55 protein-coding genes (1 of these 55 cut by a window edge) are annotated in these 54742 nt (G+C 72.2%); 23 read left to right on the plus strand and 32 right to left on the minus strand.

Annotation, left to right across the window (positions count from 1 at the left end; translation table 11 throughout):
- Positions 1-261: 261 nt before the first annotated feature.
- The gene (locus ACQ1X7_RS00005) at positions 262-1773 is read right to left on the minus strand and encodes a serine/threonine-protein kinase (protein ID WP_432476089.1); all 1512 of its coding nucleotides are present in this window, start codon (positions 1771-1773) and stop codon (positions 262-264) included.
- Between the two features lie 814 nt (positions 1774-2587).
- Here ACQ1X7_RS00005 and ACQ1X7_RS00010 point away from each other — a divergent pair.
- Positions 2588-2932, plus strand: a complete 345-nt coding sequence (locus tag ACQ1X7_RS00010; RefSeq protein WP_432476090.1) for a hypothetical protein — start codon at positions 2588-2590, stop codon at positions 2930-2932.
- A gap of 170 nt (positions 2933-3102) precedes the next feature.
- On the opposite strand, the gene ACQ1X7_RS00015 is transcribed toward ACQ1X7_RS00010, so the two are convergent.
- Positions 3103-3831: a response regulator transcription factor gene (locus ACQ1X7_RS00015; RefSeq protein WP_432476091.1), complete on the minus strand. Its 729-nt coding sequence runs from the start codon at positions 3829-3831 to the stop codon at positions 3103-3105.
- Between the two features lie 427 nt (positions 3832-4258).
- Between ACQ1X7_RS00015 and ACQ1X7_RS00020 the strand changes: the two genes are divergently transcribed.
- Positions 4259-4909, plus strand: a complete 651-nt coding sequence (locus tag ACQ1X7_RS00020; protein ID WP_432476092.1) for a hypothetical protein — start codon at positions 4259-4261, stop codon at positions 4907-4909.
- Positions 4910-4997: 88 nt separating this feature from the next.
- On the opposite strand, the gene ACQ1X7_RS00025 is transcribed toward ACQ1X7_RS00020, so the two are convergent.
- Genes ACQ1X7_RS00025 through ACQ1X7_RS00035 form a run of 3 tightly spaced genes read right to left on the minus strand, consistent with a single transcriptional unit; the run spans position 4998 to position 6563 of the window.
- Positions 4998-5723 carry a mechanosensitive ion channel family protein gene (locus ACQ1X7_RS00025; RefSeq protein ID WP_432476093.1) on the minus strand — a complete coding sequence of 242 codons (726 nt, stop codon included), beginning with the start codon at positions 5721-5723 and terminating at the stop codon, positions 4998-5000.
- Positions 5716-6042: a hypothetical protein gene (locus tag ACQ1X7_RS00030; protein WP_432476094.1), complete on the minus strand. Its 327-nt coding sequence runs from the start codon at positions 6040-6042 to the stop codon at positions 5716-5718. The genes ACQ1X7_RS00025 and ACQ1X7_RS00030 overlap by 8 nt, the downstream gene beginning before the upstream one ends.
- Positions 6039-6563, minus strand: coding sequence for an RNA polymerase sigma factor (locus ACQ1X7_RS00035; protein WP_432476095.1), 525 nt, complete (start codon positions 6561-6563; stop codon positions 6039-6041). Before ACQ1X7_RS00035 ends, ACQ1X7_RS00030 begins: the two co-directional genes overlap by 4 nt.
- Before the next feature lie 174 nt (positions 6564-6737).
- Here ACQ1X7_RS00035 and ACQ1X7_RS00040 point away from each other — a divergent pair, with 174 nt between their 5' ends.
- The 3 genes from ACQ1X7_RS00040 (at position 6738) to ACQ1X7_RS00050 (ending at position 8949) form a co-directional block, all read left to right on the plus strand.
- On the plus strand, positions 6738-7499 hold the full coding sequence (locus ACQ1X7_RS00040; RefSeq protein ID WP_432476096.1) for a mechanosensitive ion channel family protein: 762 nt from the start codon (positions 6738-6740) through the stop codon (positions 7497-7499).
- Positions 7500-7587: 88 nt separating this feature from the next.
- Complete coding sequence (locus ACQ1X7_RS00045) at positions 7588-7863, plus strand: GlsB/YeaQ/YmgE family stress response membrane protein (RefSeq protein WP_432476097.1); 276 nt, start codon at positions 7588-7590, stop codon at positions 7861-7863.
- Between the two features lie 246 nt (positions 7864-8109).
- Entirely contained in the window at positions 8110-8949 is an 840-nt protein-coding gene (locus ACQ1X7_RS00050) for a response regulator transcription factor (protein ID WP_432476098.1), read from the plus strand.
- Positions 8950-9009: 60 nt separating this feature from the next.
- Here ACQ1X7_RS00050 and ACQ1X7_RS00055 read toward each other — a convergent pair whose 3' ends face one another.
- The 11 genes from ACQ1X7_RS00055 to ACQ1X7_RS00105 are packed head-to-tail and all read right to left on the minus strand — an operon-like array spanning position 9010 to position 14647.
- Entirely contained in the window at positions 9010-9231 is a 222-nt protein-coding gene (locus tag ACQ1X7_RS00055; protein WP_432476099.1) for a hypothetical protein, read from the minus strand.
- A gap of 29 nt (positions 9232-9260) precedes the next feature.
- A complete protein-coding gene (locus ACQ1X7_RS00060) occupies positions 9261-9551 on the minus strand; it encodes a gas vesicle protein K (protein ID WP_432476100.1) in 291 nt (96 codons plus the stop codon).
- Positions 9544-9753, minus strand: a complete 210-nt coding sequence (locus tag ACQ1X7_RS00065) for a gas vesicle protein (RefSeq protein WP_432476101.1) — start codon at positions 9751-9753, stop codon at positions 9544-9546. The genes ACQ1X7_RS00060 and ACQ1X7_RS00065 overlap by 8 nt, the downstream gene beginning before the upstream one ends.
- A complete protein-coding gene (locus tag ACQ1X7_RS00070) occupies positions 9750-10508 on the minus strand; it encodes a GvpL/GvpF family gas vesicle protein (RefSeq protein ID WP_432476102.1) in 759 nt (252 codons plus the stop codon). The genes ACQ1X7_RS00065 and ACQ1X7_RS00070 overlap by 4 nt, the downstream gene beginning before the upstream one ends.
- On the minus strand, positions 10501-10845 hold the full coding sequence (locus ACQ1X7_RS00075; RefSeq protein ID WP_432476103.1) for a gas vesicle protein: 345 nt from the start codon (positions 10843-10845) through the stop codon (positions 10501-10503). Before ACQ1X7_RS00075 ends, ACQ1X7_RS00070 begins: the two co-directional genes overlap by 8 nt.
- Positions 10842-11234, minus strand: coding sequence for a gas vesicle protein GvpO (gvpO, locus tag ACQ1X7_RS00080; protein WP_432476104.1), 393 nt, complete (start codon positions 11232-11234; stop codon positions 10842-10844). The genes ACQ1X7_RS00075 and gvpO overlap by 4 nt, the downstream gene beginning before the upstream one ends.
- The gene (locus ACQ1X7_RS00085) at positions 11227-11481 is read right to left on the minus strand and encodes a gas vesicle protein GvpG (RefSeq protein ID WP_432476105.1); all 255 of its coding nucleotides are present in this window, start codon (positions 11479-11481) and stop codon (positions 11227-11229) included. Before ACQ1X7_RS00085 ends, gvpO begins: the two co-directional genes overlap by 8 nt.
- On the minus strand, positions 11481-12260 hold the full coding sequence (locus ACQ1X7_RS00090) for a GvpL/GvpF family gas vesicle protein (RefSeq protein WP_432476106.1): 780 nt from the start codon (positions 12258-12260) through the stop codon (positions 11481-11483). The genes ACQ1X7_RS00085 and ACQ1X7_RS00090 overlap by 1 nt, the downstream gene beginning before the upstream one ends.
- Positions 12257-12670 (minus strand): gas vesicle protein GvpJ, encoded by a 414-nt coding sequence (gvpJ, locus tag ACQ1X7_RS00095; RefSeq protein ID WP_432476107.1) that lies wholly within the window; start codon positions 12668-12670, stop codon positions 12257-12259. The genes ACQ1X7_RS00090 and gvpJ overlap by 4 nt, the downstream gene beginning before the upstream one ends.
- A 27-nt stretch (positions 12671-12697) precedes the next feature.
- Positions 12698-13879 (minus strand): SRPBCC family protein, encoded by a 1182-nt coding sequence (locus ACQ1X7_RS00100; protein ID WP_432476108.1) that lies wholly within the window; start codon positions 13877-13879, stop codon positions 12698-12700.
- A 6-nt stretch (positions 13880-13885) separates the two neighbouring features.
- Positions 13886-14647 carry a hypothetical protein gene (locus tag ACQ1X7_RS00105; RefSeq protein WP_432476109.1) on the minus strand — a complete coding sequence of 254 codons (762 nt, stop codon included), beginning with the start codon at positions 14645-14647 and terminating at the stop codon, positions 13886-13888.
- Between the two features lie 275 nt (positions 14648-14922).
- Here ACQ1X7_RS00105 and ACQ1X7_RS00110 point away from each other — a divergent pair, with 275 nt between their 5' ends.
- Both ACQ1X7_RS00110 and ACQ1X7_RS00115 read left to right on the plus strand, forming a co-directional pair.
- Positions 14923-15099 carry a DUF4235 domain-containing protein gene (locus ACQ1X7_RS00110; RefSeq protein WP_432476110.1) on the plus strand — a complete coding sequence of 59 codons (177 nt, stop codon included), beginning with the start codon at positions 14923-14925 and terminating at the stop codon, positions 15097-15099.
- A gap of 403 nt (positions 15100-15502) precedes the next feature.
- Entirely contained in the window at positions 15503-17026 is a 1524-nt protein-coding gene (locus ACQ1X7_RS00115; RefSeq protein ID WP_432476111.1) for a serine hydrolase domain-containing protein, read from the plus strand.
- A 95-nt stretch (positions 17027-17121) separates the two neighbouring features.
- Here ACQ1X7_RS00115 and ACQ1X7_RS00120 read toward each other — a convergent pair whose 3' ends face one another.
- The 3 genes from ACQ1X7_RS00120 to ACQ1X7_RS00130 form a co-directional block, all read right to left on the minus strand.
- A complete protein-coding gene (locus tag ACQ1X7_RS00120) occupies positions 17122-19431 on the minus strand; it encodes an FUSC family protein (protein ID WP_432476112.1) in 2310 nt (769 codons plus the stop codon).
- A gap of 221 nt (positions 19432-19652) precedes the next feature.
- The gene (locus ACQ1X7_RS00125; protein WP_432476113.1) at positions 19653-19856 is read right to left on the minus strand and encodes a hypothetical protein; all 204 of its coding nucleotides are present in this window, start codon (positions 19854-19856) and stop codon (positions 19653-19655) included.
- 102 nt (positions 19857-19958) lie between these two features.
- Positions 19959-22496: a DUF4118 domain-containing protein gene (locus ACQ1X7_RS00130; RefSeq protein WP_432476114.1), complete on the minus strand. Its 2538-nt coding sequence runs from the start codon at positions 22494-22496 to the stop codon at positions 19959-19961.
- A 316-nt stretch (positions 22497-22812) separates the two neighbouring features.
- Here ACQ1X7_RS00130 and ACQ1X7_RS00135 point away from each other — a divergent pair, with 316 nt between their 5' ends.
- The 7 genes from ACQ1X7_RS00135 (at position 22813) to ACQ1X7_RS00165 (ending at position 30172) form a co-directional block, all read left to right on the plus strand.
- Complete coding sequence (locus tag ACQ1X7_RS00135; protein ID WP_432476115.1) at positions 22813-22902, plus strand: K(+)-transporting ATPase subunit F; 90 nt, start codon at positions 22813-22815, stop codon at positions 22900-22902.
- On the plus strand, positions 22902-24614 hold the full coding sequence (gene kdpA / locus ACQ1X7_RS00140; protein WP_432476116.1) for a potassium-transporting ATPase subunit KdpA: 1713 nt from the start codon (positions 22902-22904) through the stop codon (positions 24612-24614). The genes ACQ1X7_RS00135 and kdpA overlap by 1 nt, the downstream gene beginning before the upstream one ends.
- 126 nt (positions 24615-24740) lie before the next feature.
- A complete protein-coding gene (gene kdpB, locus ACQ1X7_RS00145) occupies positions 24741-26762 on the plus strand; it encodes a potassium-transporting ATPase subunit KdpB (protein WP_432477010.1) in 2022 nt (673 codons plus the stop codon).
- Positions 26762-27331 carry a K(+)-transporting ATPase subunit C gene (kdpC, locus tag ACQ1X7_RS00150; RefSeq protein ID WP_432476117.1) on the plus strand — a complete coding sequence of 190 codons (570 nt, stop codon included), beginning with the start codon at positions 26762-26764 and terminating at the stop codon, positions 27329-27331. Before kdpB ends, kdpC begins: the two co-directional genes overlap by 1 nt.
- 47 nt (positions 27332-27378) lie before the next feature.
- The gene (locus ACQ1X7_RS00155; RefSeq protein WP_432476118.1) at positions 27379-28104 is read left to right on the plus strand and encodes a response regulator; all 726 of its coding nucleotides are present in this window, start codon (positions 27379-27381) and stop codon (positions 28102-28104) included.
- 84 nt (positions 28105-28188) lie between these two features.
- Positions 28189-28959 (plus strand): DUF4118 domain-containing protein, encoded by a 771-nt coding sequence (locus ACQ1X7_RS00160; protein WP_432476119.1) that lies wholly within the window; start codon positions 28189-28191, stop codon positions 28957-28959.
- 73 nt (positions 28960-29032) lie between these two features.
- Positions 29033-30172 carry an epoxide hydrolase family protein gene (locus ACQ1X7_RS00165; RefSeq protein ID WP_432476120.1) on the plus strand — a complete coding sequence of 380 codons (1140 nt, stop codon included), beginning with the start codon at positions 29033-29035 and terminating at the stop codon, positions 30170-30172.
- A gap of 24 nt (positions 30173-30196) precedes the next feature.
- Here ACQ1X7_RS00165 and ACQ1X7_RS00170 read toward each other — a convergent pair whose 3' ends face one another.
- Positions 30197-31132 (minus strand): LysR family transcriptional regulator, encoded by a 936-nt coding sequence (locus ACQ1X7_RS00170; RefSeq protein WP_432476121.1) that lies wholly within the window; start codon positions 31130-31132, stop codon positions 30197-30199.
- Between the two features lie 89 nt (positions 31133-31221).
- Positions 31222-33291 (minus strand): MMPL family transporter, encoded by a 2070-nt coding sequence (locus tag ACQ1X7_RS00175; RefSeq protein WP_432476122.1) that lies wholly within the window; start codon positions 33289-33291, stop codon positions 31222-31224.
- Positions 33292-33352: 61 nt separating this feature from the next.
- Here ACQ1X7_RS00175 and ACQ1X7_RS00180 point away from each other — a divergent pair, with 61 nt between their 5' ends.
- Entirely contained in the window at positions 33353-33829 is a 477-nt protein-coding gene (locus ACQ1X7_RS00180) for a MarR family winged helix-turn-helix transcriptional regulator (protein WP_432476123.1), read from the plus strand.
- Positions 33830-33842: 13 nt separating this feature from the next.
- On the opposite strand, the gene ACQ1X7_RS00185 is transcribed toward ACQ1X7_RS00180, so the two are convergent.
- Complete coding sequence (locus ACQ1X7_RS00185; protein WP_432476124.1) at positions 33843-35387, minus strand: MFS transporter; 1545 nt, start codon at positions 35385-35387, stop codon at positions 33843-33845.
- Between the two features lie 90 nt (positions 35388-35477).
- Here ACQ1X7_RS00185 and ACQ1X7_RS00190 point away from each other — a divergent pair, with 90 nt between their 5' ends.
- Complete coding sequence (locus tag ACQ1X7_RS00190; RefSeq protein ID WP_432476125.1) at positions 35478-36107, plus strand: TetR/AcrR family transcriptional regulator; 630 nt, start codon at positions 35478-35480, stop codon at positions 36105-36107.
- Positions 36108-36409: 302 nt separating this feature from the next.
- Here ACQ1X7_RS00190 and ACQ1X7_RS00195 read toward each other — a convergent pair whose 3' ends face one another.
- Together ACQ1X7_RS00195 and ACQ1X7_RS00200 are read right to left on the minus strand one after the other, a co-directional pair.
- The gene (locus ACQ1X7_RS00195; RefSeq protein WP_432476126.1) at positions 36410-37411 is read right to left on the minus strand and encodes a quinone oxidoreductase family protein; all 1002 of its coding nucleotides are present in this window, start codon (positions 37409-37411) and stop codon (positions 36410-36412) included.
- Positions 37412-37430: 19 nt separating this feature from the next.
- Entirely contained in the window at positions 37431-38096 is a 666-nt protein-coding gene (locus ACQ1X7_RS00200; protein WP_432476127.1) for a response regulator, read from the minus strand.
- A 109-nt stretch (positions 38097-38205) separates the two neighbouring features.
- Between ACQ1X7_RS00200 and ACQ1X7_RS00205 the strand changes: the two genes are divergently transcribed.
- Positions 38206-41943: a UPF0182 family protein gene (locus ACQ1X7_RS00205; protein ID WP_432476128.1), complete on the plus strand. Its 3738-nt coding sequence runs from the start codon at positions 38206-38208 to the stop codon at positions 41941-41943.
- On the plus strand, positions 41940-43175 hold the full coding sequence (locus tag ACQ1X7_RS00210; RefSeq protein ID WP_432476129.1) for a hypothetical protein: 1236 nt from the start codon (positions 41940-41942) through the stop codon (positions 43173-43175). The genes ACQ1X7_RS00205 and ACQ1X7_RS00210 overlap by 4 nt, the downstream gene beginning before the upstream one ends.
- 48 nt (positions 43176-43223) lie before the next feature.
- On the opposite strand, the gene ACQ1X7_RS00215 is transcribed toward ACQ1X7_RS00210, so the two are convergent.
- The gene (locus tag ACQ1X7_RS00215; protein ID WP_432476130.1) at positions 43224-44189 is read right to left on the minus strand and encodes a hypothetical protein; all 966 of its coding nucleotides are present in this window, start codon (positions 44187-44189) and stop codon (positions 43224-43226) included.
- 185 nt (positions 44190-44374) lie between these two features.
- Between ACQ1X7_RS00215 and ACQ1X7_RS00220 the strand changes: the two genes are divergently transcribed.
- The 3 genes from ACQ1X7_RS00220 to ACQ1X7_RS00230 all read left to right on the plus strand — a co-directional run bounded on the left by ACQ1X7_RS00220 (position 44375) and on the right by ACQ1X7_RS00230 (position 47246).
- Positions 44375-44755, plus strand: coding sequence for a response regulator (locus tag ACQ1X7_RS00220; protein WP_432476131.1), 381 nt, complete (start codon positions 44375-44377; stop codon positions 44753-44755).
- Between the two features lie 64 nt (positions 44756-44819).
- Positions 44820-46340, plus strand: a complete 1521-nt coding sequence (locus tag ACQ1X7_RS00225) for a GAF domain-containing protein (protein WP_432476132.1) — start codon at positions 44820-44822, stop codon at positions 46338-46340.
- A 129-nt stretch (positions 46341-46469) separates the two neighbouring features.
- Positions 46470-47246 (plus strand): glycerophosphodiester phosphodiesterase, encoded by a 777-nt coding sequence (locus tag ACQ1X7_RS00230; protein WP_432476133.1) that lies wholly within the window; start codon positions 46470-46472, stop codon positions 47244-47246.
- Positions 47247-47306: 60 nt separating this feature from the next.
- On the opposite strand, the gene ACQ1X7_RS00235 is transcribed toward ACQ1X7_RS00230, so the two are convergent.
- The 4 genes from ACQ1X7_RS00235 to ACQ1X7_RS00250 form a co-directional block, all read right to left on the minus strand.
- Positions 47307-48845: a CHAD domain-containing protein gene (locus ACQ1X7_RS00235; RefSeq protein WP_432476134.1), complete on the minus strand. Its 1539-nt coding sequence runs from the start codon at positions 48843-48845 to the stop codon at positions 47307-47309.
- Between the two features lie 37 nt (positions 48846-48882).
- Positions 48883-49161 carry a hypothetical protein gene (locus ACQ1X7_RS00240; RefSeq protein ID WP_432476135.1) on the minus strand — a complete coding sequence of 93 codons (279 nt, stop codon included), beginning with the start codon at positions 49159-49161 and terminating at the stop codon, positions 48883-48885.
- Complete coding sequence (locus ACQ1X7_RS00245) at positions 49158-49928, minus strand: SigB/SigF/SigG family RNA polymerase sigma factor (protein WP_432476136.1); 771 nt, start codon at positions 49926-49928, stop codon at positions 49158-49160. Before ACQ1X7_RS00245 ends, ACQ1X7_RS00240 begins: the two co-directional genes overlap by 4 nt.
- A 120-nt stretch (positions 49929-50048) precedes the next feature.
- A complete protein-coding gene (locus ACQ1X7_RS00250; RefSeq protein ID WP_432476137.1) occupies positions 50049-51986 on the minus strand; it encodes a SpoIIE family protein phosphatase in 1938 nt (645 codons plus the stop codon).
- A gap of 234 nt (positions 51987-52220) precedes the next feature.
- On the opposite strand from ACQ1X7_RS00250, the gene ACQ1X7_RS00255 reads away from it, so the two are divergent.
- A complete protein-coding gene (locus ACQ1X7_RS00255) occupies positions 52221-52823 on the plus strand; it encodes a methyltransferase (protein WP_432476138.1) in 603 nt (200 codons plus the stop codon).
- A gap of 10 nt (positions 52824-52833) precedes the next feature.
- Here the strand turns inward: ACQ1X7_RS00255 and ACQ1X7_RS00260 are convergent, their stop codons facing one another.
- From ACQ1X7_RS00260 to ACQ1X7_RS00270, 3 genes are read right to left on the minus strand one after another with little or no spacing between them, the layout of a single operon-like run.
- Complete coding sequence (locus tag ACQ1X7_RS00260; protein WP_432476139.1) at positions 52834-53025, minus strand: CDGSH iron-sulfur domain-containing protein; 192 nt, start codon at positions 53023-53025, stop codon at positions 52834-52836.
- The gene (locus ACQ1X7_RS00265) at positions 53022-54008 is read right to left on the minus strand and encodes an iron-containing redox enzyme family protein (RefSeq protein ID WP_432476140.1); all 987 of its coding nucleotides are present in this window, start codon (positions 54006-54008) and stop codon (positions 53022-53024) included. The genes ACQ1X7_RS00260 and ACQ1X7_RS00265 overlap by 4 nt, the downstream gene beginning before the upstream one ends.
- A gap of 3 nt (positions 54009-54011) precedes the next feature.
- Positions 54012-54620, minus strand: coding sequence for a flavodoxin family protein (locus ACQ1X7_RS00270; RefSeq protein ID WP_432476141.1), 609 nt, complete (start codon positions 54618-54620; stop codon positions 54012-54014).
- A gap of 119 nt (positions 54621-54739) precedes the next feature.
- Here ACQ1X7_RS00270 and ACQ1X7_RS00275 point away from each other — a divergent pair, with 119 nt between their 5' ends.
- A protein-coding gene (locus ACQ1X7_RS00275; protein ID WP_432476142.1) for an SDR family oxidoreductase crosses the window boundary here: on the plus strand, positions 54740-54742 show its 5' end (the start). The gene runs 837 nt beyond the window's last position; the window shows 3 of its 840 coding nt (coding positions 1-3); the start codon lies at positions 54740-54742; its stop codon lies off the right edge, out of view.

Consider the following 54742-nt stretch of genomic DNA (forward strand, 5'->3'; position numbering starts at 1 on the left):
ACATCCGGCACCTCCGCCATGGCTAGGTGCCAACCATGTCGCGGGACAGGTGCCAACTATCTCGTGAAGTCGAACACCTACGGGCGCGCGGGGTGATCTCTCAAGAGATCTGCGACAGCCGGACCCACGGACATGGGTTCGGCTGTTGTGCATTTCGGGGTCTTGGTGGCCCTTCCTGATGGCTGGTGGCGCGCGGGGACGTCGGCGACGCGCTTGCCCGGTGGACGAGCGACCCCGCCCACGAGGACTCGTGAGCGGATCTCAGCCCACGATCTCGTCCCCCGAGATGAGCCAGCCGTCGGAGCCGCGCACGAGGTGGATCCGACGCACCTCCTCGCTTCCGCCGTCGTACAGCAACGTGACGTCCACCGCCCCTCCGGCCGTCGGGGCGCTGTCCTCCACGGTGACCTCGCCGATGCCTGACCAGAATCCCTCGTACTCCCCGTAGCTGAGCTGCTCCTGGTACGAGGGCGACAACCTCGAGTACCCGGCCTGGGTGTCGTCGGGCAGGGCGGCGTAGTAGTCCTCGACGAAGGCAACCCGGCCTCCTCCGCCGCCGGACGCCGGCTGTGTCTCCTCCGACTCGGTCTCCGGCGGCGTGGACTCCTCGGTCTCCGGCGGTGTGGACTCCTCGGGCGTGCCCTCGGTGGCCGGGCCCTCCGACGTCGCGGGCTCGGAGGTGTCCGACGACGGCTCGTCGTCGGCGGCCGGAGTCGTGGGGTCGTCGCCGAGCTGGGCAAGGCCGACCGCGGCGACGACCACCAGGGCGAGGAGCGCGACGACGAACGCAGCGATCCGGGCCGTCCGGCGAGGCCGGCTCCGCATCTGCGGTGCGGCAGCGAGGGCAGGCGCGGTCGCCGGCGCTGGGGTCGGTGCGGCCGCCGGCTCGGTGGGGGGCGGTTCGGACATGGCGGGCGCCGCCGCGAAGGCCCGCGGCTCCTCCTTCGTGCCGCCCCCGGGTGCCTGCCCGTCGTGGATGCGGTGCAGCGCGTGCGCCACATCGGTCATCGACCAGCGCGACTCGGGGTTACGGTCCAGCATCCGGCTGATCGGGCCCGCGAGCTCCCCGGCATGCTCAGGGGCCGGCGGCTCTTCCGCCGCGACTCTGGCGAGCAGCTGCAGAGCATTCGGGTTCTCGCCGTACGGCGGCCGGCCCTCGACGGCGTGGTAGAGCGTCGCCCCGAGCGCCCACACGTCGGACGCGGGCCCGGGGTCCCCGCCACGGGCGATCTCGGGTGCGAAGTAGCTGGGCGTGCCGGTGAGGATGCCGGACTGGGTGAGGCTGGGGTCCCCGGCGGTCCGGGCGATACCGAAGTCGGAGATCTTGGCCCGGTCGCCTTCGGTGATCAGCACGTTGCCGGGCTTGACGTCGCGGTGGATGGTGCCGCGCTCGTGAGCGGCGGCGAGGCCGTCGGCCACGTGCGCACCGATTCGGGCCGCGCGGTGCGGAGGCATCCGGCCGTCCTCCCGCAGGATCTGCGACAGCGTCCGGCCCGCGACGTACTCCATGACCAGCCAGATGTGGTCGCCCTCGGCGGTGGCGTCGAAGACGGACACGACGTTGGCGTGGTTCAGGGCTGCCGAGGAGCGGGCCTCGCGCAGGGCCCGTGCCTGGTCGGTGACCGACTCGCCGGGCATCCGGCCGACTTGCTTGACCGCGACCTCACGGCCCAGCCGCTCGTCGACGCAGCGGTAGACGGCGCCCATGCCTCCGCGGCCGGCCTCTTCGAGGACTCGGTAGCGGCCGGCGATCTGCTCGGGAGGCGTAGGCATGGCAAGGCTCGTACCCGCCCCGGCCCACGGGAAACGATGCCTGCCCTGCCGGAACCCGCTACGCCGCGCATCAACCGGTCCGCATGCCGAGCAGGCTCTGGGGCGAGGCCGAAGAACAGGCCGGCGACCGACGCCCCCGTGGAGGGTCCGACAGCTCGCCCTCGTGGCTCGCTCGCGTCCCCGGAGGGGCCGCGTGCCCCTGTCGCCCATTGCGCCAAGGCGACAGGGGCCAGGGATCGACCCACTGGTAATCGGCGGCCCCATGACCTGGGAGAGATCAGGACCCGATTGCCAATGCCCCTCCCGTCGCAGAACGCTAGGGCGTCGCGAATCGGCGCGCACCACCCGGTGGGGTGGGTGGAGGAACCGGCAGGGCAACCGCTGTCGTGGCCGCGAGGAGGCCCACGACACGAAGGCCCCCAAGGACGAGGTACGCGCTCAGGTCCGGTATCGCACGCCAAGGAGCGGCGGCGAAATCGAGGCCATGATCAGTCAAGGAGCCCGCGAGCCGCGATCGATAGCTTGCGGGAGGGAAGGGATGGACCCCCCGAAGGGATGAGGTGTGGACGCGGTCGAGCGAGCATGGTCGAGGTGAGGGAGGAGCAATGTTCGAGGACAACTGTGAAGACGCGGTCCCCACGGGACGCCGCGGACTGTTTGCCGATGTGGCTGACCAATCGTGTCCGCCATCGCCGGAGCGTCAGGCCATGTCGCTGACGCGCGCAGCGAGGCCGATCGAGCAGTCGATCGTCGGGGTGCCCGGCAGGTCTGCCCGGTGCGGGACCGGTACCACACGTATGGCGGGGATGCTGTGATGCGCCCTGTGCGATGGTTCCTCGCCGGGTTGCTGTGGCTTCTGGCGGGCGTCGTAGGACTGCTCGGCGTCGTCATGTCCGTCACAGTGATCCTGTTGCCGCTTGGTATCCCCTTGCTCATGCTGTCGCGCCGCCTCGTGCGCACGGCGGGTGCTCTGCTGGTTCCCAAGGCCGTGCGTCACCCGGGCCGCGAGCTCGCCCGCAAGTCGTCGAGCACGAAGGACGAGCTCGGCAAGCGCAGCCGACGGGCGCTGAAGAGGGGACGAAAGGAGTTGAAGGCACCCCTTCCGAAACGGTCCCCCATCGACCGCAAGGCCAAGAAGATCCGCAGGCGCCTCTCGTGAGTCTCCCCGTGAGCCGACGCCTGGCCAGGGTCACCCGGAGCCCGATGCCGTCCCCCGGAGGTGTGGCTCGCGCCGGGAGCTGAGCCTCGAGACGATCCGCGCGCGGTGCCATCACGTGGACCACCTCGAACGGCGACGCCCAGCCTGCTCCAGCGCCGACCGAGAAGGCGTCACCCCGCCGGGTGGGCGGACAGCGACGAAGGCCCACCCCGTTGCGCCACCCTCTCGTGGGCCGACGATTCCTCGTCGAGGGCGGCGGAATCGACGCCGGTGTCGTCGAGCGTCTCGGGGCCACCCGATGCGCGCCAGATGATTCCGTGCCTCTGGCCCCAGATCACGGCCTGAGAACGTCGTTCGATCCCGATCTTGCGGTAGGCATTCCGGATGTAGGTCTTGACCGAGTTGATGCTGAGGTAGAGCCGGTCTGCGATCTCCTGGTTGCTGAGACCGACTGCAACGTGGCCGACCACGTCGAGCTCACGCGGAGTCAGCCCGACCCGGCCGACCTCGGGGTCGCAGCGGCTGTCCTCGGGCGGTCGTGGCCGCGGCTCCTGCTGCTCGATCATCCGCTGGATCCCCTGGCGTAGCTCCGCAGCACTCAGGCGCTTGGTGAGCACCCCACGGGCACCGCAGGCCAGCGCCGTCTTGATCGCCGGGGACCTGTCGTCCCAGTACGTCGCGATGACCGTTGCAGGACCACTGCGCACCAGCGCGTGCAGCTGCGGATCATGGTGTGTGTCGGGATCGTCGGGGACGCCGTACAGCACCACATCAGGCGGCTTCTCGCCCCCCACCAGGGGCACGACTCGATATCGCGTGGGAGGAGAGTCGAGCACCGTCCCCAAGCCCGCTACCACCACCTCGTGCGGATCCAGGATCGAGATCAGGACACAGTCCACAGCGGAACCCTCGAGGCCAGTCGTTCTACAACTCTGCAACAATCCTGAGAACAGGTTCCCGGGTGGAACCTGACGACCTACTCTACTCCGTTGACGGGTGATCACTTCACCGCGTCACGGGTAACGGGAGCATGGTCCTAGGTCATCTCCCGGCTCCGGCTGACGAGAGCCGATGCCCTCGAGGGTCAGCAGGAGTGGGCTCCCGCTCGTCCTGCGGGTCGCGCGGGAGCCGTCCCCTCCCTCCACCCGGGTTCGCGAGCAACGTCGGGCCTGGACGGAGTCGTGCTGAGTCTCCCTTCCGACCGATGAGCACTCCCCCAACCGGGTGTGCCTGCGTCACCCGCCCGGACCTAGCGTCGCGGGATGGCTCCACCGACTCGGGCGGAGCCGCGGTCCCGAGGGGCCGAATCCATGGGAGGGGAACCCAATGGTCAGGATGATGAACCGGCACGTCACAGCGCCGGTCGCGGTGGTCGTCACGCTAGCCGTGACCATCGTGACGGCGCTCACCTACGCAAGCGCCGCCACCACGAGTGCCACGTCTTCGCGCGCCTTGGCGGCGGCGGCGCGCCCACCGGTGGCCCAGAGTCCAGAGGGGACGCTGCGCTCGCGCCTCGTCGGCTCGACGGCCGGGGGCCGGGATGTGACAGGCACCTTCGTGCCGCTGAACTTCTCGAAGCGCAACGGCAAGGTGTTCGTTCGCGGCTTGGTGGACGGGGTCGTCCACCGGGCGGGCGGAGAGAAGCGCACCTTCGGTGTCGTCCGCACGTTGCGCGTGAAGTCGATCAACGGCACCACGGTCGGACCCAACTCCGCGGCCCGGGCGGTGGGGAGCGCTGCCCCACCCTGTGACGTCCTGAGGCTGGTGCTCGGTCCCCTGGATCTCGACCTGCAGGGGCTGCAGGTCAACCTAAATCGTGTGGTGCTCAACATCGTGGCCCAGTCAGGCGCCGGCAACCTGCTCGGCAACCTGGTGTGCGCTGTCGCTGGGCTCCTGGACGGCGGCCTGGGCGGTGTCCTGGGCCGGCTCACACGTCTGCTGGACAGGATTCTCGGGCGCCTGGGCCTGGGCCTGTGACCGGACTGGCGCCCTAGGCCGTGTCTCGCGTCGGAGTCCGTCGACGGACGGGCTTCGGCGCGACACGGCCGGGTCTGCGCTTCACCGGTCACGGTGCAGGAGGGCGAGTCACCGAGATCGGCCCAGCCATCATGACCGTGTTGGGAACGTGCATCGTGCCAGACCGTTCGGTCTCCACCTCCGTCGTCGCGGCGTGCAGGGCGACGACCGTGCCCTCGACCGTCTGAGTCTGCACGTGATCACCCTCGCCCATGATGCGGCGTAGGTAGCGCCCTGCGGCGACCTCCTGCGCGACGTTGCGCCCTCCCAGTCCGATGAGCAATGCCATCGCCAGGGCGACGCTGAGCAGAAGGGCCGCAAAGGCCAAGGTCAGCAGCTGGGTGTTGACGCCGAGCTGACCCAGGGCCAGGAGTACGACGAGCACCATGATGCTGGTGCGCAGGAAGACGCCCGTCTCGCGGCGTGTCCGTCCCGTCGCTCGAGCCAAGCCGACGCCCAGGAGGGTGCCCGCCAGTGAGGCCAGTGCCCATCCCACGATGAGCATGAGGATCGCGATGAGCACGTCGGGCAGGTAGGTGAGGATGCGCTCCGGCAAGGGGTCGAGGGCAGCCGGGGAGAGGATGCCGACGGCGGTACCGATGCCGATCGCCAGGAACACCCAGAACACGATGGAGGCGGCCGCGCCGCTGAGACCCTGGAGACCGCGACGCCGCTCCTGCCTGGCGACGATACGGCGGGTGAGGGCGCCCAGCAGCGTGCCGAGCACGACCCCGGCCAGCACCGCCGCGACGGCGTACACCGCAGGTTCAGTCATTGTCTCCTCCATCGTCCGCAGGCCCTGTCAGCAGCATCCACGACGTCTCGGGTCCGACGTCCATCAGATCGGTGAACACCGCGAAGGCTTCATGGTCGGCCAGCCGTGCCTCGAGACGATCCCACAACGTCTGCTCCCATGCAGACTGCGGCGCCAGCCCGGTCTCGAGCTCGGCACGCAGACGCGGTTCCAGCTCGGTGATCAGCTCGAGACGTTCCAGGCACAACGGGCAGTGCTGAGCGTGCCGAGCAGCGCGCCAGCTCCTCCCGCCGCTGCTCCAGCGGCCGAGAGCCGAGTCGGAGGGGTGTCGCCAGCTCATCGGCCCTCCCCTCCCTGCTCTGCCCGCATCTGGCCGCGTGCCCGGAAGAGCCGTGTCTTCACGGTGGGCAGCGGGACCTGCAGCACCTCGCTGATCTCGGCGTACGAGAGCTGCTCGACCTCCCGGAGGACGACCACGGCGCGGCTGAGCGGATCGAGGCTGCTCAGGGCGTCCTCGATCGCCAGCCGGCCCTCGACGACGTCATCCGGCGACACGGAGTCTCGTACGGCGAATCGTTGCGGATCGGTGGACTGCTCCCTCGCCGCCCGGAGCGTCGACACCGCCAGGTTGTGCGCGATGCGCAACAGCCAGTGACGGATCGGCGCTTCTCCGCGGTAGGAGTCGGATCGTTGCCACGCCCGGATGAAGGTCTCCTGCGTCACGTCTTCGGCCAGTCCCGGATCGCGGACGACCGATCGGGCCATCCGATAGACCGATGCGCCGTGCTCGTCGAAGAGACGGCGCAGCTCGAGGTCCGAGTCGGGCGCAGGAGCCCGCTCGGGGTTCGCCTCACCCGCCATCGAACGACCATTGCCTTTCCCGTGTTCGTGCCGTCGCCCAGAGGACGCCGACAACGTCGCGAAAGTCGCGCCGCGACCGGCCCGGTCTGAGAAATCTGTCGGATCTCTGCGACTTTGTCACCCACCCCGGCGTCTGCAGGGGGACAGCGTTTCCCTCTCGAAGGAGTAGATGTCATGGAGGACTCACTGCAAGACGCCTTCACCACCGGGTTCAACGTGGTAGCGGACTTCCTGCCCAAGCTGGTCCTGTTCCTCGTCATCCTGGTGGTCGCGTACCTGGTGGCGAAGGCACTCGCCAAGGTGGTGGGGCGCCTTCTGCACCGCGTCGGATTCGACCGTGCCGTCGAGCGCGGGGGCGTCGGGCGGACGCTGCAGCGAAGCGACCTCGACGCGAGCACCATCCTCGGCAAGGTCGTGTTCTACGCCGTGCTGCTCTTCGGCCTCCAGCTGGCCTTCAACGTCTTCGGCCCCAACCCGGTCAGCGCGGTGCTCGCCGACATCATCGCCTTCCTGCCGCAGTTGTTCGTCGCCCTGGTCATCATCGTGGTCGCCGCGGCCATCGCGTCGGGTGTGAAGTCGCTGGTCGCTGACACGATCGGTGGGCTCACGTACGGACAAGGGGTGGCCAACGCCGCCGGGGTCCTCATCCTGGCCCTCGGCGTCATCGCTGCACTGAACCAGGTCGGGATCGCCACCACGGTGACCACGCCCATCCTGATCGCCTTCCTCGCCAGCATCGCGGGTGTCGTCATCGTCGGCATCGGTGGGGGTCTCATCCGCCCCATGCAGTCGCGCTGGGAGACCTGGTTGCAGGCCGCCGACCGGGATCGTCGCCAGGTCCGAGGAAGCAGCACCCAGGCGTCGTCGGCCACCACCACCTCCACCACCGCTGGGTCCACGACCCTGGAGGGCTCGGCCAGCTCGACCCTCAGGTGAGCTGGTCGGCAGCTCCCTGGTCATTGCGCGGCCCCACAACGGCGCGGCGGCATTCAAGACGACCGTCGGCGCCACGAAAGGCGGACACATGGAAACCGGCAGCATCTTCACTGCGATCCTGGCGGGAATCGTGCTGGGGGCCCTGGGGCGGATGCTCGTCCCCGGGCGCCAGGCGATCGGCTGGATCCTGACCTTCACGGTCGGCCTGCTGGGAGCATTCATCGGGGGATTCCTGGCAGAGGGGCTCGATCTCGGGGTCTGGTGGCAGGTCCTGATCGTCCAGGCCGCCGTTGCGACCGTGCTGGTGGTGCTCGTCGCCTGGACGCTGGCCTCCCGCTCCCGCCAGAGCCCTGTCCATCGATGAGCTCGTCCGTGCACTGGCTGGGGTGTGGCCCCCCGCTGTTGCTGGCGCGTCGGGTCGGGCGGCTCTCGCCCGCTGCGACGCGGGCGAGAGCCCACTCGTGCCGGCAGCGCCCGCGCGCCCGACGCTGTCACCCAGCACGAGCCAGGAGCCGGCGATCCGCCGGTCCTGTCACCCGAGACGTGGTGAAGCGATCACCCCGTCACCCCACCCACGCTAGGCCCCAGGTGGCCGTCGGAAGACACCCCAATGAGTGAAAACGGCACTGCTGATCACGCCTCGCGGTCGCGAGCCCTGACGGGGGGACCGGTACGGGTCGCGATCAGAGATCCACACGAGCTTGTCGTCGCCGGCCTGGCCGAGCTCATCACGACACGCAACGGCGGCGTGGGTGGGCGCTTCGTCCTCGAGGACCCGCATGGGTCGCCGGACGTCGTTCTCTACGGCGTCCGGCGGGGGGACGACCGGCGGCCTCATGACCCGGTCCTGCACAGTCTCCTGCGCAGGAGCCCCGCCACCGTCATCGCGACGTACTGGGACAGCACGTCGTCAGCGCTCGAGGGCGCCCTCTCCTGTGGGGCACACGGGGCGCTGTCCAAGAGGCTGCCCGGACAGCACCTGCGGGAAGGGATCCAGAAGATCTACCGAGGTGCTCCTCCGGCGGGGAACCTTCCGCTCGACGAGTCCTGCCATCCGGAGATCGCACGGAGTGGACTCACCCCCAGGCAGCTCGACGTCCTTCGCCTGATCGCGTCCGGCCTGACCAATCCCGAGATCGCCGAGCGCCTGTACCTGACCATCAACACGGTCAAGACCTACATCCGTGAGGGTTATCGGAAGATCGGTGCGACCCGCCGGTCCCAGGCCGTGATCTGGGCCAAGCAGCACGGCCTGACGGGCCCGGACCCACGGTTGCGAGACGTCGACCGGGTCCAGGGCGCCCTGGTTGATCGTGTGACAGACCTCGCGCACGCCTCGTCCCTGCCGTGCCACGAGGAACGGGCGGATCGCTGGAAGCGCGAGAGCGCCGGCCACCGACCGTTCGCAGTCATGACGGGGGACCCCTTCGAGAGGGCGCACGCCCAGTAGTGCAGGACCCAGCCAGGGACTCGGTCGCCCGTCTACCGAGGCGCCTCGCCCCGACCTGGGTCAGGCCAGGGCGATCAGCCGACGGACCAGGCCGTAGCTCGGGTAGTTCTCATTCTCGATCTTGGCCATCAGCACCTCGGCGTAGTCGCCCACCTCATCGGGGCCGAGCAGCTGCTCGATGATGTCCAGCATGGTCGTGGACGGATAGGTGTCGGCGTGCACCTTGTCCAGCAGCAGGTTGAGGGTTCGCGTCCGCACCTCGTCCCGGATGTCCTCTGCCATGGCACGTTCCTCTCTGGTCGTCGTTCGGGTCAGTTGTCCAGCAGCGGGCCCAGAGGACCCAGGTCGATGTTGAGGTCATCGGTGGTGAGGTCGTAGCGCGCCTTGAGCTCCTCCATGGCCCGCTCCAGGTGCATCAGACCGAGCCCCAGGCCTTCGATCTGCTCATCGGTCAGGTCGCCCTGGTCGACGCGGCGCAGCGCCTGCTTCTCCATCAGCTGCCGCACCAGCTCGACCACCGTGAGCACCAGCTTGAGCAGGTCGCGCTCGACGTTCTCGTGGTCGGTCTCGAGGCGCTGCGGCAGCGACCGGCGCTCAGCCATGCTCGCCCGCCATCTCTGAGCGGATCGATGTGATGAGCGCCCGCAGGCTGATCTGCACGAGGTCGACGCCGGCCAGCGAGATCACCACGTCACCCGACAGGACGATCCCCGTCCCGAGCAGCCGGTCGAGCAGGTCGACCAGGGCGATCTGCTGCTGGGACGCGGGCCGCGACTCGGTGGCCACTACCTGCTGCGAGGTCATGACTGGTCCAGCACCGCGAAGGAGTACGGCGGCCACGGGCCTCCGCTCGCCACGGTCACGTCGGGGAAGCGTCCGCGCATCGCCGTCACCGCCTGCTCGAACTGCTCCTGGCGGTCCCGGTCGACGAGGTAGGCGCCGTTGAGGGCCATCGCCCCGGTCAGCCCGGTGAGCTGCGGGTCCTGCGGGGGCAGCAGCCGGGTCGCGACGGCGACCTCCGAGACCGCGGCGTGGACCTCCTCGGCCACCCGGGCGACCTGGAGCTCCCACTGGCCCCGGTCGTCGGCCCGGGCCTTGCGGCGCCGCAGGTACTCCGCGCCGCTCGCCGGCTCCGAGGTGTCAGTGGTGGCCGGTTCCGCAGGCGACGCGACCACCTTGACGCTCCACTCCGCCCGGCCGTCGACCCGGTCGAGGACCTCGACGATCGCGTCGTGCCACTCCTCCAGGCGTGCCCGCACGCCGTCGTCGTCGAGGAAGATCGTCGCCAGCCGGAGGGGCGCGGTGGGTCCGAGCCCGGCCACCCGCCGCACGACATCGTCGTGCCCACGCGCGACCTCCTCGAGCCACCCGAGGTCCTCGAGGTTCTGCCGGAGCGCGTCCGCGGAGAACTCCTCCAGCGGTACGTCGGCGACCACGGCGTCCAGGCCACCGGACGCGACCACCTCGAGCGGGGCCTCGCGCAGGCCACGGTCACCGTCGAGGAGCGAGGGCTCGAGCCCCCGGGTGACGGCGTAGGCGTAGCGGGCCGAGTCAGCCACGGCCCTCGTCCCTCGCGGCCTCCAGCTCGTCGAGCCGGGCCTGCAGCCGCCGGTTCTCCTCGTGGAGGTCCTGCTGGCTCGCATTGAGCATCGGGTCGTTGCGCCACCAGTCGATGCCCATCTCCTGAGCCTTGTCGACCGAGACGATCAGCAGCCGGATCTTGACGGTCAAAAGCTCGATGTCGAGCAGGTTCACCCGGATGTCACCGGCGATGATGATGCCCTTGTCGAGGACCCGCTCCAGGATGTCGGCCAGGTTGGCCGGCTGTGGTCGGCCGGCCGCGGGGACGGTGCCGGCGTACGGGCGGTGGGTGACCTCGCGCGGTTGCTCGGTCACGCCGGATCCTCGGCCTGACCGCGCACGTAGCGGTGAACACGGCGATAACCCTCGAGCTCACCGGAGGAGGAGACGGATATCTCGTAGGTGGCGAGCACGTCGGTGGTCTCGGGCACGCGACGCAGCTCCAGGACGTCGAGCTCGACCACCCAGCCGTCATCGCTGCGCTGCAACCCTGTGACGCCCTCCACCGTCTTGGAGGACAGCTCGGCGAACTGCCGTGCAGCCGCGGCGGCGACCTCGCTGGCTTTCACGCGCGTGCCGGGCTCGGCGCGGGGTGCGCTCGCCCGGGCACCGGGAGACTTCTTGGTGGTGGAGGCCTTCTTGGTCGGCTTCTTCGCAGACGTCTTCTTCGAGGTGGTCCGCTTGGTGGAATCCTGGTCAGCCATCTCGTCCTTCCCGTGCGCGTTGCTGTCCGATCATGAGGCGTTCGACGAGGGCATCCTCCCGAGCCGTCGCTTCGTCGTCGGTGAGCGTCCCGTCTTCTCGCTGGCGGGCGACCTCTTCGAGCTCGGTCCGGATCCGGGCGGGGTCGTAGAACTCCTCCTCGGCCTGGCGCAACACCTGCTCCGCGACCGCCACCGTCCCCCGCAGCGGCGCCAGGGGCAGGCCGACCAGACCGCTCAGCAGGCCCATCAGGGGCCCTCCGCGAAGTCGTACGCCGCCGTCGGACCGACCAGACGGAGTCGCATCCGTCCGTGGACCTCCTCGGCCAACCGCTCCAACCGGGTCTCGAGCTCCTCGCGTCTCGACGGGTCGACGAGCAGTGCGACGTCGAGCACCCGCTCCAGCCCGGACACCGGCCTGAGTCTGTAGTCCTCCACCAGGGGGACGACCTCGTGGAGGAGGGCCGCTGAGTCGAGCTCTCGTCGGTAGTCGACCGCAGCGGCGACCAGCTCACCGAGCCGGACTCGTTCACCCGTGGCGGCATCCTCCGGGAGGTCGCGAGTCCGGGACCGCAGCCACGCGATCTCGGGCTCGCTCTCCACGACCTCGCGCAGCACGGCTTCCTGGTCGTAGAGCGCCTGGACCACGAGCTGCACGTGGCCGCGTACCTGGTCGACGAGGTCGGCGAACCAAGGCTCGTCCGGTGCCAGGAGATCGTCGACGATGCTCTCGCGGGCGGGTAGGACCGAGCCGAACCGCACGGGCACGACCGCGGGCACGCTCTGCGCGAGGCGGTCGACGACCTCGTGGAATGCCAGCAGGTCAGCGGCCCGCCCGGTCGGCCGGTCGACGCGGTACTGACTGGCGACCGCGGCGACCCGGCCGTGCACCACCGCCTCCACCGGCTCCCCGTCCAGCCCTTCGAGGTCGTCCGGGAGGTCCGCGTCAGCGTCGACCAGGGCGTAGACGAACCACCCGAGCTCGACGTCCGTGGCGGGGTCGAGGGCAGCGGGGGAAACGGGGGTCATGCAGTGGACCGCCTGCGGGAGGACGACGACGTCTTCTTGGACGACCGCCGGGTGTCATCGTCATCGCCACTGCTGAGGGCCTTCTTGGCGCCGCTCACGGCCCCCTTGACCTTCCGTCCGGCGCCAGACTCCTGGAGGTCGCCGATGAACTCGTCGAGCGGCTTGCCGCCGCCCTGCTCCAGGAGGTCGAGCCGGTTGGTGGCCTCGGCGAACCGGAGGTAGGTGTCGACGCTCGCGATCACGATCCTGGCGTCGATGGTCAACAGCTCGATGCCGACCAACGAGACTCGGACGTAGGCATCGATCACGATGCCCTTGTCGAGGATGATCTCGATGACGTCGGCAAGTCCGCTGGGCGCGGGCCGCTCGAGGTAACCGCCGCCGCCGCGACGCTGTGTCTGCACTGTCATGGGTTGTCGTCTCCTCGCTCAGTGTGGTCAGCGGCGCCGGCGCCTGCGTGGCCGGTCGTCCTCGGACTCCTCTTCGGCTTCGGGCTCCTCTTCGTACTCCTCGGCCTCGGGCTCGTCCTCGTACTCCTCGGCGTCGGCTTCGGGCTCTTCCTCGTAGTCCTCGGCGTCGGCTTCGGGCTCCTCTTCGTACTCCTCGGCGTCGGCTTCGGGTTCCTCTTCGTACTCCTCGGCCTCGGGCTCTTCCTCGTAGTCCTCGGCGTCGGCTTCGGGCTCCTCTTCGTACTCCTCGGCCTCGGGCTCTTCCTCGTACTCCTCGGCCTCGGCTTCGGGCTCCTCTTCGCCCTCCTCGGCCGATTCATCGTAGCCCTCGTCCTCGGGGCCGGCATCGCCCTCGTCGGCCTCCGCGGCCTGCTCCTCCTCGAGGGCCTCCTCGTGCGACTGCACGACCTCGCCGTCCTCGATGCGGCCGCGCCAGCCCTCGACCTCGGCGGGCTCGAGGATGGTGCGGGTCATCACGTGGCGTCGGAAGTGCCGGAGCTCTGCACGGGCGCGTCGGCCCTGCGCCTCCCAGATGTTGCCGGTCTTCTCGAAGAAGCCCTGAGGGTAGTACTCCAGCACCACCAGGATCCGGGTCAGGTTGGGACCGACCTCGTGGAAGGTGACGGCGCCGTCGACATGGCCCTTCTCACCCTTGGAGCGCCAGACGATGCGCTCGTCCGGGACCTGCTCCAGGATCGTGGCCTCCCACGTGCGGTGGGACCAGAAGATCTGGGCCTTCCAGTTGATCTTGGTCTCGTCAGCGGCCTCGACGCTCTCGACCTTCTTCATGAAGGTCGGGAAGGAGCCGAACTCGGTCCACTGGTTGTAGGCCACGGACACCGGTACGCCGACGTCGATGGTCTCGACGATGTTGGTGGACTTGGTGGCCTTGCTGCCCCCTCCGCTGCCCCCACTCCCGCCGGTGATCTTGTCCTTGATGCCGGTGACCGCGCCCTTCAGCGCACCCCCGACCGGGGACTTCCCCTCGGCGGAAGCCTTGCCGCCCTCGGCGACGGCCTTGGTGATCGGTCCGCCGTCGGCGATCCCCTCCAGTCGGTCGGTCAGGCCGCCGACCCGATCGGAGACGGTGTCACGGGCCTTGTCGCCGAGTGCGCCGAGGAAGTCCCGGCCGGCGTTCTTGAGTGCGTCCATGGGTTCCGTGCGTGCCATGCGGCATCACCCCCTCGAGCTCGTGCGCGACGAGCTCGCCTTCTTGGTCGCCTTCTTGGCGGTGGACTTCTTGGCCGGGGCCTTCTTGGCCGTCTTCTTGGCGGTGGACTTCTTGGCCGGGGCCTTCTTGGCTGCGGAGCTGGCCCGGCCGCGGGTCGAGGAGCTGGTCTTCCTGGCCGCCGAGCCGGACGAGCTCGCCTTCTTGGTCGCCTTCTTGGCGGTGGACTTCTTGGCCGGGGCCTTCTTGGCCGTCTTCTTGGCGGTCGAGGTCGCGCTCCTGCGACTGGGCCGCTTGCGGGCGGGGGGCGCCCCCTCTGGCTCTTCGTCCTCGGGCTCCCCCTCCCCGGCGGCGTCCTCGGTCTGGTCCTCGTCACCCTCGTCCTCGGGTGCCTCCTCGTCCTCGGGGGCCTCCTCGTCCTCGGGTGCCTCCTCGTCCTCGAGCAGCTCCTCGTCCTCGAGCGCATCCGTGGCCTCGTCCGCCTCGCTCCTCAGCGAGCTGGTGAGCAGCTCCAGCCGGTTGGTGGCGGTGGTGAGCACGGCGGCCTTGGCGGCGTCCGTGAGCTTTCCGGTGATCTGGTCCTGCAGCTTCTGGAGCTCCGGGCTGCGCTCGACCAACTGCTGGCCTTGGGCGAGCAGTGCCTGGGGGTTGGTGGCCAGCTTCTTGCCGGCCAGCATCCCACCCACCGTGATCGCGAGCTTGAGCTTCTTGGTCCGCCCGAGCAGGTAGCCGCTGGCCACCGCCAGGGCGATCTTCGATGTTGCTGACATTGATGTCCCTCCTGGGCACGCGGTGTGCCCACTCAGTTCCGTTCCCCTCCGAACGGACCGCATGCGTGCGCCTTCGCTGGTACGCAACGGATCTTCCATCCGAGCAGAGTGGCTGGGGCCCTGTCACACCCGATGGGATGAGTCGCGCACGCTCGGCATGTGGCCGGGTCAGGGCACGCCTGCGTGACGGCGGCGGGCAGGTCGGCGTGCCCACGTCGGTTCCCGGCGATCCCACCGGGTTTCAGTCGCCGACAGCCTCGATGACACGCTAGCGAGTGCACCCGGACAGCCCTGACGATCCGCCCAAGCCGCTGGAGTCGGAGTACCGGCTGCGGAAGATCCTCGTCGCCGCCGCCATCCAGGGCGCCATCTTCACCGTCGTCAGGGTTCTCATCAACCGCGGGAGCGCTCGTGCCTTCGAGCGCTGGACCGGCGAATGGCCCGGCCACTGACGTGTTCGGCGGACCACAGGAGGCTCGACGTCCGGTACGACCGGACGGTGCGGCGTTCGGAGCCGAAGCGCAACGCCAGGCCGTCGGGCGCTCGTCGACTGGCGGCGCCGGTCACGTCCGAGGACGCGGCGGCTCCTCAGCTCGCCCAGGTGACTCCGGAGTCCGCCCCCGCGCCGGGGAGCGCCCACGACCCGGGCGCACCGAGGTGCAGAGCGCCGGGCCATCGGCGCGTGTCCAAGTGCAGTAGCGCCTTGGGCGAGGAGAGACCCCGGCGTCAGGCGGGACCCACGCCCCTCTACAGTTGTGGAGCATGTCCCTCTACATCTGTCGAGGATACGGTCCCCTTCGCGCGTGCTGCGAGCGATGTCGAGGGCCCGATCTCGCCGCCACGGAAGGAAGTCTCGTGAACGTACCGTCACCCCGCGCCCTTCTCCTGACCGCCGTGGTCATGGCGAACGTGCTCCTCGTGGGTGCGCCGGCCTCCGGTGCTGACGAGGTCGACCCCCGCGACGTCGAGCAAGCGGTCGCCGGCTACCTCGAGGAGTCAGGCGCGCCCGGGGCCGCAGTGGCGGTCACCCGGGGAACTCGCGTGCTCCACACCGCGGGCGTCGGCGTCGACGCGACGGGCAGGACGATGACCGCCGACACCCCAATGAGGATCGCGTCACTGTCCAAGTCCTTCACGGCGCTCGCCGTCATGCAGCTGGTCGATCGCGGTCTGGTCGGCCTCGACGACCCGGTGGTCGAACACCTCCCTGAGTTCACCCTCGACGACGAACGAGTCGGTGACATCACGGTGCGCGACCTCCTCAACCACAGCTCGGGCATGGCCGACGCTGCTTCGCCGGACGAGTACGCGTCTGGGCCGACGGACCTCGCCGCGGCCGTACGGCGGCTGCGAACGGCCTCCTTGGTCGCCGACCCGGGGACCGAGTGGAACTACCACAATCCGAACTACCACGTCGCCGCCCGACTGGTGGAGGTCGTCAGCGGGCAGGACTTCACCTCCTACCTCGATGACCGGGTCTTCGGTCCGGCCGGCATGACGTCCTCCACGAGCACCGCCACCACCAATGCGCCCGTGCCGGGCCTCACCGATGGACACACCTTCGCGTTCGGCCAGGCCGTGCCGGTCGACGGACCGGACTACTTCACCGCCGGCGCCGGTGGCGTGGTGAGCTCGGCCGAGGACATGGCGCGGTGGCTGGTCCTGCACACCAACGGTGGTCGAACCGCGTCAGGACGTCAGGTCGTCTCCACCGCCGCAATGGAGACGATGCATAGGGCACAGGAGCCGGACGGCGGCACCTACGGTCTCGGCTGGTACCACACCCCTGCGGACGACAACCGGGCCGAGCACATCTCGCACAGTGGTGGGGCGGCTGCGTTCAGTGGCTACCAGGTGCTGTACCCCACTGCGGGTGACGACTACGGAATCGTGGTCCTGCTCAACAGTGGCGCCAGCCTCACCGGCCCCACCCCGACCGACCCCGCACAGGAGATTGCCGACCTGCTGGGGGTGGACTCTCCTCCGGCGGACGACCCCTCGCGCGCCGTGGTCGTCGACGTGACGACCATCCTGGCGGGGCTGCTGGTCGCCGCGGCAGGGTGGTGCGGGCTCCGGCGTGCCCCGATCTGGGCGCGACGGCGACGCGGTCGCTCCCGATGGTGGTCCGCGGTCCGGCTGACGCCGTACCTGCTGGGCCTCGGGTTGGTGCTGGCCGTCCCACGCCTGCAGCTGCTCCTCCTGCAGCGCGACGCCCCCTGGCCGGTGCTCTTCTACGTCGCTCCGGTCGTGGTGGTCGTCCTCGCTGTGCTCGCCATGGTGTGCACCGTCGTGCCCGTGGCGCGCCTGACCCACCTTGCACGCGCCCGGCTGGCGAGCACGCACGAGCCGAGTCCTGACGCGCCCACACCGAGGAGCTGACCGCACGACCGAACCCCGGCCTCATGCCGGAGATCGACTGAGCAGCTCGACCGCGAGTGACGATCGGGCCGTCGTCGGCGGCGACGTTGTCGCGATCAGCGGTGCCGGGGCTCACGGAGCCGCACCGGTCCCCGCCCACGCGCGAGGGTGAGCCGTCGGACCTCGCGCGACGGCTCGACCAGCGGTCCCTGGTAGCGACGGATCGCGTCCAGGTAGTCGTGGGTCCAGATGAAGCGGGCCGCGGTGGCCACCCGTCCGACGTTGTCGCTGGACAGGTCCGGCCGGAGCGACTCCGCCAGCTCGGCGGGGTCGGCGTCGCTGTCCAGGGCCTCCGGGGGCGCCTGGTCGCTGACGAGGCTGCGAGCGAACGCGTCGAACCACTGGACCAGTCGCTGCGAAGCGTCTTCGACGACGCGCCGAGCGGCCGCCCGATCGGCAGGGACGGTCTCGCCGTGCAGCCACAGGTCGACGACCGCGTCGGCCGCCAGGCGGAGGCCGACGACACCGTTGACCAGACGCGTGACGCTCGCCAGAGACGAGGGCTTCGCGCCGCGCTCGGCGAGATAGGTGCGGTAGGCGTCGTCCAGTCGGCGGGAGGAGGCAGCGGCCACGCGCGCGTCCGCGTCGGGCGAGGCCGCCTCGCCGGCGCGGGCCGTCCCCTGCTCGCTGCACGCCATCCCGAAGGCGACCGAGGAGTCGAGCAGGCGGATGCTGTCGCCGTACGCCGTGGCGATCGCGCGTCCGAGCTCGGCCCCGGCCCCGCGCGGCCAGAAGAGGAGCCCGACGAGCAGGCTGACGGCGCACCCGAGGGCGACGTCCTCGATCCGCACCAGGCCGACCTCCCACCCGGCCGGCTGGATGAGGTTGAAGAGGATCATCACCAGGACGGTGAAGGCGGCCTGGCCGGCGGTGAACGAGACGGCCGCCGGCAGGAAGCCGGCCACCAGGATCGCGATCGGGAACAGCGACCAGAGCACGACCTCGTTGGTCCCGATGAGGTCGACCAGGACGCCTCCGACGACGAAGCCGGCCGCGGTGCCCACCAGGCCGCGGACGGCGTTCTGCCCGGTGCTCAGGGCGTTCGACCGCAGCACCGACAGCGTGCCGAGGACGACCCAGAACGCGTGCTGGATCCCCGAGGTGTTGGCGACGAACACCGCGAGGGCGAGACCGGTCGCGCCCCGCACGCTGTTCTGCAGCCACACCGAGCTCAGCCGCAGGTGGGCGGACCCGCGCTCGGCCGCGGCGGCCCAGCGCGTCGGGAGGCCGGCCGGCTGCCGGCCCAGGACGCGGTCGCTCCACGGCCTGCGCCACGCGGCCGAGGTGAGTGCGACGTTGCCGGCGAGCCGGGCCGTGCCGAAGGCGAGCTCCTGGGAGCGGAAGGTCGGCTCGAGGGCGGTGTAGGTGCGCTCGGCCGACGTGGGCCCGGTGTCGAGCGATCCCGGTGGCAGGATCCGGAGCTGCTGGTCGAGCTCGCCGATCGCCCCGTGCAGGACGTCGACCCGGGACTCGAGCTCACGCGACCCCCCTCCGGGGTCGAGCAGGACCCGGGAGGCCAGGTCGAGGACGTCGGCCGCGGCGAGCTTGACCGCTGTCACCTGAGGGGCGACGGGGTGCGCCACCGGGTTGGTCGGCCGCCCGTGCCGGACGACCTGGGCGAGCCACTCGACCTCGTCGACCAGCCGGACGACGGTCCGGTCCACGGCGCTGAGGCCCGTGGGGCGGTAGGGGGCGGCGAGGAACGTGGTCCGGAGCTCGGCGACCGCCGCCTCGGAGTCGGCAATGGTGCGTTCGCGCTCCTCGAGGGTGGGCGCCTCCCGCCCGCCGGCGGCGAACCCGACCTCGCTTCGGATCCGGTCGGCCAGCAACCGCATGCTGTGTGCCACCGGCGCGCGCAGCGGGTCGCTGGTCGGCGTCGGCCAGAGCACGGCCACGGCGACCAGGCACATCAGGGCCGCCAGTCCCCAGCCCGCGAGCCGCTCCGGGATCGCGCTCGCAGGCCCGGGCAGGCAGGCCGGGAGGATGTAGGCGAGCAGGAGCGCGGGCGCCGCGCCTGCGAGCACCGAGCTGACCACGCCCGCGAAGAGGATCGGCAGCCCCACGCACAGCATGCCGACCGCGGCCAGCCAGGGGTGCGCGGAGGTGAGCGTCCCGAGGCCGACGAGCACGAGCCCCGCGACCCCGAGGGCCACCTGTGCGGGCAACCGCTGCGACATCGGTCCGGTGAAGTCGGAGAGCACCAGCATGGCGAAGGAGCCGAACACCGCGAACAGCCCGACCCACTCGTTGCCGAGGACGTGGAACCCCAGGTAGAAGGCGACCGGCATCACGACGGCGGCACGGCCCGCCCGGCGCAGCGCCGAGAGGTTGCGGTCGTGCCGTCGAGCCCAGTCGAGCCACCTCATCACCCGCGATCCTGCCGCGCGCGATGCGACGTGCCCAGCCCTCAGGCGGCCCGGTCCCTGCACCGGCCGAGGTGGAGACCCCACCCGGCCGGGGGATGGCCAGGGCGGGGCCTCCAGCGGCGACGGTAAAGACCGATCATGAGAATCAAGCGTGACGCGCCTGAGATTTCCTGCCCGTGTCGTCGCGTCCTGGTCCCGTGCCGCGGTCGGCGCCGGGGGCCCTACGCCGGGCGCACCCGGTCGGCCGGGAAGGCGTCGAGGGAGGCGTGCCGATCGGGACCGGGGCTCCACCGGACGCTGGCCCACCACGTGAGGTCGCCGTGCTGGCGCCACTCACGGAGCGCACCGAGGTGCCAGGTTCCGTCCACCAGGACCTCGACGTCGGGTTGCTCGACACGGTAGGCGTGGGTCTGGACGTGGGTCATGGATCGTTGCCCCCCAAGGCAGGACTTCCGCCACGCCCCACGGCGCCACGGCCCCCTGTGTCCCCCGACCCTACGGGCGGCCGCGTGGAGAGCGGCACCTCCTCAGGGGTGGCTCACCACTCGGGGGCCCTGGACGGGGGACACCGCGTCCGTGGAGCTCCCGGCCGCCGGGAAGTCGAGCACGAAGGTGAGGCCGCCACCGGGGGTGTCCTCGGTCGCGATGGTGCCGCCCATCGCCTCGGTGAAGCCCCGGGCGACGGCGAGGCCGAGCCCGACACCGTCCTGCTGCGGTACGTCGCCCAGGCGCTGGAACGGCGCGAACAGCCGCTCCTGGTCGTGGTCGCGGACGCCCGGGCCGCTGTCGGCGATCCGGAGCGTGACCCGACCGTCCTGCCGGGCGGCGTCGATCCGGATGGCGGCCTCGCGCGGGGTGTACTTCAGCGCGTTCTCGCAGATGTTCGCCACCACGCGGTCCAGCAGCCCGGGGTCGGCCACGATCGCGAGGTCGGGCAGGACGTCGACCTGGACCCGGTCGGCTCCCTCGATCAGGTGCAGCGCGTTGTGCACCGCGTCGGCGAGCCCGACCTCGGTCGCCGACGCGGTGACCGACCCGGTGTGGATGCGGCTCATGTCGAGCAGGTTCTCGACCAGCCCGGTCAGCCGGGTGGTGCCCTCGTCGATGGTCTCGAGCAGCTCGGCCCGGTCCTCGGCCGACCACTCGACCTCGTCGGAGCGGAGGCTGTCGACCGCCGCCCGCACCGCCGCCAGCGGCGAGCGCAGGTCGTGCGACACCGCCGCGAGGAGGGCGGTCCGGGTGCGGTCGGCGTCGGCGAGGCGGTGCCGCTCCATGTCGGCCACGATCGCCGAGCGCCGCTCGGTGATCACCTTGGCGTACGCCGCGTACGCCTTGAGCAGCCGCCGCTGCGACGGGGTCGGGTGGGCTGCGGCGAGCAGCAGCACCGTGTCGTCGTCGACCTCGACGCTGCACGGGGTGGCGGACGGGGGCGGGGTGCCGTGGCTCTCCACGACCTCCTCGGTGCCGTCGGGCAGCCGCCGCACGATCGCTGCGCCGGTGGCCCCGAAGAGCTCCGAGGCCGAGCCCAGCAGCCCGGCGAGGTCGTCGCTGGTGTTGAGCAGGCTGTGGGACAGCACGGTCAGTGCGTCGGCCTCGGCGCGCGCCTTCCGGGCGCGGTCGGTCACCCGGGCCGCCCGGTCGACGACCGTGGCGACCGCGATCCCGACCACCACGAAGAGCACGATCGTCAGCGCGTTCTCGGGGTCGGAGATGGTCCACGTGTAGAGCGGTGGCGTGAAGAGGAAGTTGAGGAGCAGGCTGCTCAGCACCGCCGCGATCACCGCCGGCCACAGTCCACCGATCATCGCGGTGGCGACCACCAGGACCATCAGCACCATGGCCTCGGTCGGTAGGCTGTCGGCGTCGGCGGCCAGCCACAGCAGCAGGCTGACCACCACCGGCGCCAGGACGCCGAACGCGTAGCCGGCGAGCAGCCGTCGACGGCCGAGGTGCTCGCCGGAGGGACGCTGCTTGCCGGCGCGACGGCCGGCGTAGTCGTGGGTGACCATGAGGACGTCGATCTCGCCGGAGCCCGCGACGACCCGCTCGCCGACCCCCGGGCGGAGCAGCGTCGAGACCCGGCCGCGGCGGCTGGCGCCGATGATGACCTGGCTGGCGTTCTCTGCGCGCGCGAAGTCCAGGATCGCCTCGGCCGCGTCGTCGCCGACCACGGTGTGGAAGCTGCCGCCGAGCTGCTCGGTCTTGGCCCGCAGGTCGGCCAGCCGGTCGGGGGCCACGCCCTGGAGCCCGTCGTCCCGGGTGACGTAGAGCGCGCTCCACTCGCCGCCGGCCCGGCGGCTGGCGATGCGCGCCGCGCGCCGCATCAGCGTGTCCGACTCCGGACCTCCGCTGACCGGGACCACGACCCGGTCCCGGGTCGCCCAGGTCGAGTCGATGTCGTGGTCGGCGCGGTAGCGCTCCAGCCCCTCGTCCACCCGGTCGGCCACCCAGAGCAGGGCCAGCTCGCGCAGCGCGGTCAGGTTGCCCTCGCGGAAGTAGTTCGCCAGGGCGGCGTCGACCTTCTCGGGCTTGTAGATGTTCCCGTGCACCATCCGCCGGCGCAGCGCCTGCGGGCTCATGTCGACCAGCTCGATCTGGTCCGCCGCCCGCACCACCTCGTCCGGCACGGTCTCCCGCTGGCGTACGCCGGTGATCGCCTCGGTGACGTCGTTGAGCGACTCGAGGTGTTGGATGTTGACGGTCGTGATGACCTCGATGCCCGCCTCGAGGATCTCCTCGACGTCCTGCCACCGCTTGGTGTTGCGGCTGCCCGGCACGTTGGTGTGCGCGAGCTCGTCCACCAGCACCGCGGCGGGCCTGCGTGTCAGCACGGCGGCGAGGTCCATCTCCTCCAGCTCCACCCCGCGGTGGCTCACCGTCGCGCGCGGCAGCACCTCGAGGCCCTCGAGCAGCGCGGCGGTGTGCGGCCGGCCGTGGGTCTCGACGTACCCCACCACGACGTCGGCGCCGCGCCCGCACCGGCGCCGGGCCTCCTCGAGCATCTGGTAGGTCTTGCCGACCCCCGGAGCCGCGCCGAGGTAGATGCGCAGCTTCCCGCGTGCCATGGCTCAGGTGTAGCGCGCCGGAGGCCCGACGACCAAGCCGCTTAGCGGTTACTTAGCGGGTCGTTCCGGGCCGCTCGCTAAGCACCCGCTAAGAGCGCCGTCCCCGCTGCTAAGAGGCCGTCATCCCGCTTGAAGCGGGCTCCCACCGGCCGCAGCGTGGTCGTCGGGCGCACGCACGGTGCGACCCACCCTGCACGTGACGAGGAGTTCCCCGCATGGCTGATCTGGTCTTCGTGGCCATCCTGCTCGCCTTCTTCGGGCTGGCCTGGCTGTACGTGCTCGGCTGCGACCGCATCGTCGGCCGGGAGGACCGGTCATGAGCTGGGAGAACGCCGTCGCCCTGGCCGTCGCCGTCCCGGTCGCCGTCTACCTGGTGATCGCGCTGCTGCTTCCCGAGAGGTTCTGATGTCGGCCGCCAGCTGGCTCCAGCTCGGAGCCATGATCGCGGTGGTGCTCGTCACCGCCCCCCTGCTCGGTCGCTACATGGCGGCCGTGTACAGCGGCGAGAAGGTGGTCGGCGACCGGGTCTTCGTCCCCGTCGAGCGGGCCATCTACCGGGTGTGCCGCGTCGACTCCGACAAGGAGCAGCGCTGGACGGTCTACGCGTTCTCGCTGCTCGCCTTCAGCCTGGTGTCGTTCCTCGCGCTGTACCTGGTCCAGCGACTCCAGCACCTGCTGCCGCTCAACCCCACCGACATGCCGGCGGTCCCGGAGAACGTCGCGTTCAACGCCGCGGTCAGCTTCATGACCAACACCAACTGGCAGGCGTACGCCGGTGAGGCCACGATGAGCCACCTCACGCAGATGGTCGGCCTCACCGTCCAGAACTTCGTCTCCGCGGCCGCCGGCATGGCCGTCATGGCCGCGCTGATCCGCGGCCTGGCGCGCCGCCGCGCCTCCACCGTCGGGAACTTCTGGGTCGACCTCACCCGGGGCACGTTGCGGATCCTGCTGCCCCTGGCGTTCGTCGTGGCGCTGGTCCTGGTCAGCCAGGGCGTCATCCAGAACCTCGCCGGCTTCCAGACCGTGGAGACCCTGCAGGGCGGCAGTCAGGCGATCCCCGGCGGCCCGGCCGCCAGCCAGGTCGCGATCAAGCAGCTCGGCACCAACGGCGGCGGGTTCTTCGACATGAACTCCGCCCACCCGATGGAGAACGCGACGGCCCTGAGCAACTTCGTCCAGTCGTGGGCGATCGTGATCATCCCGTTCGCGCTGGCGTTCACCTTCGGTCGCATGGTGGGTGACCGCCGCCAGGGCCGGGCGGTGTTCGCGATCATGGGCGTGATCCTGCTCGGCATGTCCCTGATCGCCATGTTCGCGGAGGGCGCCGGCAACCCGCGGCTGGACGCGATGGGGGTCGACCAGTCCGTCTCGGCCGACGGCGCGGGCGGCGGCTACTTCGAGGGCAAGGAGACCCGGTTCGGCACCGCGGCCTCGGGCATGTGGGCGGCCTTCACGACCGGTACGTCGAACGGGTCGGTCAACTCGATGCACGACAGCTCCACCCCGCTCGGCGGCGGCGTCGCGCTGCTCCACATGCTGCTCGGTGAGGTCAGCCCCGGGGGGGTCGGTGTCGGGCTGAACGGGCTGCTGGTCATGGTGATCCTGTCGGTGTTCATCGCCGGCCTCATGGTCGGTCGGACCCCCGAGTACCTCGGCAAGAAGATCCAGGCGCCCGAGATCAAGCTCGTCGTCCTCTACCTGATGGCGATGCCGGTCGCCGTGCTCGGCTTCACCGCCGCGTCGGCCGTCCTCGACGGCGCACTCGCGTCACGGGCGAACACCGGGGCCCACGGACTCTCGGAGATCCTGTACTCCTACGCCTCCACCGGCAACAACAACGGGTCGGCGTTCGCCGGGCTCACCGCGAACACCGACTGGTACACGACCACGCACGGCCTGGCCATGCTGATGGGCCGGTTCCTGCTGATCATCCCGGTCCTGGCGATCGCCGGGTCCCTGGCCCGCAAGCAGAGCGTGCCCGCCGGCGCCGGCACCTTCCCCACCCACACCCCCTTGTTCGGAGGACTGGTGGTGGGCGTGGTGCTCGTCGTCGCGGGCCTCACGTTCCTCCCGGTCCTGGCCCTCGGCCCCGTCCTCGAGCAGCTCTCCCTCTAGGAGTCACCAGCGATGTCACAGTCCACCCACCAGGCGCCCCGCGACGCCGGGGACCCCGCGGCCGCGGAGGTGCTCAGGCCGGTCGGCACCAGTGCCCGCGACCGACACCCGCTGCCGCGGCGTTCGATGTGGGACGCCACCATCGTCCGGGCGGCGCTCGTCGAGAGCCTCCGCAAGCTGCACCCGCGGGTGCAGGCCGGCAACCCCGTGATGTTCGTGGTGCTCGTGGGCAGCGTCCTCACCACGGTCCTGTTCCTGGCCCAGGCCGGTGGCGCCTCCGCGGCGCAGAACGTGTTCGCCGCGCTGGTCAGCGCCTTCCTCTGGTTCACCGTGCTGTTCGCGAACTTCGCGGAGGCCATGGCCGAGGGCCGGGGCAAGGCCCAGGCGGCCACCCTGCGCCAGGCACGGACGCAGACCACGGCGCTACGGCGTACGGACGCCGGGGACCTCGAGGAGGTGCCCGCCACCGACCTGCACGTGGGCGACCTGTGCGTCGTCGAGGCCGGCCAGGTGGTCCCCGGGGACGGCGACGTCGTCGAGGGCATCGCGACCGTCGACGAGTCGGCGATCACCGGGGAGTCGGCGCCCGTGATCCGCGAGTCGGGCGGCGACCGCTCCGCGGTGACCGGCGGCACCCGCGTGCTCTCCGACCGGATCGTCGTCCGCATCACCGCGAAGCCGGGCGAGACGTTCCTGGACCGGATGATCTCGCTGGTCGAGGGGGCCGAGCGGCAGAAGACCCCCAACGAGATCGCGCTCAACATCCTGCTCGCGGGGCTCACGATCGTGTTCCTGCTGGCGGTGGTGACCCTCCAGCCGTTCGCGATCTACTCCGGCGCGGAGCAGAACGTCATCGTCCTGGTGGCGTTGCTGGTGTGCCTGATCCCGACCACGATCGGCGCGCTGCTGTCCGCGATCGGGATCGCCGGCATGGACCGGATGGTCCAGCACAACGTGCTGGCGATGTCGGGGCGCGCGGTGGAGGCATCGGGCGACGTCACGACCCTGCTGCTCGACAAGACCGGCACCATCACGCTGGGCAACCGCCAGGCCACCGAGCTGCTCCCGCTCCCCGGCGTCGACGTCGAGCGCCTCGCCGAGGCCGCGATGGTCACCAGCGCCGCTGACGAGACCCCGGAGGGCCGGTCGATCGTCGAGCACGCCGCGCGTGAGCACGGTGTCGCCACCCAGCAGCCGGACGGCGAGCTGGTTCCCTTCAGCGCGCAGACCCGGATGAGCGGGATCGACCTCGACGGTCGCAGCCTCCGCAAGGGCGCCGTCGACGCCGTGATCCGCTGGGTCGAGGAGTGCGGCGGCCAGGTGCCGGACTCGCTGCACGAGATCGCCGACGCGATCTCCACCCGAGGGGGGACGCCGCTGGCGGTCGCGGAGACCCATGACGGCGTGGCCCGGGTGCTGGGCGTCGTCCACCTCAAGGACGTGGTCAAGGACGGCATGCGGGAACGGTTCGACCAGCTGCGCCAGATAGGCATCCGCACCGTGATGATCACCGGCGACAACCCGCTCACGGCACAGGCGATCGCGGACGAGGCCGGCGTCGACGACTTCCTCGCCGAAGCAACGCCCGAGGACAAGATGGCCCTGATCCGGCGCGAGCAGGCCGCTGGGGCGCTGGTCGCCATGACCGGCGACGGGACCAACGACGCGCCGGCGCTCGCCCAGGCCGACGTCGGGGTCGCGATGAACACCGGCACCCAGGCCGCCAAGGAGGCCGGGAACATGGTCGACCTCGACTCCGACCCGACCAAGCTCATCGAGATCGTCGAGATCGGCAAGCAGCTGCTGGTCACCCGCGGGGCGCTGACCACGTTCTCGGTCGCCAACGACGTGGCCAAGTACTTCGCGATCATCCCCGCGATGTTTGCGGGGGCGCTGCCGGTGCTGGACCAGCTCAACATCATGGGCCTGGCCACCCCACGGTCCGCGATCCTCTCCGCAGTCATCTTCAACGCGCTCGTCATCATCGCCCTGATCCCGTTGGCCCTCCGCGGCGTCCGGGTCCGGGCCGCGGGCGCGGCGGAGATGCTGCGCCGCAACCTGCTGGTCTACGGCCTCGGCGGCCTGGTCGCCCCTTTCCTCGGCATCAAGCTCATCGATCTCGTCATCTCGTTCCTGGGGGTGTCCTGATGCGTCGCCAGCTCCCCGCAGCCCTCGGCATGGTGCTGCTGTTCACCCTGATCACCGGGGTGGCCTACCCGCTGCTGGTCACCGGCATCGCCCAGGTCGCCTTCCGCGACCAGGCGAACGGCTCGCTCGTCGAGCGTGACGGCGAGGTCGTCGGCTCAACGCTGCTCGCCCAGGAGTTCACCGGCGCCGAGTACTTCCACCCACGGCCCTCGGCCGTCGCCTACGACGCCCGGGACAGCGGCGGCGCCAACCTCGGACCGACCAACCCGGACCTGCTGGCGGCCGTCGAGGAGTACGCCGTCGCCTACCGTGAGGAGAACGGGCTGCCCGCCGACAGTGAGGTGCCGGTCGACGCGGTGACCATGTCGGCGTCCGGCCTCGACCCCGACATCTCGGTCGCCAACGCCGGGCTCCAGGCTCCCCGCGTGGCCGAGGCCCGCGGCCTGTCGACCGGGCAGGTCCTCGCGCTGGTGGAGGAGCACACCACCGGGCGCGGCCTCGGATTCCTGGGCGAGGGCGGGGTCGACGTGCTGGAGCTGAACGTCGCGCTCGACGAGCTGTCCCGGTGACCGCGCGGGTAGCATCGGGTCGGCCACCACACCCCGAGGGAGCGGACATGGGATCGGCTCCTCCTGACCCTCCTCGCGAGGGAGCCCGGGTGCTGGTCGTCGACGACGACGCCCGGCTGCGGAAGACCCTCGAGCTCAACCTCCGCGCCCGCGGCTACACCGCCGACCTCGCCGGGACGGGGGAGGCGGCCCTGCAGCTCGCCGCGTCCCACCACCCCGACGTGGTCCTCCTCGACCTCGGGCTGCCGGGCATGGACGGGCTGGACGTGATCACCGGCATCCGCGGCTGGTCGAGCGTGCCGATCGTCGTGCTCTCGGGCCGCGACACGGAGTCGATGAAGGTCCGGGCGCTCGACCTCGGCGCCGACGACTACCTCACCAAGCCCTTCGGGATGGACGAGCTGTTCGCGCGGCTGCGGGCGGCCACCCGCCGCGCGGTGGTGCCGGAGGGGGACCCGGTCGTCAGCACACCGGACTTCACCATCGACTTCGCGGCCAAGCGGGTGCTCCGGGACGGCGAACCGGTGCGGCTCACCCCACGGCAGTGGCACATCGTCGAGGTCCTGGTCCGCAACCGGGGCCGTTTGGTGAGCTACGAGCAGCTGCTCCACGACGTGTGGGGTCCGGCGTACCGCACCGAGACCAACTACCTGCGGGTCTTCATGACCCAGATCCGGCAGCGCCTCGAGCCCGAGCCCTCCCGTCCCCGCTACTTCGTGACCGAGCCCGGCATGGGCTACCGGTTCCAGGTCCCCGAGCCCGACGACCGCTAAGAAGGCGCTCGTTCCGTGAGGTCCGGCCGTTAACAAGGTGCAAAGGGCCTTGAAGCGTCGGGCGTCGCGGAGCCAGATGGAGGCATGGAGACCTCGCGGCGCAACGCCCTGGTGATGGGCGCGGCCCTCACCGGTCCGCTGCTCCTCTGCGCCGTCCTGGTCGCGGTGCGCGACGTCGTCGACAACACCAACGCCGCGCTGGTCCTGGTGCTGGTGGTCGTGGCCGTGGCCGCAGCCGGACACCGTCCGAGCGGCCTCGTCGCCGCGCTGTCGAGCGCGGTCTGGTTCGACTTCTTCCTCACCGAGCCCTACTACCGGTTCTCCATCGCCGGTCGCGAGGACGTCGAGACCGCCGTGCTGCTCACCCTGGTGGGCCTCGCGGTCGCCGAGATCGCGTCGTGGGGGCGGCGCCAGCAGGCGCGGTCCAGCAGCCGCGAGGGATACCTCGACGGCCTCGTGTCCTCCGCCCGGATGGCCGCCACCGGGGACACGACCTCCGCGGCGCTGGCCACCTTCGTGTGCGATCAGGTCGTCGCCGTCCTCGGTGTCGACGGCTGCCGCTTCCGGCCCGGGGGTCCCGGGTCCGGACCCCGGCTCAACCACGACGGGTCGGTCACCCGCGACGGCCACCCGATCGACGTCGATCGCAGCGGGTTCCCGGTGAACGACGTCACCGAGCTGGTGGTGGAGCACCAGGGCACGGTCGTGGGGTGCTTCGTGCTGACGGCGGCGACCCAGGTGGCCCGGCCCGGCCTCGAGCAACGGCTGGTCGCCGTCACCCTGGCCGAGCACGCCGCGTCCGCGCTCGCCGCCGCCCAGCGCGCCGGTGACCTCCCGCAGCGGGACGTGCCCTAGCCACAACCAGGAGTTGTTGGACCGGCGGACCGCCGGCAGCCGAGGGTGGACCCACCCACCGAAGGAGAGCACCATGTCCGTCGAGCACCTCGACATCGACATCCCCGCCACGGTCCTGGACGACCTGCGCGACCGGCTGCGCGGCACCCGGTGGCCCGACGAGGTGACCCCCGGCAGCTGGGAGCAGGGCACCGACCTGACGTGGCTGCGCGGCGTGGTCGAGCGCTGGGCCGACGGCTACGACTGGCCGACGGTCCAGGCTCGGCTCAACGAGCGCGACCACCGGATGGTGCGCGTCGACGACCGGCCGGCGGTCCACGTCGTGCTGGAGCGGGCCGAGGTCGAGGGGGCGCTGCCGCTGGTGCTGCTCCACGGGTGGCCGAGCTCGTTCGTGCAGATGCTGCCGATCGCACCCCTGCTCGCGCGCCCGTCCGAGCACGGGGCGGACCCCGCCGACGCCTTCGACGTGGTGGTCCTGTCGTTGCCGGGCTACGGCTTCTCGGAGCGCCCGGCCGAGCCGGGCTGGGACGTCACCCGCATCGCCGACCTGGTCGTCGAGGTGATGGCCGAGCTGGGTCACGAGCGGTTCGCGGCGCGCGGCAGTGATCTCGGTGCCGGCGTCCTGCAACAGCTGGCGCTGGCGCGACCCGACCTGCTGGTCGGACTGCACCTGTCGGGGACCAACCCCTACCTCGGCTGGGTCCCCGAGGACCTCAGCGACGCCGAGCGGGAGTTCGTGGCCGCTGCGCAGGACTGGAACCAGCGCGAGATGGCCTACGCGATGGAGCACTCCTCCAAGCCGCAGACCCTCGCCTACGGCCTCAACGACTCACCGGCAGGTCTGGCGGCCTGGGTGCTCGAGAAGTTCCGGACCTGGAGCGACTGCGGTGGCGACCTGGCCTCGGTCTACGACCTCGACGACCTGCTGACCAACCTCACCGTCTACTGGGTGACGGGGACGATCGGCTCGTCCATGCGCCTGTACTGGGAGACGGTCCGGTCGACCAGCGCGGCGTACGGCCGGGTGGAGGTGCCGACCGGCATGGCGATGTCCGGCGCGGACATGTTCCCCACGCCGCGGGAGTGGGTCGAGCGCTCCTACGCGGTGGCGGCCTGGACCGACCTGCCGCGCGGCGGGCACTTCCTGGAGTGGGAGGTGCCCGAACTGGTGGCGGCCGACGTCCGCACGTTCTTCCGCGACCGCCGCGGATGACCCGTCGCGGCTGGGGCACGTCTCCTAGGCCGGCCGGCGGTCCGCGGGCTCCGCGCCCACGCCGTCCCGGCCGACCACCACCGCGAGGTCGACGAAGCCCCGGACCGCCGCGCGGTCGTCGTCGCGCCGGCGTACGGCGGAGAACACGACCTCGGGGAGGTCCGGGACCGGGACGTAGGCGACGCCGTACAGGCGACCCGGGTAGGTCGTGGCCAGGTGGTCGGGGACGGTCAGGAACAGCTGCTCCAGCGAGATCGCCCACAGCAGCTCCTTCAGGGAGCCCGCAGGCTCGCCCCGACGCTCGGGCTCGGTCCCGTTGCGCTCCGAGATCAGCGTGAAGAAGCCCTCCCAGCCGGGGTCGATGCCGTCGCGCCGGGGTCGGGCCGGCAGGTCCAGGACGTCAGCGGTCAGCAGGTGGCGCGCGTCGGCAGGGCTCGCGGCAGCCGACACGACCACGAGCCGTGGCTCGCTGAACAGCGGGGTGACCACCAGCCGCTCGTCGTCGCAGGGACCATGGAGGAGAGCGACGTCGACGGCGCCGTCGAGCAGTGCGGCCGGCACCTCGTGGGGCTGGATCCGGCCGACGGCGACCCGCACCTCAGGGTGGGCGGCGCGGAAGCCCTGGATCAGCGGCCAGGTCCGTTCGCCCAGCCCGTCGAGGAGCAGGCCGACGTGGAGCACGTCGTCGGCGTACGGCCGCGGATCCACGACGTCGACCAGCTCGTCGGCGGCGTCCAGGATGCGGCGGGCGGCGGCGACCAGCCTCGCACCGGCCGGCGTGGTGGAGCACCCCCGCGGACGGCGTACGACGAGAGCGGTCCCGAGCCGCCGCTCCAGCTGGGCGAGGGCACTGGAGACGGCCTGCTGGCTGACGTAGCAGCGGGTGGCGGCACGCGTGAAACTGCCCTCGTCGGCCACTGCCACGAGATAGCGCAGCTCACGCAGCTCGATCGGCGACACGACGGCCCCTCGTCACCGTCGGGCGGGCGGTCGGTCCACCCGCGGCATTCTCGTCGCGGGCACCGGAGGTGTCCACGCCCCTGCGGTGGTCACGACCGGGCCGCCGCGACCGACGGCGTGGTCGAGGTGTCCTCTGCCGGGCCGGCCGGGGTGATCCTGCGCGGCCACCAGAACCGCTCGCCCAGCCAGAAGGTCAGCGCCGGCACCAGCACGGTCCGCACCAGCAGGGTGTCCAGCAGGACGCCGACGCAGATCACGATGCCGAGCTGGGCCAGCACCACGAGCGGGAGGACGCCGAGCACGGCGAACACCGCGGCGAGCAGGATGCCGGCACTGGTGATCACGCCGCCGGTGGCGGTCAGGCCGCGCAGCATCCCCTCGCGCGCACCGTGCTCCTGCGACTCCTGCAGTGCGCGGGTGACCAGGAAGATGTTGTAGTCGACGCCCAGGGCGACCAGGAAGAGGAAGGCCAGGAGCGGCACCCCGACGTCCATGGCCGCGAAGTCGAAGACGCCCGTGTAGATCCACCACGCGGCGCCGAGCGCGGCGAAGAACGTCCCGACCACGGTGGCGACGAGCAGGACCGGGGCCAGCAGCGAGCGCAGCAGCAGCACCAGACCGACGAGCACCAGCCCCAGGATGAGGGGGATCAGCAGGGCCCGGTCGCGTGCGGCGGCGTCGGCGGCGTCGAGCGCCTGGGCCTCGCTGCCGCCCACCCAGGTGTCGTCGTACGACGCCAGGGAGGACCGCAGGTCGACCACGGCCTCCTCGGCGCGGTCGCTGCCCGAGGTGGCGTCCAGGACGACGTCGATCCGGGCCAGGCCGTCGTCGCTGGGCCCGGCGCTGGCCGAGGCGACCCCCGGGGACTGCTTCGCCGCCGCGAGGACGTCGCCCGGGTCGTCCCGGGTGAGCACCACCGTGGGGTCGACGCTGCCCGCCGGGTAGGACCGGGCGAGACGGTCGGCGGCGGCGATCGACTCCGGGGTGTCGAGGAACTGCTCGGACTCCGAGAGGCCCTGGCGGACCTGGGTCAGGCCGCTGGCCAGCGCGGCCAGGACGAGGACCGCGGCGCCGGCGAACACGACCGGGCGGGTGGCCACCCGGTCGCCCAGGCGGCGCCAGGGCGAGCGGGTCGAGTCGACCAGCGCGGGCTGGCCGACGCGGGGCACGAGGGGCCAGAACACCCAGCGGCCGAACGGGACGAGGGCGCACGGGAGCACCACCAGCGCGAAGGTCGCGGCGATGACCACTCCCACCGCGCACGCCAGGCCGAGCCCGCGCGTGGTCGGCACCACGGAGAGCAGCAGCGTGAGCAGGCCGAGCACCACGGTGGTCGAGCTGGCGAGCACCGCCTCGGCGGTGCCGCGGACGGCGGACGCCATGGCGACGTACCGGTCGCGGTGACGACGCAGCTCGTCCCGGTAGCGGCTGATCAGCAGCAGGGCGTAGTCGGTGCCCGCACCGAAGACCAGAACGCTGAGGATCCCGACCGTCGACTCGTCCCACGCGATGTCGAACCACGCCAGGGTGTGGGTGGCGGCGACGGCGGCGAGCTGGTCGGCGACCCCCACGACTGTGAGCGGGACCAGCCACAGGAAAGGACTGCGGTAGGTGACGATCAGCAGTACGGCGACCACGGCGGCCGTGGCCGCGAGCAGGGTGAGGTCGGCCCCGTCGAACACCGCGGCGAGGTCGGCGTCGATCGCCGCCGGCCCGGTGACCTGGCCGCTGACGCCGTCGGGCAGCTGCTCGTCGAGCGACGCGCGCAGGTCGGTCACCTCCTCCGCCACCGCGGTCGCGCCGGTCGCTGCGATGGGGACCACCCCCAGCGCGGCGGTGCCGTCCTCGCTCGGGCGCAGCTCGGCCGGCATCCCGGGCGGGGTGTCCGCCAGGTCGGCGTACACCTCGTTCAGCCGCTGGAGCGTCGAGCGGTCGAGGGTGCCGGAGTCGGCCGTGACCAGCACCAGCGCGACGGACCCCTCTCCCTCGGGCAGCTGGTCCTCCAGCTCGGCGACGGTCGTGGAGTCGTAGCCGTCGGGCAGCGAGTCGGTGACCTGCGGTTCACGTTCCGCCTCGCCGACCAGGCCGATCAGCGCACCCGATCCGAGCAGGGCCACCAGCGCGACGAGGACGGCGACGGAGGGACGGAGCCGGGACATGGGCACTCCTTCGGGATACGCTGGGTGTCTCAGGAAGTGAGTAAGCAACTTAACTAAGTTGGTGAGGGAAATCCAGCCCGAGCAGGAGCGGCTGACCACGGACGACGTCGAGGGCGCGATGGGCACCTCGACGTTGCGGCTGCTGCGCGGGCTGCTGGACGTCGCCCAGCAGAGCGGGGTGGCGGTCGCTCGCAAGGCGTCCCTGACCCACACCGAGCTCAGCGCCCTCGAGCAGCTCACCCGGGCCGACCACGGACCCGGTGAGCTCGCCCGCCACCTCGGCGTCACCTCCGCCGCCGCGTCCGGGATCGTGGACCGGCTGGTGGCGCGCGGCCACGTCGAACGCCGCCCGCACGAGGCCGACCGCCGGCGCACCCAGGTCGCGCTCACCGACTCCGGCCGCGCCGAGGTCCTCGGCCACCTGATGCCGATGTTCACCGCGCTCGACGAGCTCGACCGCAGCCTCACCCCCGACGAGCGCGCGGTCGTCGACCGCTACCTGGCCGGCGCGATCGACGCCATCACCCGGGTCCTCTGACCCGATGGCCCCGTCAGCCGGCGGCCAGCCCGACCCGGTCCACTGCCGGGTCCTCCTCGCGGCGGGGTGGCACGAAGCCGTTCCCCGGCAGGGCCACGAGCGAGAAGGCCGCGCCGACCAGGCACAGGAGGCCGATCACCACGCAGGCCGTTCCCAGGCCGGCCATGAACGCCTCCTCCATCGCAGCGGTCACCCCCGGGACCTGGGCGCCGATCGCGTCGGCCACCCCCACGGAGTCCTCGGCCGCGACCAGCTGGGAGGACGGCAGGCTGCCCTCGAGCAGCTCGACCAGCCGGGCGCCGTACACCGACGAGAACAGCGACCCCACCACCGCGACCCCGAGCGTGCCGCCGAGCTCCCGCGTGGCGTCGTTGACCGCCGAGCCGACCCCGGCCCGCGCCGGGGGCAGCACCTGCATGATCGACTCGGTCGCCGGCGTCGAGATCAACCCCAGGCCGGTTCCCATCAGGAGCATCTGCCCGACGATGACGGACGCGTACGGCGCGTCGATCTCCATCGCGGAGATCCACAGGAACGCGCTGCCCAGCAGCGCCATCCCGGCCGTGACCACGAGCTTGGTGCCGATCCTCGGCGCGAGCACGCCGCCGAGGATCGACGAGAGCGCGATGCTGGCGGCCACCGGCAGGATCCGCAGCCCGGTCTCCAATGCGTCGTAGTCACGGACGAACTGGAAGAACTGGGTGATCAGGAAGATGAAGCCGAACAGGGCGAAGAAGCTGATCGTGACCGCGGTGGCGGCGGCCGAGAACCTCCGGTCGCGGAACAGCGACACGTCGAGCATCGGGTGCTCCGCCGACCGCTCCACCCGCAGGAACACTCCGAGCAGCACGATGCTCGCCGCGAAGCCGACGACGGTCTGGGTTCCGGCCCAGCCGGCCTCGGGGGCCTCGATGATGGTCCACGTCAGCACGCCGAGCAGGGCCACGGAGACGAGCAGTCCGGGGCGGTCCAGCGGTGGGACGCCGGGGTCGCGCGACTCCGGGACGAAGGCCAGGGCCATCGCCAGCGCCACGGCCGCGACGGGCACCATCGCCCAGAACACGCTCTGCCACGCGAAGTGCTGGAGCAGCCAGCCGCCCGCCACCGGACCCGCCGCCACACCGATGCCCGTGGCCGCGCCCCAGATGCCGAGGGCCGCGGCCCGCTGCCTCCGGTCCGGATAGGCGTTCGCGATCACGGACAGCGTGGTCGGGAAGATCACCGCGGCGCACACGCCGGCTGCGAACCGCGTCGCGACCAGTGCGCCCGAGGTGTCGACGAGCGCGGCTGCGAGGCTGGCGAGCCCGAACCCGAGCAGACCCAGGACCAGGGCGGGTCGGCGTCCGAACCGGTCCGAGAGGCTGCCCGCGGCCAGCACCAGGGCCGCGAACGACAGGTTGTAGCCGTCCACGATCCAGAGCAGGTCACGGGTGCCCGCGTCGAGATCGCGGGCGAGGGTCGGCAGGGCGATGTTGACGATCGTGGTGTTCAGGTTGATGGCGAGCACGGCGACGCAGACCGTGGCGAGGATCGCGGACCTCGAGCGGACGAGTGGCATGTGGGGCTCCGGCACGGCGAGATGTGGACGTTGTCAACATCACGGTGGCACCGAATGTGGCCACTGTCAACACTGGGATACCCTGCCGGCGTGAGTCCCTCCTCCGGCACCTCCTACCACCACGGCAACCTGCGGGCCGCCCTGGTCGAGACCGGGTTCACGATGGCCCGTGAGTCCGGCCCTGACGGCGTCGCGCTGCGTGAGGTCGCCCGCCGGGTGGGCGTGTCGCACAACGCGGCGTACCGCCACTTCGCCGACCGGGAGCAGCTGCTCGGGGAGATTGCGGAGCAGGCGATGGACGCGCTGACCCGGGCCATGCAGACCCGGGTCGACGCCGTGCCGCACGACCAGGGCACCGTCGCGCGTGCCCGGGCGCGGCTGCGGGAGACCGGTCGGGCCTACGTCGAGTTCGCGCTGGCCGAGCCCGGCCTGTTCGCCGTCGCCTTCGCGAGCAAGGCCGACGCCGGTGGGGCCGACGGCCTCGGGCCGCCCACCGACCAGGGTCCCTACGGCCTGCTCAACGACGTGCTCGACGAGCTGGTGGACGTCGGGTACGTCCACCCGGACGAGCGACCCGGGAGCGAGGTCGTCTGCTGGGCGGCCGTGCACGGGTTCGCCGAGCTGTGCCTGAACGGTCCGCTGGGTGCCGCGCCGGCTGCGGCCCGGGACGGCGCCCTCGACCGCCTGCTCGTGACCATCGACCGGGGGCTCGGGACCTGACGGTCGAGGGACGGCGGTGTGACGACTCCTCGGCCCTCACCCACCGCACCCCGACCGCATCGATCACTCCCCCACGGTGATCGGTGTGGACGCGGACGGGTCGGGACGGGACGGCCCCTCGTCCACCCGCCCTCGCCGGCCCGCCATGAGCCACCTGCGCGCGGGCGGCGACCGGTGTGGCGAGAGCGACGCTAGGGCGGAGGCGGTGTGGCTGCGTGGGTCAGCACCTGTACGACAGCTGAACACTCGATGAAGCCGCGACACTGCCCGCTGCGTCGACGGAGGAGACGTGCTGGCGGCTGCTACGAGGTCGGCCATCTGCTGTCGGGCATGGTGACCACGACGTTGCCGACCTTGCGGCCGGTGTCGACGTAGGCGTAGGCCTCCCGCAGCTCCTCGAAGGGGTAGGTGCGGTCGACCACGGGACGGAACGCGCCCCGCGTCATGAGCTCTCGCAGGTGGCCCGCGAGGGCGGCGTTCCCCCGGGGGAGCGGGAAGCACACGTGGCGCCGACGGAGCGCCCTGCCCAGGGGACCGGCGGCGGCGAGCGCGACGTTCTGGCCGCCGCGGCCCAGGTCGGAGGAGACGTAGCAGCCGCCGGAGCGGAGCAGCGGGCGAGCGGTGGCGAAGGAGGTGTGCCCGGTCGCGTCGAGCACCGCGTCGAAACCGCTCGCGGCGTCGTCCAGCCTGCCACCGCTCGACAGGTCGATGACGGTGGCGGCGCCCAGCCGAACGAGCAGGTCGGGGTCGGGAGGGGGTCGGTCGCACACGGCCGTCACCTCGACCCCTTCGGCGTGGAGCAGCTGGACGGCGGCGGTCCCGATGCCGCCGGTGGCGCCGTGCACGAGCGCCCGTTGCCCCCGGCCCAGCCCGGTCACGCGCAGGAACGCATGGGCGTAGTGCGCGCCCTCCATGCCCGGCGCCGCGTCGGCGGGTGCCCAGCCCTCCGGCACGAGCGCGACCAGGCCGTCCGCCGGGACGGCGACCAGCTCGGCGTGGGCGCCGGGCCGGCCGTCGACGAACCCGAAGACCCGGTCGCCCACGGCGTACGACGTGACGTCGTCGGCCACGTCGACCACGACGCCGGCGTACTCGGATCCGAGCACGGGCACGCGGGGCCGCGGCCACCCGCAGAACGCCCGGTTGATCCGGGGGTGACCGGACCGGTAGGCGCAGTCGGTGCGGTTGACCGTCGTCGCGAGCACCCGCACCAGGAGCTCACCGGCACCGGGGACCGGTGCCGGGACGTCCTCGAACCGGACGACCTCGGGGCCGCCGTACTCCCTCCTGACTGCTGCCCGCACCGGACCAGTATCGCGTCGGTCAGCGGGCCTCGAGGAAGGCGAGCACCGCGAGCACCCGCCGGTGGTCACTGCTCGAGTCGGGCAGGTCGAGCTTGCCGAGGAGGCTCCCGATGTGCTTCTCCACCGTCCCCTCGGTCACCCAGAGCTGGGCTGCGATGCCGGCGTTGGACCGGCCCTCTGCCATCAGCGCCAGCACCTCGCGCTCCCGGTCGCTGAGGGCCGCGAGCGGGTCGTGCCGACGCTGGGACCCGACGAGCTCCTGCACCAGGGCCGGATCGACGACCGAGCCGCCGCCGGCGACCCGGCCCAGGGTGTCGACGAAGTCGTCGACGTCCAGGACCCGGCTCTTCAGCAGGTAGCCGATGCCCTGGCCGCTGGCCAGCAGGGTCATCGCGTGCTCGACCTCCACGTGGCCCGACAGGACCAGGATGGCGACCGCGGGGTGCTCCTCCCGGATCGTCCTCGCCGCGTCCAGGCCCTCGGTGCCGTGGCTCGGCGGCATCCGGATGTCGGTGACGACCAGGTCGGGGAGGTGCTCCCGGACCAGCGCCAGCAGCTCGCTGCCGTCACCCGCCTGACCCACGACCTCGAAGTGCGGGCGGGCCAGCAGCCGCGCCAGCCCCTCGCGGAGCAGGACGTCGTCGTCAGCGAGGACCACCCGCACGGGTCCCCCCGGGTCCGGCATGGGCAGCAGTATGCCCGCGGACCAGCTGCCCCGGCGAGTCCGGCGACTGCGAAACCGGCCGGTCTCGCTCCGTTGCCACTGCGAAAGCGACAGGCGTACCGTCACCCGGATGGGGGAGGGGGACGGCCTCACCGTTGCGCAGGCCGCCGAGGAGCTGGGAACGAGCCCGCAGACCGTCCGGGCCCTCCTGCGCAAGGGCGAGCTCGACGGACGCCAGCGCCCGTGGGGGTCGCGCTACGTCTGGGAGGTCAGCCGCCCCGGCCTCGATGAGTTCCTCGACCGCTACGGCCGCCTGGACGGCCACCGACGCCAGCCCCGTACGACGCCCGCGCCTGCAGCCGGCGCCCTCGACTCCCTGCTCGCCGAAAGGCCTCCCGCGCCACGACCCTTCCTCCTCCGACCGCGCGGCCGCGCGACGCTGGTGGTCGTGGTGGCGGGGCTGCCGCTGCTGGTGGTCTGGGCGGGCGTGCGGCTGCTGCCGGACGTCTGGTGGTTCCAGGAGGTGGGGCAGGCCGACGTCCTGCGCCGGGTCCTCACGGCCAAGCTCGAGGTCCACCTCGTGGTCACGGCCGTGGCCGCGCTCTTCGTCGGGTGCCACCTGGCCGTGGCGCTGCGGCGTACCGGGGTCGCGCGCAGCGGGGCCGGGCTGCTGGCCCTGGTCGGGACCTCCCTCCTCACCGGCAGCATCTTCGGGTCCGCGGCTCGCGGGCACTGGCAGGAGTTCCTGCTGTGGGGCCACCGTCAGCCCTTCGGCCTGGACGACCCGATCCACGGCCGCGACGTGGGCTTCTTCGTGTTCTCGCTGCCGCTCGAGCTCCTGGTGGCGGGCTGGCTGCTCAGTCTCGTAGCCCTGACGACCGGCTACGTGGTCGCGGTCGACTGGTTCCGGGGCACCCTGGGATTCCGACCGGTGCGCGCCGGCCCGGGCGTCCAGGTGCACCTGGCGGTCCTCGGGGCGACCTTCCTGCTGGTGGTCGCCTGGCGGCTGAGCCTGGAGCGCTACCTCCTCGAGCTGGGCCAGCCCTCGACGCGGGAGCCGAACTCGTTCGCCGGCGCCGGGTTCGTCGACGTCCAGGTGCGCCTCCCGTGGCTGACCTTCCTGACCGTGGCGACGGTGGTCCTCGCGGCCGTCGTCCTGAGCGCTCCACTCGTCGCGCGGGCCGGTCGCCGCCGCACCACCCGGCTCGTGGTCCTCTCCGGGGCCCTGCTCGGGGGGGCCGCGGCGCTGGTCGGCGCGGTGCTGCCCGCGGTCGTGCAGCGCTTCGTCGTCGACCCCAACCCGCTCCTCAGCGAGCAGCCCTACCTCGAGGACTCGCTGGCCGCCACCCGGACCGGCCTCGGGCTCGATGCGATCGAGGTCGAGCCCTACACGCCGACGGGGAGCTTCTCGGCTGCAGACTTCCCATCGATGAGCAGGCGCCTGGAGAACGTCGCCGAGTGGGACGCCTTCGTCCTCGAGGCGAGGATGCGACAGCTCGTGACCGACCGCCCCTTCTACCGGCCGCCCGAACCGGTGCTGGACGTGCCACCGGACGAGGGCCGGCGCCGCCCGACTCTGGTCAGCGCTCGACAGCTCGACGTGAGCGAGATCCCCGGCGCGGGCACCTGGGTCAACGACCGGCTCGCGTACACCCACGGGCTCGGGCTGATCCGGTTCTCCGGGACGGAGATCGGCGCGGCCCGCCAGCCGCGGCTCCTGGACAGCGGGCTGGAGGTCGAGGAGCCGCGCATCTACTTCGGTGACCTCCCGCCCCCGAGCGTCGCGGAGGACGACGAGGAGCAGCCGGCGGTCCTGTCGGCCACCACCGACGCGGGCCTCGCCGACTCCCCGTGGGTCCTGGTCGCCACGCGCCGCCCCGAGGTCGACTTCCCGGGGGCGGAGGCACCCCGGGAGGGTGCGTACAGCTACGACGGACCGGCGGGCATCGAGGTCTCCGGCTGGGTACGCCGGGCGGTGCTCGGCGCCGTGCTGGGGAGCAAGGAGCTGCTGCTCTCCGAGGACGTCACGTCGCAGTCCCGCCTCCTGCTCCACCGCGACGTCCACGACCGGCTGCACGCGCTGGCCCCGTTCCTCCGGTGGGACCAGGACGCCGTGCCGCTCACGGCGAACGGCCGGATCGTGTTCGTGGTGGAGGGCTACACGACCAGCGACTGGTTCCCCTACGCCCAGCAGGTCGAGCTCGCCGGGGTGCCGACCAGCTACGCACGCGCCTCCGTGCGCGCCACGGTGGACGCGTTCACCGGTGAGGTCGACCTCTACCTGACCGACGACGCCGACCCGATCGCCCGGGCCTGGTCCGGGATCTTCCCGTCATTGTTCAGCCCCGAGGACGAGATGCCCGCCGAGCTCCGGAGTCGGCTGCGCTACCCACGCGAGCTGTTCGAGGCGCAGGCGACGGGGTACGAGCGGTTCCACGTGACCCGGCCTGACGTCTTCGTGAGCGACGCGGAGGCGTGGGCGCGTCCGCTCGCGCTGTCCGGCCCGATCGAGGTGGCCGGTGACATCGACTTCGACGAGTCCGACGAGGACGACCTGCGGCTCACCCTCCCGCCGTCCTACAAGTTCGCGCCCCCGCCCGGCGGCATGTCGCCGCGCCTGATCGTCGAGACGTACTACACGCCGCGCGCCGGCCAGAACCTCGTCGCCTCCCTCTCGGGATGGGTCGACGCGCAGGGTCGTCCCCGGCTCACCTCCCGGGTCCTCCCGCGCACGCCGGTCACGCTGGGACCCGCCCAGATGAGCAGGCTGGCGTTCGCCAGCACCCGCGTGCGCAACCTGCTGGGCATCCGGAACCTCGAGATCCGCGACCTGGCTGCGTCGTCGCTCGACACGGTGCTGCTCGGCCGGCCGCGGCTGCTGTTCTTCCCCGGCGGGGTCCTCCAGCTCCAGAGCCTGTACGAGGGCTCGCGCGGCCCGGGAGCCGCCCGCCTGATCGGGGTGACCGCCTTCCTCGACGGGCGGGTCGGTCTCGGTGTGGACATCGAGACCGCGGTGCGCCAGGCCCTCAACGAGCCTCCGCAGGTCGACGTCGTGCGCGTGGCGGCCCCGGTCGTGGTCGGCAGGCCCGTCGAGCTGACCTTCGAGGTGGCGAACGGGCGTCGGGCGTTCGTGACCGTCCGCTCCCCGGGCGGGCGCCACCATGCCACCGTGAAGATCAGGAACGGCACAGGGAGCGTGGACTGGACCCCGGACGCTGCCGGCACCGCGCGGGTGCACGTCGAGGTGGCCGGCCTCGACGGCACCAGCGTGACCGACGCCGCCGAGCTCCTCGTGCTGGAGCCGCGTCCCCGGATCCGGCTGCCCGACCCACCGCGCCGGGCCGTGGTGGGGCGGCCGGTCGACGTCCCCTTCGAGGTGACCGACGGGGAGCGTGCGTCGGTCAGGGTGTCGACCAGCGCGGGAGTGGTGTTCCACCGCGACTTCCTGCTGCCGCGTGGCCGCGGTGTCGCGACGTGGACCCCCCAGCGGGCCGGACGGGCGCTGGTCGTGATCCGCGCCCGCGGACCGGGAGGGCGGACCACGACCGAGTCCCTCCGGCTGGTCGTCGTACGCCGGCCTCCCGAGGTGCCGCCCCCACGGGTGGACCTGCTCCGCGTGCCTGACGACCTCACGGTCGGCACCCCGGCCGAGCTCGCGCTCCGGGCCGAGGACTGCGCCTCCGCTGTCGCGAAGATCGACTCCGACGAGACCGAGGGCCGGGTGTGGCGCTTCCCGTGCCCGACCCGCCGCGGCACGTTCGTGTGGAGGCCCGTCGAGCCCGGGCGCTACCTGCTCACGGTCACCGCCCGCGGGGACGGAACTGCCGCGCAGGTGACCACCCGGCTCAGGGTGAGGGGGCGGCGATGACCCAGCCGGAGGCCACGTCGACGGGGAGCCGCGCGTGGCGGCGGCACCTCCTGCTCGCGGCCTGGTGCGCGGTGCTGGGCGTGGTGGTCCACGTCACGGAGGCCCTCCTCCCGGTGCAGGTCGCCGTGATCGGGCTCGGCGTGGGGGTGGTCGGGGCGGCGTTCATGCTCGCCTGGGCAGCCGATGCCGGTGAGGCCGTGTTCTCCGGTGGTGTGGTGCTGGCGGTGATCGCGGTGCTCGCCGTCCTGCCCGAGTTCGTCATCGAGATCCGGTTCGCCTACATCCAGGAGGCCGACCTGGTCACGGCCAACCTCACCGGCGCCACCCGCCTGCTGCTCACCGGTGCCGCCGCGCTGCCGCTGCTGCTGCTCCTGGTCGCGTCGCGGCGGGGCGAGGAGGCGGGGGAGTCCGTCCAGCTCTCGCCACACCGACGACTGGAGCTGGCCGTCCTGCTGGTCACGTCGATCTACGCCGTGCAGGTGGTCGGCCGCGGCAGCCTCACCGTCGTCGACGGGGTCCTGCTCATCGCGCTGTACGTCCTCTACGCGCGGCGCGTCCAGGGGTCGCCCGAGGAGCAGCCCGGCGTGGTCGGCGTACCCGCCGGGATCCTGTCGCTCCCACCGCCGCTCCACCGCCCCGCGATCGTGGCCCTCGTCGTCACCGCGGGTGCCGTCATCCTGCTCATCGCGAACCCGTTCGCGGACGCGTTGCTCGCCACCGGGACCGCGCTCGGGTTCGATCCGTACCTCCTGATCCAGTCGGTGGTCCCGGCCGCGACGGAGTCCCCCGAGTTCGTGATCGTCGCGGTCCTGGTCCTCAACCACCGACCCGCCCAGGGGATGGCGCTGCTCCTCGCGTCGTCGGTCAGCCAGTGGACCCTCGGCATGGGGCTGCTGCCGATCGCGTACGCCGCCGGGGGAGGCGGCTTCGCGCTCCCGATGGGGGGACGGGAGCAGCTGGAGGTCGGCTTCACCATCGCCGTGACCCTGTTCGTGGTGGCCGCCCTGGCCACCCTCAGGCCGGTGCGCGTCGATGCGCTCATCATCCTGTGGGTCTTCGTGATCCAGCTGGTCTCACCGACTGCCTTCGTCCGGGTGGCGGCGACGTTCGTCCTGCTCGTGTTCGCGATCGACCTCCTCGTCACCCGGCGCCGCTCGCTCGGTGCCCTTCTTCGGGCGGGCTACGGGCGGCGCAGCAGCACACCCGCCCGACCTGAAGGGTCGAGCGGGTGAGCCGCGTCCGCGCCGGGCGGTGCTGCGTCCAGCCACCGGCGGCGGCGCTCAGCGCTCGCCGCCGCCGAACGCCGCCTGCACCACGTCACGGGTGGCCTGCGCCCGGGCGAGTGCGTTGCTGAGCCCGGTGCGGGAAGCCGCGGTCAGGCTGTGGTGGTCCAGCGCGTTCGAGATCGCCGTCACCTCGCGGTCGTAGATGGCGAGCGTGTCCGCCATGCCGTCCCCGTAGTCCGCCCCGTCGCCCTCCGCCGGCAGGGCGACCACGTCGGCGAGGACCACGTCGCGCCGGTGCTGGGCGCTCGAGAGGGTCGAGCGCAGGGCGGCGATGACGTCGGCGTTCGACTGTCCGTCGAACAGGGCGACCGTCCCCGTGCTCATGCGGTAGTCCAGCCGGAGGGCCGCGAGGACCGCCGGAGGTCCCGGAGGATCGTCGCTCTCGGGGTCGGTCGGCGGTGCGCCGATGAGCGACCGCGCCTGGTTGTTGGCGCGCACGGTGTGGGTGCGGGCGCCGGTCAGTGACACGACCGCCTGCTCGTAGCGCCGCAGCCCGATCCGCTTGACGGTCCGTGCGAGCGCCGCGTCGGCCGCCGTGGCCTCGGCCCTGACCGAGGCCACCGACGCGGTGGTCGCGCCGCGCTCCACCGCGCCGGCGGTGGCCCCCGCCGGCGCCGCGCCGAGGGCGCCGGCCGTCGTCAGCACCAGGGTGGTCAGACCCGCCAGCGTGGCCAGGCGTCGCCGAACCGGGTGGATCCTGTCGTTGTGTCGGTCGTACATGGTGAGGTCCTTCCTCGAGGTGGTCTCGTGGTGGGTGGTGTGGTGGCCGTCGGTCCGGGTGCACCGCACGAACAGCGTCCGGAGGGCCCGGACGACGAGGTCGAGCGGCAGGAACGTCGCCCACACGGAGCTCAGGCCGGGGAGGTCGATGACGGCGGTGATCCCGCTCAGGGCCGCGCTCATCAGGGTCTCCGCGAAGAGGGCTCCGGCGACCGCGTGACCGATGCGTCCGATCTCCATGTCCCTCACCTCCGCTCCGGATCGACGTGCCTCCACCGTGGCCCGCAGGGGGGCCCTGCCACATCGAGGCCAGCGCCCGACGTGGCTGGGTGCGTGCCGGAGGGTCCACTACCGGCTAGCCGGAAGAGCGCAGGATGGTGGGTACCTGCAATGCGCCGGACGGTCGGAGGGGCGACGATGGTCGGGTGAGAACCAGCGTGCTGCTCGTCGACGACAGCCCGACCTTCGTGGACCGGGCCCGGGCGACGCTCGAGCGCGGCGACCTCGAGGTGGTGGGCACCGCGGACACCGGCGTCGCCGCGCTGGCCGAGGCGGTCCGCCTGCAGCCGGCCGCGATCCTCGTCGACGTCCAGCTCGGCCCGGAGAGCGGCTTCGACGTGGTCCGCCGGATGGCGCAGGACGAGCGACTCCAGAACTCCACGCTGATCCTGATGTCCACCTGCCACGAGGACGAGCTGCGCGACCTCCTGGACGCGACCCCGGCGTCGGCCTTCCTCCACAAGCTCGACCTCACGCCGTCGCGCGTCCTCGAGGTGCGACAGCGGGCGGAGGGTCGAGCGGGATGAGGCCCGGACCCTCCGGCTGAGCGCGCGCGGCACGCCACCCCTCGATCGCGGCTAGTCTCGGTCCGTGGCAAACCAGGCCACACGGTGGCGGGTGGGGCTCGAGGCCGTGGTCGCGTTCGGCGCCGGCGCACTGTGGTACGCGGTGGGAGCGGTCCTCCTGGGCGGCGTGCTCCCGCACGGCGCCGCCTCGGTGATCGCGGTCCTGGTCCTCGACGTCGCCGTGGTCCTCGCGGTGACCCGCTACTGGGGGATCGGGTACGCCGTCACGATCGGCATCGCGAGCGTGGTCGCGCTGGACTGGCACTACATCCCGCCCACCCACACGCTGGCGCTGCCGGACCCCCGCAACTCGGTCGCTCTGACCGCCTACCTGGTCACCGGCGTGCTGCTGGGCCTGCTCGCCGTGCTGGCCCGTCGCCGTGCCGAGGTGTCCGAGGATGCCCGCCACCTGCTGGCGGACGAGCAGGACGCGCTCCGCCGGGTGGCCACGTCGGTGGCCGAGGAGACCGCGCCGATGGACGTCTTCGCGTCGGTCACCGAGGAGGTCGGCCGGCTGCTGGCCCTCGACCTCGCCACCCTGTGGCGCTTCGAGGACGACGACACCGCGACGGTGGTCGGGGCGTGGAGCGCCGCGCCCTCGGACCTCCGGGTCGGCACCCGGCTGCGAATCGAGGGCGACAACGTGCTCGTCGCCGTACGGCGCGGCAGCGGACCCGCTCGTGCGGACCGCCCCGGCACCGACGGCGGGCAGGTCGGCGAACGGCTGCGGACGGCCGGCGTCCGCTCCAGCGTGGGCACGCCGCTCCTCGTCGACGGGCGGCTGTGGGGCGTCATGGTCGCGGCCTCGCGGTCGGGTGAGCCGATCGCGCCCCACACGGAGTCCCGTCTGCGCGAGTTCACCAGCCTGGCGGCCACCGCGGTCGCCAATGCGGAGGCCCGTGAGGAGCTGGCGGCGTCCCGCGCCCGGGTGGTCGCGGCCGCGGACCGCGGCCGCCGCGACATCGAGCGCGACCTGCACGACGGGGTCCAGCAGCGACTCGTCGCGCTCGGCCTCGACCTCCGGGTGGCCGAGGACCTGGCGGTCTCGGGCTCGGAGGAGCTGCTGCCGACGCTGACCACCCTGCGCGAAGGACTGGTGGCCTCGCTCGAGGAGCTGCGGGAGATCGCGCACGGCATCCATCCCGCGGTGCTGTCCGACGGCGGCCTGCGCCCGGCGCTCGCCAACCTCGCCCGACGGTCACCGGTCCCGGTCGAGCTCGAGATCGACGGCGTGGGCCGGCTCCCGGAGCAGCTCGAGGTGGGGGCCTACTACGTGGCGTCGGAGGCCCTCGCGAACGTCATCAAGCACGCCGACGCCACTCAGGTCCGGGTGCGGGTGGCGACCGAGGGTCCCACCGTCAGGCTCGAGGTCGCCGACGACGGGGTCGGCGGCGCGGACCCCGGCAAGGGCTCGGGGCTGCTCGGGCTCGTCGACCGGGTCCACGCCCTCGGGGGCAGCCTCGAGGTGCACAGCCCGCCCGGGGTCGGGACGTCGCTCACGATCGTCCTGCCCGTCGGCGACGTGGCGGACACCGGGACGACGTGACCGCGCGAGCCTCCTGAGCGGCGAAGACGTCGCCGTACGGCGTCCCGACATCCACCTGGCGGTCACGTCGCGGCCACCCGCGGTGGCCATCCTCGGCACGACGGTGATCCCGCGTCCCGAGGAGCCACCATGCGCCTCCTGCCCACGACGACCCGACCGACCGCCACCATCGCGCACCGCGGAGCCAGCGGCCACGCCCCCGAGAACACCCTGGCCGCGATCCGGCTCGCCGTGGAGCAGCGCAGCGACCTGGTCGAGGTCGACGTCCAGCGCACCCGCGACGGCGTGCTCGTGCTGGTGCACGACACCGACCTGTCCCGCACCACCGACGCCGCCCGGGTGCTGCCGGACCGGGCTCCCTGGCGGGTGGCCGACCTGACCTTCGACGAGGTCCGGCGGCTCGACGCCGGCTCCTGGTTCGCACCGGCGTACGCCGGCGAGCAGGTCCCGACCCTGGAGCAGACCCTCGACCTGCTCACCACCCTCGGTGTCGGGCTCCAGCTCGAGGTGAAGCACCCGCGCCTCCACCCCGGCATCGTCGGCGACGTCGCGCGCACCCTGCAGTCGCGCCGTGCTGGCAACGTCGTGGTCCAGTCCTTCGACCACGAGGCGATGCACGACTTCGCGCGGCTCGCCCCCGCGACCCCCGTCGGGCTGCTCGGGCACCCGCCGGTCAGGCGACTGCCCGCCCTGGCCTCGTTCGCCTGCCAGGTCAACCCCCACCACCGGCGCGCGACCGCGACGTACGTGGCGGCGGTGCACGCGGCCGGGCTGGAGTGCCTGGTGTGGACCGTCGACCGGCCCGCCGACATGGAGCGTGTCCTCGCGGCGGGCGTGGACGGGGTGATCACCAACCGGCCGGACGTCCTCGAGGGGGTGCGGGACGACGGGCTCGTGCCGGCGTGACGGCTGCCGCTCGCGCACGGTGGAATCCAGCCGACCTCACAGGACCGTCGGAGCTCCCGGTCACCCCGGGCCGGGTGTTCCGCGCACGGTCCTCCACGCCTTCCGTGCGCGGGCCTCGTAGCGCTCCGCGGCCACGCTCTCGCGTTCGACGAGCGCGCCCGCGAGGAGTGCGGCAGCCGGGTCGAGGGGCGGCTGCTGCGTGCGCGCCAGGTCGAGCAGGAGGCCGCGGGTGACCACGGTGTCCTGGTGCTGCCCCAGTGCCGACTGGAGCTTCTTGAGCCGCTTCACCAGAGTCTTCGCGCTGCCCCCGTAGACCGGGCGCAGCGGCTCGATGGCGTAGCGCGCCCGCTTGGTGGCCTTGCGGGCCTGGTGCAGTGCGCGGGCCCGCTCCTCGGGCGTGAGCTCGGGGTCCGCGGCGGCCGCCATCCGTCGCCGCACCCGCTTCAGCTCGTGCCCGACGCGGCGGCGGTAGGCGTCGCCGACCTTCTGGGAGGCCCGGTCGGTCCAGGGCGGAGTCACGACCAGCTCACGCGTGCGGTCGAGCAGGGCGGCGTAGCGCTCGCTCGCGAGCGCCTCCTGGAGCCCGGCGAGCGCGTGCTGGTGACGGTCGACGAGCGACGACCACAGCACCGACCGCACCCGCTGGTCGTCCCAGTCGATGTCCGGTCGTGCCGCCACGAGGGCGTCGACTGCGGCGTCGAGGCGCTGCCGGCGCATCTCGGCGTCCCGGGCGTCGCCGAGGACGTCGGAGAGCCAGCCGAGCTCGTCGCGGAGCGGGTCGGTGACCGATCGGTCGAGGAAGGGGCGACAGGTGGCGAGGGCGGAGCGCAGCCGCCGTACAGCCACGCGCATGGTGTGGACGCCCTCGGGGAGGTTCTCGCGGGCGAGGGGGTCGCGCCGGAGCAGCACCCCGAGCTGGGTGGCCAGTCGGTGCTGGACGAGTGCCTGCACCGGGTCCTTGGCCCGGGACGGTGCGTCCGCCGGGCTGGGCTCGCCGCCCAGGACCCGGCCGACCTTGGAGCGACGGGTCGTGTCGCACGCCCCGGCACTGGTGAGCTGCTTGCCCACCCCGCGCAGCACGGCCGCGTCGCCGTCGACGAGCTCCACCTCGACCTCGCGCCAGGCGATCGGGTCCGGCACATCGCCGTCGCCGTCCGCACGGACCACGGCCGCCTCGACGGCGTCGTCGGCCACCTCGACGAGGACCGCGCCCTGGTCGTCGCGCAGCTGTCGCACCGTGCGCCGGGTGGCCACGGTCGCGACGGGTCCGAGCGGCTGGTCGCCGGTCAGGCCACTGAGGGTCGACCGGAACGGCTTGGGCACGGTGCGGACCGCCCGCCCGACGCCGAGCCGCAGCTCATGCCGGGCCTCCGGCTCCTCCGCCGACGGCAGCTTGAGGTGCCAGCCCTCGTCCGCCCCTCCCGTGCGCCGACGAAGCGTCACTCCGGCCGCCGACAGCCGGTGGTCGGGGGTGTCGAAGTACGTCGCCTCGAGCGCCGTCTCGACGGCGGGGTCGACCGCAGCCACACCCTCGACCCCCGCGAGGTCGGGCAGCGCGTAGTCGCCGTCGACGTCGTACTTGAACTCCCTCTCCAGCATCACGCCTGCCTGCACGACGCGGGTGAGCGGCAGGGGCTCACTCCTGGGGAGCCCGGGTCCGGGAGGGGTCGTCGTCGGATGGACTGTCCTCGGTGGCGACGCGGGTGACGACGCGGTGCGACGCGAGCCACGCCAGCGTCCCGTCCGCGATCACCAGCGTCTGGTGGCCCTGGGCCCCGGCCCTGACGGCGAGCGCCGTGGCCTCCGCCACGCGGTTGCCCAGGTCCACGGTCACGAGGCGGGGCAGCTCGTTGGTGCGCAACCGCGGCCCGACGTTCCTGCCACCGGGAGGTGACTGATCGGTGCCGGAGGTCATGCCGACGCCCCGACGAGCTGGCCACGAAGCCGCTCGAAGACCCCGGTGAGGAGCCGCGACACCTGGACCTGGGACACGCCGATCTCGTCCCCGATCTCGGCCTGGGTGCATCCTTCGCAGAAGCGCATCTCCAGGATCCGCTGCTCGCGGGCGCTGAGCTGGCGCAGCAACGGGCGGAGGGCCACCCGTGCCTCTGCCTGGGGGAAGCCGGGGTCAGCGGATCCGAGCCGGTCGACCACCGACGAGCTGTCGTCGTCGGGTGCGGCGTCGAGCGAGGTCGGGGTGAAGCAGCCGTCGGCGCACCCTGCGTCCAGGACCTGGTCGACCTCGACGCCCAGGTGCTCGGCGACCTCGTCGGTCCGCGGATCGCGTCCGAGCTGCTGGGCCAGGCGCTCCCGAGCGCGCACGACGCGCGGCTGGAGCTCCTGGACGGACCGAGGGGGACGCACCGTCCACCCGTGGTCGCGGAAGTGGCGGCGCAGCTCGCCGCGGACGGTGGGAACGGCGTACGCGAGGAAGCCGTCACCCTTGGCGTGGTCGTAGCCCCGGGCTGCCTTGACCATGCCCAGGTAGGCGACCTGGTTCAGATCGTCTGCCGGGATGCCGCGCCCGTGGTAGCGGCGAGCGACGTCACGGGCCACCGACAGGTGCTGCGCGACGAGCTCGTTCTCCAGGCGCTGCCGTGGTCCTCCCTCAGCCGTCCTGAGGTGGCCCAGCAGGCGTTCTGTGTCCTTGGCGGTCTGGATGTCCTGATGAGTTCGCGACACCGTCCGCACCTCCCGATAAGGAGCATCGGCGTGGCTTGTTGCTCAACCACTCCCTCCACACAACCACGTCGGCCAAACCGGCGTCACCACACCTTGGGGTGTAGGCGCTCGTCGGCCCGCTCAGGGCCAGGGCGGGGGATCGTCCTCGTCGCCGGCGGGGTCCTCCGAGCCGGAGGAGAAGGGCAGCCGGACCAGCTCGAGCACGTGCTGTGCCGGAGATCCCGGCGGAGCCACGATGCGAAGACGGCCTCCGCGCGTGCTCAAGGCCTCGTGAAGGGCCTGCACCCCGGCACTCCCGAGATGCGTCACCCGGGTGAGATCCACCGTCCCGTCGGCAGTTCCGGCCCGCAGGAGGCGTTGCAGGGCGATGCGCAGCCTCGAGGCCGCCCGGAGGTCGACGGGCCCGGACACGGTCAGCACGTCGTGGTCACGGTGCTCGGTGTACTCGTGGGTATCCCGCTCCGACCCTGTCGGCACCGTGTCACCGCGCAGCATTCTGGCCGGCCGGGTCAGTCGGTGCCGGATGATCAGGCTGGTGCCCTCCCCTCCGGTCTCGACCGTGACCGAGTCGGCCATCCCGCTCACCATCGACAGGCCGTGCCCGCGGTTGGCCGCGGTGGGCCGCTCGCGCCATCGACCGCTGTCCGAGACCTCGGCGACCATCATTCCGTCGTCCTCCAGCGCGACGCGGAGCCGGACGCCGGCGGCGGGCGCGAGGTCGACGTACGCGTGCTCGACCGCGTTCGCCACGGCCTCGCCGAGCGCATGCTCCACCGCCACGTGGTCGAGGAGTCCGACGCCGAGGACGTCGAGCCACTCCCCGACCACCTGTCGCATCTCCGCCACCGAGTCGGGTCGCGCCGGCGTTCGCAGTGTCAGGGCCGGTGCGCGGGCGACTCGCTGCGCCGCCAGCAGGGTGATGTCGTCGGCGTAGCCGGTGACCCGCGTGAGCAGGTCCAGGGTGCCGTCGCACACGCGCTCCACCACCCGGTCGGCGACGTCCGCGACGGAGGTGCGGCCGGTGGCGATCTCGGAGGCGACGCGGGCGAGGTCGAGGGTGTTCTGCGCGAGGGATCGGCCGGGCCGCTCGACCAGTCCGTCGGAGTACAGCAGCACCAGGTCGCCCGGGTCGAGCCGGGCGCACGCCGTGGGGAAATCACCGTGCGTGACGAGGGGGCCTGCGCCCGTGGGCTCCAGGAAGCGGGTGCTGCCGCTGGGTGTGACCACCAGCGGGGGCGGGTGCCCGGCCGTGCAGTACTCGATCGAGCCGGTGACGGGATCGAGCTCGACCACGCACGCCGTCGCCGTCCGCGCCTCGGGAACCCGGCCGGCGAACCGGTCCACCGCCGACAGGCCCTCGGTCAGCGTCGCCCCTGCCAGGAGCCGCTCGCGCAGCACCGAACGGAGCTGCCCCATCGTCGTGGAGGCCGCCACTCCGTGCCCCACGACGTCGCCCACCACGAGCGCCACCGTTCCGTCGGTGCGCGGCACGGCGTCGAACCAGTCGCCGCCGGCGGCGGTGGTCGCGTCGGCCAGCAGGTACCGGGCACCGATGTCGACGCAGGGCAGGACGGGTACGTCGCTCGGCAGCAGGGCGTCCTGCAACGCGGTGACCAGCGCACTCGCCTCGACGTGGGCAGACCGATGATCGGCGCCCTGGTGGACCACCCGCTCGCGCACGTCCCTCGTGACGTCGACCGCGAGGGCGATCACCCCCCTCACCGAACCGTCCTCGCGCAGCCAGGGGGAGAGCTCGATGTCGAGGTAGACGTCCAGCATGGGGTCCTCGGCGGCGACCAGCCGCCACTCCCGGGCCCGGTAGGGCCGGCCGGTCTCGTAGACCTCGTCGTAGCGCTGCAGCAGCTGTCGGTCCGCCAGGTCGCCGAGCGTCTCGCTCACCGGCCGGCCGACGGGGTCGGGACGGGCGCGGAATCGGTGGCGCAGGGCTCCGTTGACGGCCCTGAGGACGTGGTCAGGTCCTTCGGACACCGAGAACATCCGCGGCGCCTGGTCGAAGGCGGCGACGGCTGCCTCGGATCCATCCCACGCCTCGATCACGTGACCTCCTGCCGGACGCTCCGCACCGAAGGTGCGGTCCCTGCTGGGCTGCGGCCCCACGCGTGTGTGGGGGCCGGGGGCCGGGGTCCGGGGCCCGGGTACTGCCACGCCGTCGCGCATCGTCCCGATGCACGACCCCATGGGGCGGGCCCGTACCCGTATCGCCTCTCGATACTCCCGCCGATCACCGTCGGGAATCAACCGGGCGGCCCGGGGTACGGGCAGGTGGTGGCGATGCCGGTGATGTTCGACGACCTGACGATCCACTACGACGCGCGCATCCTGCGGCCGCGACCCTGGACTGCGGAACAGGCCCGGTGGGCCGCCGAGCTGGCGGTCGACGCGCCCGCCGGTGATGCCCTCGAGCTGTGCACCGGCGCCGGTCACATCGGCCTGCTCCTCGCTGCGCTGAGCGGTCGCCACGTCGTGGCCGTGGACGTGGACCCGGTCGCGGGGGAGTACGCCCGGGCGAACGCCCGGAGGTCGGGACTGACGGATCGGTTCGCGGTGCGCGTCGGCCGCATGGACGCCGTGCTGGACACCGAGGAACGCTTCGGTGTGGTCATCGCCGACCCACCGTGGGTGCCGCGCGGGGAGACCGGCCGCTACCCGGAGGACCCCCTCCTCGCCATCGACGGCGGCTCCGACGGACTCGAGGTGGCGCGAGGGTGCCTCGCCGTCGCCGAGCGTCACCTGCTGCCGGGGGGCTCGTTGGTGCTCCAGCTCGGGACCGAGGCCCAGGCGGGCCTTCTCGTCGACGCCCTGCCCGAGCGGCTCCGTCACCGGGAGATGCGGACGTGCCCCGGAGGCGTGCTGCTGCACCTCGGCACGGCCTGAGGGTTTCTCCTCAGCCCGGTCGGCGGATCACCTTGTGCGTCGAGTCGCACCAGGGGAGCCGCGACGACTTGCCGCAGAGGCAGACGGCCACCACGGGGCGGGTGACCCGGTGCTCCTCCCCTCCGGCGTCGCGCACCACGCTGGCACCGCGGACCAGGAGCGGCCCGCCGGGACACACCTCGACCCGCACCTCACCGGTCACGACGCTGCCTCCTGCTCCTGATCCGCCCACACCGCCAGGAGGTCACCCGCGGCTGCTGCGTCGAGCGCCAGGCACGCCGAGGCGCCGAGCAGCACATCGCCCGCGAGGTCGGGCTCGGTCTCGACGAACGCGCCGCAGATGTCGCGCAGGGCCACCTGCTCGTGCACGGCGTCCGCCTCCACGTGCTCCTCGAAGTACGCCGCCACGACCGGGGGCAGGCCGACGCGCTCGATGCCGGCGGCGATCTTGCGACAGGGGAGTGAGCTGGTCGTCTCGAAGGCGGCCAGATGACCCAGGGCCGCGCCGCGCAGCCGGCGGTGCAGCCCGAACAGGGACATCAGGTTGTTGACCGCCAGGGTGATGGCGGGCGTCTCGTCGACGTACCGGCCGTAGGTCGGATCGAGGCCTGCCCCCGCGAGGGCGTCGGCGTAGAGCCGGCTGTGCAGTGCCTCGGGACGGCCGGCCCCGAACTCGTCGTACTGCAGCTCGGCCAGGGCGACCTTGGCGCGGCCGTCGACCCGCGGGACCACGAAGGCGTGGGGGTCGGACTCCTTGAGGTGGTACAGGCTTCGTTGCCGAAGGAAGGTCAGCACCTGCTCCCGGTCTGCCTCACGGTGCAGGAACGCGGCCAGCGGTGGACCGTCCGCCGTGTCGATGGTCAGGCGGAGCTGCCCGACGAAGTCCTGGTCGGTGACGACCGCGGACGGCGCGAGTCGCCGTACGGCCGCCTCGAAGGGGTGCTCGAGCTCTCGACGCAGCCGGAGCACGTCGGGATCCCACTCGTGCTCGTCGGCGACCTCGTCGAACCCGCGGTAGTGGAGCTCGTAGAGGGCCCAGAGGGTGAGCTGCAGGTCGTCCGACCGCAGCACGTCGCCCGCTGCCGCGGGCCTGACCAGTGCGAGGTCGACGGTGAACGGCGGGGGCGAGGCCAGGGCAGTGAAGGTCGCGCGACTGAGCGGGCCACGCGGCGCAGGCAACCGCACCGTTCACCCTGCCGGATAGGGCTCGGACTGCAGGAGCCGAGCGAGGTGGACGGCGTTGCGAGCGGCCACGTGCGTGGCCGAGTCGGTCTCCTCCGGCGTCTCGTCGAGGTCCCGGTAGTCGGTGCCCTGCATGGCCTGCCCCACCCAGTAGGTCACGGCGTTGGGCGCCAACGAGAACCCGGTGTCGTTGAGGGCCTGGTAGACCTCCGCGCTGACGTGGTGGGCGCCGTCCTCGTTGCCGACCACCGCGACCAGGCCGACCTTGTCGTAGGTGGTCATCCTGCCGCGGTCGTCGGTCTCGGACAGCTCGGCGTCGAGCCGCTCGAGCACCATCTTGGTCACCGATGAGGGCTGCCCCATCCAGACGGGCGTGGCGAGGACCAGGATGTCGGCGGCGAGGACCTTGGTACGGAGGTCGGGCCACGCATCACCGCTGCCCTCGTCGGTGGAGACGCCGAACCGGACGTCGTGGTCGACGACGCGGATCAGGTCTCCGGCGACCCCGTGGGACTTCAGTGCGTCGAGGACCTGCCCGGCGAGCAGCTCGGTGCTGGACGACTCCGGAGACGGAGTGAGGGTGCAGTTGAGGACGAGTGCGTTCAGTTCGGTCACGTGGTCCCCGTGCCCACTCGCGCACGGACGATGCGTGTCGGCGCCCCCCAGAGGTCGCTTCCTGTTTGCTGGCGGGCGGATCCGGGTACTGCAGGCGTCCGCCGAGCGAAGGAGGAGCGATG

Origin of the sequence: Nocardioides sp. GXQ0305 (assembly GCF_050880345.1) — a bacterium.
Classification (GTDB): Bacteria; Actinomycetota; Actinomycetes; order Propionibacteriales; family Nocardioidaceae; genus Nocardioides.

Bases quoted from the DNA above. Each gene is read 5' to 3' on its own strand.
- ACQ1X7_RS00005 (WP_432476089.1), bottom strand. From the start codon at position 1,773: ATGCCTACGCCTCCCGAGCAGATCGCCGGCCGCTACCGAGTCCTCGAA.
- ACQ1X7_RS00010 (WP_432476090.1), top strand. From the start codon at position 2,588: ATGCGCCCTGTGCGATGGTTCCTCGCCGGGTTGCTGTGGCTTCTGGCG.
- ACQ1X7_RS00020 (WP_432476092.1), top strand. From the start codon at position 4,259: ATGGTCAGGATGATGAACCGGCACGTCACAGCGCCGGTCGCGGTGGTC.
- ACQ1X7_RS00025 (WP_432476093.1), bottom strand. From the start codon at position 5,723: ATGACTGAACCTGCGGTGTACGCCGTCGCGGCGGTGCTGGCCGGGGTC.
- ACQ1X7_RS00030 (WP_432476094.1), bottom strand. From the start codon at position 6,042: ATGAGCTGGCGACACCCCTCCGACTCGGCTCTCGGCCGCTGGAGCAGC.
- ACQ1X7_RS00035 (WP_432476095.1), bottom strand. From the start codon at position 6,563: ATGGCGGGTGAGGCGAACCCCGAGCGGGCTCCTGCGCCCGACTCGGAC.
- ACQ1X7_RS00040 (WP_432476096.1), top strand. From the start codon at position 6,738: ATGGAGGACTCACTGCAAGACGCCTTCACCACCGGGTTCAACGTGGTA.
- ACQ1X7_RS00045 (WP_432476097.1), top strand. From the start codon at position 7,588: ATGGAAACCGGCAGCATCTTCACTGCGATCCTGGCGGGAATCGTGCTG.
- ACQ1X7_RS00050 (WP_432476098.1), top strand. From the start codon at position 8,110: ATGAGTGAAAACGGCACTGCTGATCACGCCTCGCGGTCGCGAGCCCTG.
- ACQ1X7_RS00055 (WP_432476099.1), bottom strand. From the start codon at position 9,231: ATGGCAGAGGACATCCGGGACGAGGTGCGGACGCGAACCCTCAACCTG.
- ACQ1X7_RS00060 (WP_432476100.1), bottom strand. From the start codon at position 9,551: ATGGCTGAGCGCCGGTCGCTGCCGCAGCGCCTCGAGACCGACCACGAG.
- ACQ1X7_RS00065 (WP_432476101.1), bottom strand. From the start codon at position 9,753: ATGACCTCGCAGCAGGTAGTGGCCACCGAGTCGCGGCCCGCGTCCCAG.
- gvpO (WP_432476104.1), bottom strand. From the start codon at position 11,234: ATGGCTGACCAGGATTCCACCAAGCGGACCACCTCGAAGAAGACGTCT.
- ACQ1X7_RS00085 (WP_432476105.1), bottom strand. From the start codon at position 11,481: ATGGGCCTGCTGAGCGGTCTGGTCGGCCTGCCCCTGGCGCCGCTGCGG.
- ACQ1X7_RS00090 (WP_432476106.1), bottom strand. From the start codon at position 12,260: ATGACCCCCGTTTCCCCCGCTGCCCTCGACCCCGCCACGGACGTCGAG.
- gvpJ (WP_432476107.1), bottom strand. From the start codon at position 12,670: ATGACAGTGCAGACACAGCGTCGCGGCGGCGGCGGTTACCTCGAGCGG.
- ACQ1X7_RS00100 (WP_432476108.1), bottom strand. From the start codon at position 13,879: ATGGCACGCACGGAACCCATGGACGCACTCAAGAACGCCGGCCGGGAC.
- ACQ1X7_RS00105 (WP_432476109.1), bottom strand. From the start codon at position 14,647: ATGTCAGCAACATCGAAGATCGCCCTGGCGGTGGCCAGCGGCTACCTG.
- ACQ1X7_RS00120 (WP_432476112.1), bottom strand. From the start codon at position 19,431: ATGAGGTGGCTCGACTGGGCTCGACGGCACGACCGCAACCTCTCGGCG.
- ACQ1X7_RS00125 (WP_432476113.1), bottom strand. From the start codon at position 19,856: ATGACCCACGTCCAGACCCACGCCTACCGTGTCGAGCAACCCGACGTC.
- ACQ1X7_RS00130 (WP_432476114.1), bottom strand. From the start codon at position 22,496: ATGGCACGCGGGAAGCTGCGCATCTACCTCGGCGCGGCTCCGGGGGTC.
- ACQ1X7_RS00135 (WP_432476115.1), top strand. From the start codon at position 22,813: ATGAGCTGGGAGAACGCCGTCGCCCTGGCCGTCGCCGTCCCGGTCGCC.
- kdpA (WP_432476116.1), top strand. From the start codon at position 22,902: ATGTCGGCCGCCAGCTGGCTCCAGCTCGGAGCCATGATCGCGGTGGTG.
- kdpB (WP_432477010.1), top strand. From the start codon at position 24,741: ATGTGGGACGCCACCATCGTCCGGGCGGCGCTCGTCGAGAGCCTCCGC.
- kdpC (WP_432476117.1), top strand. From the start codon at position 26,762: ATGCGTCGCCAGCTCCCCGCAGCCCTCGGCATGGTGCTGCTGTTCACC.
- ACQ1X7_RS00155 (WP_432476118.1), top strand. From the start codon at position 27,379: ATGGGATCGGCTCCTCCTGACCCTCCTCGCGAGGGAGCCCGGGTGCTG.
- ACQ1X7_RS00160 (WP_432476119.1), top strand. From the start codon at position 28,189: ATGGAGACCTCGCGGCGCAACGCCCTGGTGATGGGCGCGGCCCTCACC.
- ACQ1X7_RS00165 (WP_432476120.1), top strand. From the start codon at position 29,033: ATGTCCGTCGAGCACCTCGACATCGACATCCCCGCCACGGTCCTGGAC.
- ACQ1X7_RS00175 (WP_432476122.1), bottom strand. From the start codon at position 33,291: ATGTCCCGGCTCCGTCCCTCCGTCGCCGTCCTCGTCGCGCTGGTGGCC.
- ACQ1X7_RS00185 (WP_432476124.1), bottom strand. From the start codon at position 35,387: ATGCCACTCGTCCGCTCGAGGTCCGCGATCCTCGCCACGGTCTGCGTC.
- ACQ1X7_RS00200 (WP_432476127.1), bottom strand. From the start codon at position 38,096: ATGCCGGACCCGGGGGGACCCGTGCGGGTGGTCCTCGCTGACGACGAC.
- ACQ1X7_RS00205 (WP_432476128.1), top strand. From the start codon at position 38,206: ATGGGGGAGGGGGACGGCCTCACCGTTGCGCAGGCCGCCGAGGAGCTG.
- ACQ1X7_RS00210 (WP_432476129.1), top strand. From the start codon at position 41,940: ATGACCCAGCCGGAGGCCACGTCGACGGGGAGCCGCGCGTGGCGGCGG.
- ACQ1X7_RS00215 (WP_432476130.1), bottom strand. From the start codon at position 44,189: ATGGAGATCGGACGCATCGGTCACGCGGTCGCCGGAGCCCTCTTCGCG.
- ACQ1X7_RS00230 (WP_432476133.1), top strand. From the start codon at position 46,470: ATGCGCCTCCTGCCCACGACGACCCGACCGACCGCCACCATCGCGCAC.
- ACQ1X7_RS00235 (WP_432476134.1), bottom strand. From the start codon at position 48,845: ATGCTGGAGAGGGAGTTCAAGTACGACGTCGACGGCGACTACGCGCTG.
- ACQ1X7_RS00240 (WP_432476135.1), bottom strand. From the start codon at position 49,161: ATGACCTCCGGCACCGATCAGTCACCTCCCGGTGGCAGGAACGTCGGG.
- ACQ1X7_RS00255 (WP_432476138.1), top strand. From the start codon at position 52,221: ATGCCGGTGATGTTCGACGACCTGACGATCCACTACGACGCGCGCATC.